This window comes from Arthrobacter sp. BL-252-APC-1A (genome assembly GCF_009696625.1).
Lineage (GTDB): Bacteria > Actinomycetota > Actinomycetes > Actinomycetales > Micrococcaceae > Arthrobacter_B.
In genome coordinates, this window is the sequence record NZ_VULS01000002.1 from 284286 (window position 1) to 339621 (window position 55336).

Sequence of the window (55336 nt, forward strand, 5' to 3'; positions counted from 1 at the left end):
AGATGCGGCTTGGGGTGAGGAAACCGCCCAGGGCTACCGCCAATCCGTCCCCTTCGGCGCCAAGCCGGTTGGCCACAGGAACCGGGGCTTCGGTAAAAGTCAGTGATGCATGGTCGGTGCCGTGCACTCCCATGGTCCGGGACGTATCCTCCACCACCGTGCCCGGCGTGTTCCGGTCCACGAGCAGGGCAACAGTGCCCCCGCGTCCCGTACTTCCCTCCAACCGGGCGAAGAGCAGCCAGTAGTCGCAGCGGACTCCGAATGTGATGAGGTGCTTGCGCCCGGTGAGGTAGTAGGTGTCGCCGTCACGGCGGACCGAAGAGGTAATGTCCACGCCGCTGCCGTTCGCCGGTTCGGTCAGCGTAAACGCCACCACGGATTCCCCGGCCACCGCCGGAATAATGAACTTCTGCCGCTGCGTTTCGTCTGCGAACGGGTTCATGGCGCGCCACGTTCCGTTAAGCACGTGCACGATCATCCGCACCGAGGCATGGGATCTGGAAAAGACTTCCATGAGGCCCATCCACTGCAGGAAACTAAGCCCCGCCCCGCCTAGGCTGCGCGGCGCGGCCAGGGACAGGAAGCCTTCCCTTCGCAGCTCCTTCCACAGGTCATCGGAGACGCTTCCGGTGGACTCGATTTCCTCTGCCCAGGCCTCACCGGGCCCCTGGACCCAGTCCGTCACCCGGGCCAGCAATTCCCGGTACTCGCCCTCCGGGATTGAACTTCCGCGTCCGTCTGCGGTCAAGGTGCTGGCGTTGACGCTGCTGGTCTTCACGACTGGCTCCTGTCTGTTCCGGCAGAGGGATTCCCCGCTGCCTGCCGTGCCCGCTCCCGCAGCAGGAACTTCTGTACCTTTCCCACCGGGTTGCGGGGAATGGCCTCGAGCAGTTCCAGCCGTTCCGGCCAATAGTGCTTGGACACCTGGCAACTGTCCAGATAGTCCGTGAGTTCCGCCAGGGTCGGTGCAGGGGTGCCCGGAGCCGGAACAACAAACGCGCAGGCACGCTCACCGAGCCGGGGGTCGGGCATGGCTGCCAGTGCGACGTCGTCCACGGACGGGTGCCGGTACAGCAGCTGTTCGATTTCGGCCACCGGGATCTTCTCCCCGCCGCGGTTGATCACGTCCAGAACCCGCCCCGTGATGCGCAGGTAGCCGGCGTCGTCGAGCGCGGCCAGGTCTCCCGTCCGGTACCAGCCGTCTTCGGTAAAGGCTTCCTTGGTGAGGTCCGGCCGGTCCAGGTAACCCTCGAACATGGTGGGGCTCAGCAGCTCGAAGTTGCCTTCCGTCCCCGGCGGCAGGAGCTGCCCGTTGTCGCTGACGATCCGGGCCCGCACACCGGGCAGCAGCTGTCCGTCCGTTCCCCAGACCAGGGCCGGGTCGCCCCCGGGGGAGGAGACAGCGCCAAGACAGGTTTCTGTGGTGCCGAACGCTCCGCAGACCCAGGCGCCGAGGACCCGGGTGGCCCGCTCGGCCAGATGGCGCGGGACGGCGGCACCGGTATTGACGAAAATCCGCAGGCTGGCAGGTGCCGGTGCCCCGGCTTCCACGGCCTTCACCAGGTCGCTGAGGAAGGGGGTGGCTGCCTGGACAAAGCTGCCTTTCCAACCCTGCAGCAGGTTCAGTGCCCGGTTCGGATCCCAGACCGGCTGCAGGATCTGGGGAATTCCCAGTACGAAGGAAAGCCACATTCCGTAGAGAAAGCCCGTCTGGTGAGCCAGTGGCGAAGGCACGAACACGGCGTCCTGCGGCTGCAGCCCAAGATGCCGGGCCTGCAGGGCGGCAGCCATGGAGAGGGTGGAATGCCGGTGCAGTACCCCTTTGGGTTCGCCCGTGGTGCCCGAGGTGAACAGCAGCTGGGCCGGGGCATCGGACGCCGGGGCCGCTGCATCGATTCGGGTACGGTCCACGAATGTCTCAGCGAGTGCCTGCTCCCAGGCGTGCCAGGTGACGCCGCCGTCGGCCGGCGGCAGGGCGGGAGCGGCTGCGCCTATGACCACTGCATGGCGTACCGCGAGTTCATAGGCCGGATCCGCGCCGGTCCCGGAGGAAAGGATTCCGCGCAGTTCCTCCGCGTAGCGCCGGCCGCGGAATTCCTCCGGAACCACTACGACGGCGGCACGCGAGCGGTGGAGGGCAAAGGCGACTTCCCGTTCCCTGAAGATTGGCATAACGGGTGCAGCGACCGCTCCAATCCGCAGCACCGCTGCGGAGAGCAGGACGAACTCGGACCAGTTGGGCAACTGGAAAGCCACCCGGTCTCCGGGACGGACCCCCAGGTTCAGCAGAAGGGCCGCGGCCTGGTCGGCACCGGCGTCGAGCTCGGCCCAGGTAAGGTGCCCGTCCTCCCTCCCGTCTGTGACCGCAGTGTGGTCCGGCCGTTCCGCCGCCCAGCGGCGGACCCAGTCCGCGCCGGTAACCGAGGCTGCCTCGTCCGGTGACAGGACCTGTTGCCGGTTCGCCTGGGCGCGGGCCGTGCGGCTGGTTTTCTGCCGCGGTACCGGGCCCTCCTGGACCTTCATGGGGAGCCCGAAGGAGTTCATCGCGTCCAGGAACTCCGGGTAGGAAATCCGGTATGCGTTCGGATAGCTCAAGGTGCTGCGCCCCACTGCTCCGGAGGCAGCCACGGCCAGGGACATCAGGACCCGGTGATCGTTGAAGGAGGACAAATCTGCTGCAGTGAGCTGTTCCGTGCCGCTGACCAGCAGGTCGGTGCCTGAAATCCGGACCCCCGCGCCCATGGAGTTCAGCTGCAGCATGGCCGCTACCCGGTCCGATTCCTTCAGCCTCACGTGGCCCACGTTGCGGAAGATGCTTTCGCCGTCCGCGCAGGCAGCCATCGCGGACAGGACCGGCAGCATGTCAGGGACCGTCCGGCAGTCGATCTCCGCCGGCTGAAGCCTCAGCCCGTTGTGGCGAACGCGCACGCCGTCAGCCCCGGCGTCGTACTCCATGGGAAGCCCCATGGCCCCGGCAATATCCAGGAAGTCCGACTCAGGATGGTCGGTACCTCCTGCAGTGACGGACCGCAGTCCCTTCAACAGCAGGTCGGCGGGATGCAGGGCCGCCGCCGCGAGGCCAAAGGCGGCTGAACCAATGTCTTCCGGCATGCGCATGTCCGTGGGGAGTGCCTCCTGCTGCGGAGGTACTTCAAAGCGGTGCCAGTCATCGCGAACCTCTACCTCCAGGCCGAAGCGCCGCATCATGTTGACGGTCAGCTCCAGATACGTCCTCTCGTTGAGGGTTCCGTCCACCACCACAGAAGTGGGCCGGTCGGCAAACGGGGCGAGCAGGAGCAGACCGGAGATCCACTGGGACAGCGTCCCGGCGATGTGGACCTCTCCACCTGAGGGGCGGCGGGCACGGACCCGAATCGGCGGACAGCCGGTTGGTGAATCGACGTCGAGGCCCATAGCCGTCAGCGCTGCCAGCAGCGGGCCGACTGGGCGCCGCTGGAAGTACTTCTGGCCCGTTACGGTGACGTCGCTGGAGCCAAGGGCAGCCAGTCCCACCATGAAATACAGCGTGGTTCCGGAGCTGCCGGCCGAAACCTCCTTCCGGACGGGACGGTAAGGCCCGCCGTGCACCACATAAGTGCCGCCGTCTATATCGATCCGGGTGCCGAGCAGGCGCAGCATGGCCACGGTGTAGTGGACGTGCCGGGCGTCCGTGAGACCGGTGATGCGGCTGATGCCGGGCGCCAGGGAAGCCAGGATCAGCGCCCGGTGGGCATGGTATTTCGAGTTGGGCACCTGTGCTTCACCAAAGATGCGCTGCTGTGTTCCCAGGACTGAAAGATACATGGCACCGATGCCCTTCGAACGGCTGTCCTTTTCAGGCGGCCACCCCGCTTGCCGACGCTACCAGCTGGGTTCCGGAGCCGGAACAGACCAGCCTCCCGGCACGCTGGGGACCGGCCAATCCGCCCGGCCCTTTTCGGTGCGGGGGAGGACCGGGGAGGGCGGGGGAGAAGAGAGTCCGGGAGTGCGCTGACACACTGCAGCCCGCTCCGTTAGGCTCGGGAGATGGAACTTCTTATCTTCTTGGTCATCGCGGTGGTTGTTATTGGCGGCGTAGCGTGGGGCAGGCGGCACTTCTCCCATGAGATTGACCGGGCCAAGCGGATCCGCCGGGCAAACCGCCGCGACACGTAGGCCATTCCCGGAGAGCCCCCACCGGGCCGCGGAATGTTCAGCATGGCCCGGCGGCTGATTTTAGCCGTGAACAGTGCTGGGCTAGACTGATAGAAAATGACGCGCCATGAATCGGGCAATCCCGGTTCGCGGCAACTCCATATGCTAAAAGCCACAAACAGAAGGTGGACGCTGATTCGCGTTCTGCCGGAAGATCTGGCAGACTAGAGAAGTTGTTCAAGCGCTTTTGTGCCCGCACGCGCTTCAGCAGGCCGCTAACGCGGCACTGTGTGCGTGATGAGATTGCGTCCCGGTCAGGATAATGCCTGGCGCAGGGTCGGATCCTTCAGGGGAAAAGCCCATATATAACCCGCCCCCATTCTTGAACGGGTGTTGCCAGTTTCGAATCTGCGACACGCCCGAGCGCGGGGGTCGGAGCCTCGGCAGGTTGAGGAACCCGGAGCTTCCGGATTCAGCTTGTTGGAGGAGCGCCGGGGCCAACATGGCCGCCAGGGGCAAAAACTGTACAGAGAGCAATACTCGAAGAAAGAGGCACGACGCCATGGCGGGACAAAAAATCCGCATCCGGCTGAAGTCGTATGACCACGAGGTCATCGACGTATCAGCACGGAAGATCGTTGAGACGGTCACGCGTGCAGGCGCAACGGTAGTAGGCCCCGTGCCGCTGCCCACGGAAAAGAACGTGTACTGCGTTATCCGTTCGCCGCACAAGTACAAGGACAGCCGCGAGCACTTTGAAATGCGCACGCACAAGCGTCTGATCGACATCATTGACCCCACGCCTAAGGCCGTTGACTCGCTGATGCGTCTTGACCTGCCTGCAGACGTGAACATCGAAATCAAGCTGTAGGGGGGAGCAGATAATTATGTCTTCTTCACTTACCCGCCAGGTTAAGGGCCTCCTGGGCACCAAGCTGGGCATGACCCAGGTCTGGGACGAGAACAACAAGCTCATCCCCGTCACCGTGGTCCAGGCTGATTCCAACGTCATCACCCAGCTGCGCAATGCGGAGAAGGACGGCTACACCGCCGTTCAGATCGGCTACGGCCAGATCGATCCCCGCAAGGTAACCAAGCCGCTGGCCGGCCACTTCGAGAAGGCCGGCGTTACGCCTCGCCGTCACGTTGTTGAGCTGCGCACCGCTGACGCTGACACCTACGAGCTCGGCCAGGAACTCTCTGTTGAGATGTTCGAAGCCGGCCAGAAGGTCGACGTCGTCGGTACCTCCAAGGGCAAGGGCTTCGCCGGTGTCATGAAGCGTCATGGCTTCCACGGCGTTGGCGCTTCCCACGGTGCCCACAAGAACCACCGCAAGCCCGGCTCCATCGGTGGCGCATCCACCCCCGGCCGCGTCTTCAAGGGTCTCCGGATGGCCGGCCGCATGGGCGCCGTCCGCCACACCACGATGAACCTCACCGTCCACGCTGTGGATACCGAGAAGTCGCTGCTGCTGATCAAGGGTGCCGTTCCCGGCGCCCGCGGCCAGGTCGTCCTCGTACGCACCGCCGTGAAGGGAGCTTAGTCTCATGGCTAACAAAGCAACTGTTGAATTCCCCGCAGCAATCTTCGACGTTCAGACGAACGTTCCGCTGCTGCACCAGGTAGTTGTGGCTCAGCTTGCTGCCGCCCGCCAGGGCACGCACAAGACGAAGACCCGCGCCGAGGTTTCCGGTGCAGGCCGCAAGCCGTTCAAGCAGAAGGGTACCGGCCGCGCCCGTCAGGGTTCCATCCGTGCTCCTCACATGACCGGTGGCGGCGTTGTCCACGGACCGACGCCCCGCGACTACAGCCAGCGCACCCCCAAGAAGATGATTGCCGCCGCACTTCGCGGAGCACTCTCTGACCGGGCACGCAACGGCCGCATCCACGTGCTGGAAACCCTGGTAGCCGGCGAAACGCCGTCCACCAAGGCTGCACGCGAAGCGCTGCGTTCACTTACCGACCGCAAGAACATGCTCGTTGTTATCGAGCGCGCCAACGATGTTGCTGCACTCTCCGTGCGCAACCTCACCGATGTTCACGTGATCTACGTAGATCAGCTGAACACCTACGACGTGCTCGTTGCTGACGACGTGGTCTTCACCCAGGCTGCCTACGACGAGTTCGTCGGCAAGAACACTGTCAAGGAGGACGCCAAGTGAGCGCGACCACCGCAAAGGACCCTCGCGACGTGGTGCTTGCACCCGTCGTCTCGGAAAAGAGCTACGGCCTGATCGACGAAGGTAAGTACACCTTCCTGGTCGACCCCCGCTCGAACAAGACCGAGATCAAGCTGGCCGTGGAGAAGATTTTCTCCGTCAAGGTCGACTCGATCAACACCATCAACCGTGCCGGTAAGCGCAAGCGCACCAAATTCGGATGGGGACAGCGCAAGAGCACCAAGCGTGCGATTGTCACCCTGAAGGAAGGCACAATCGACATCTTCGGCGGTCCGCTCAGCTAGGGCGGAGACCACTTTAACGAGGAATAAATAATGGGAATCCGTAAATACAAGCCGACTACCCCGGGCCGCCGCGGCTCGAGCGTAGCCGACTTCACCGAAATCACGCGGTCGACGCCGGAAAAGTCGCTGGTACGTCCGCTGCCCAAAAAGGGCGGCCGTAACAACACCGGCAAGATCACGACCAGGCACAAGGGTGGCGGACACAAGCGCCAGTACCGCCTGATCGACTTCCGCCGGCACGACAAGGACGGCGTCAACGCTCGCGTTGCCGAGATCGAATACGATCCGAACCGCACCGCCCGCATTGCGCTGCTGCACTACGTTGATGGCACCAAGCGTTACATCATTGCGCCGAACAAGCTCAAGCAGGGCGACTTCGTAGAGGCCGGCGCCGGGGCTGACATCAAGCCCGGCAACAACCTGCCGCTGCGCAACATCCCCGTGGGTACCGTTATCCACGCCGTTGAACTGCGCCCGGGCGGCGGTGCCAAGATGGCCCGCTCCGCCGGTGCATCGGTTCAGCTGGTTGCAAAGGAAGGCCGCTTCGCCCAGCTGCGTCTGCCTTCCGGCGAAATCCGCAACGTCGACGTCCGCTGCCGCGCCACCATTGGCGAGGTCGGCAACGCCGAGCAGTCCAACATCAACTGGGGCAAGGCCGGCCGCATGCGCTGGAAGGGCGTTCGCCCGACCGTCCGCGGCGTCGCCATGAACCCGGTTGACCACCCGCATGGTGGTGGCGAAGGCAAGACCAGTGGTGGACGCCACCCGGTCAACCCGAACGGTAAGCCCGAGGGCCGTACCCGCCGCCCCAACAAAGAGAGCGACAAGCTTATTGTGCGTCGCCGTCGTTCCGGCAAGAACAAGCGATAGGAGCCTGGAAACATGCCACGCAGCCTGAAGAAAGGCCCCTTCGTCGACCAGCACCTCTTCCTTAAGGTGCAGGCCGAAAACGAGAAGGGCACCAAGAACGTCATCAAGACGTGGTCCCGCCGCTCGATGATCATCCCCGACATGCTCGGGCACACGATCGCCGTGCACGACGGACGCAAGCACATTCCGGTGTTTGTCACCGAGTCGATGGTCGGGCACAAGCTCGGCGAATTCGCTCTGACGCGTACATTCCGCGGCCATGTGAAGGACGACCGCAAGGGCAAGCGCCGCTAGGCGCTGCTCTTTCGGCAGAAGACGAGAGAAGGAAAGCAATGGAAGCCAAGGCAATTGCGCGTCATATCCGCGTAACGCCTATGAAGGCCCGGCGCGTCGTCAACCTTGTTCGTGGCAAGCAAGCGAATGAGGCATTGGCAATTCTGAAGTTTGCCCCCCAGGCAGCTTCGGAGCCGGTATTCAAGGTAGTTCAGTCGGCAATGGCCAACGCACGTGTCCTCGCGGACCGTGACGGCGTGGCCTTCGACGAAGGTGACCTCTACATCAGCGAAGCATTCGTTGACGAAGGACCCACCATGAAGCGGTTCCAGCCGCGGGCCCAGGGCCGCGCCTACCGCATCAACAAGCGGACCAGCCACGTCACCGTGGTTGTCGCAACCCCCGAGAACGAGGAGGACCGTTAAGTGGGACAGAAGGTAAACCCGCACGGGTTCCGACTCGGCATCACCACTGATCACGTTTCGCACTGGTTTGCTGACAGCAACAAGCCGGGCCAGCGTTACAAGGACTTCGTCCGCGAGGACATCAAGATCCGTCAGCTGATGTCCACCGGCATGGACCGCGCCGGCATCGCCAAGGTTGAGATCGAGCGCACCCGCGACCGTGTCCGTGTGGATATCCACACTGCACGTCCGGGCATCGTGATCGGCCGCCGCGGCGCCGAAGCAGACCGCATCCGCGGCGAGCTCGAAAAGCTCACCGGCAAGCAGGTCCAGCTGAACATCCTCGAGGTCAAGAACCCCGAGATGGAAGCACAGCTGGTTGCCCAGGGTGTTGCAGAGCAGCTCTCCTCCCGCGTGGCTTTCCGCCGTGCGATGAAGAAGGCAATTCAGTCCGCACAGCGTGCAGGCGCAAAGGGTATCCGTATCCAGTGCTCCGGCCGCCTGGGTGGCGCTGAAATGAGCCGCTCGGAGTTCTACCGCGAAGGCCGTGTGCCCCTGCACACCCTCCGCGCGAACATCGACTACGGCTTCTTCGAAGCCAAGACCACCTTCGGCCGCATTGGCGTGAAGGTCTGGATCTACAAGGGCGACGTCACTTCCAAGGAACTGGCTGCACAGCAGGCTGCTGCACCGTCCCGCGGACGTTCCAACGACCGTCCGGGCCGCGGCCCGGCCGACCGTGGGGACCGTCGTCGTCGTAACGACCGCGGCGACAAGGCCGCCGCGCCTGCTGCAGAGGCTCCGGCCGCTGAGGCAGCTGCCCCCGCAGCAGAAGGAGGACAGGCTTAAATGCTTATCCCACGTCGAGTCAAGTACCGCAAGCAGCACCACCCGGGTCGTTCCGGCGCTGCAACCGGTGGCACCGCTGTCAGCTTCGGTGAATGGGGTATCCAGGCTCTTACGCCTGCATACGTAACCAACCGCCAGATTGAAGCTGCACGTATTGCCATGACGCGCCACATCAAGCGCGGCGGCAAGGTCTGGATCAACATCTACCCGGACCGTCCGCTGACGAAGAAGCCTGCTGAAACCCGTATGGGTTCCGGTAAGGGTTCGCCGGAGTGGTGGGTTGCAAACGTCAAGCCGGGGCGGGTTCTGTTCGAACTCTCCGGTGTTTCCGAAGAGGTAGCTCGCGAGGCACTGCGCCTGGCGATCCATAAGCTGCCGTTGAAGGCACGCATTGTGCGTCGCGAGGGTGGTGAATAGCAATGGCTATCGGTTCAAAGGAACTTGCAACTGATCAGCTGGACGGGTTCGACAACGAGCGTCTCGTTGAAGAACTGCGCAAGGCCAAGGAGGAGCTGTTCAACCTCCGTTTCCAGTCGGCCACCGGCCAGCTGGAAAACAACGGACGGCTCCGTGCCGTAAAGCGCGACATCGCCCGCATCTACACGGTGCTGCGTGAGCGTGAACTGGGAATTCGTCCCGAGGCAGTTGCTCCCGTCGAGGAAGCAGCCCCCGAGAAGAAGAAGTCCAAGAAGAAGGCTGCGGAGTCCGAAGCTGCGGTTGCCGAGGATGATGCCAAATGAGCGAAAACAAGAATGAGGCAGCAGTGACAACTGACGCAAACGGAGCCGATGCCCGCGGGTACCGGAAGACCGCTCGCGGCTACGTGGTCTCCGACAAGATGGACAAGACCATTGTCGTCGAGGTTGAAGACCGCGTGAAGCACGCGCTGTACGGCAAGGTTCTTCGCCGCACCGAGAAGCGCAAGGCACATGACGAGCAGAACGCTGCCGGCATTGGTGACCTCGTGCTGATCGCCGAGACCCGCCCGCTCTCCGCTACCAAGCGGTGGCGCCTGGTCGAGATCATCGAAAAGGCCAAGTAGCCAAACGCCGAAAGGCACAGTAGCTGCAAAGCACATAACAGGCCGGAGCGTGTGCCGGGGGAGAGGCTGAGAAGCAGCTCCTTCGTCACGCAGGCGCCGTCCAAAGCGTCAGGGCCCCGGCGGCGGAATCATTCGATTTCGTTTCCGGGGCCCTTTCGCGGTAAACTTGAAATCTTGTCTGTGTGGTGCGGAAGCATGTCCTCTTTTGGACACCCATCCTCACCGCCGAATAAGACAAAAGCCCGATAATCTTGTTCAGCATGGTGCTGCGGCTTGCGCTGCAGAGCGGCCCGTAGGGGCCGGTGCTGAGTACCAGTATTACGGGGTCCACCCATATCCGTTCCGCAAGGCTCAGGAAACACTGAGAACCGGCGCGACGACAGGAGTAATAAGTGATTCAGCAGGAGTCGCGACTGAAGGTCGCCGACAACACGGGTGCCAAGGAAATCTTGACCATCCGCGTTCTCGGTGGATCCGGCCGTCGCTACGCAGGCATTGGCGACACCATTGTTGCCACCGTCAAGGATGCAATTCCCGGCGGCAACGTCAAGAAGGGCGATGTGGTCAAGGCCGTCATCGTCCGTACCAAGAAGGAACGCCGCCGCCAGGACGGTTCCTACATCAAGTTCGATGAGAACGCTGCAGTGATCTTGAAGAATGACGGCGACCCCCGCGGTACCCGTATCTTCGGCCCGGTCGGCCGCGAACTTCGCGACAAGAAGTTCATGAAGATCATTTCGCTGGCTCCGGAGGTGCTGTAGATCATGGCAAAGATCAAGAAGGGTGACCTGGTTCAGGTCATCACCGGTGCCAAGGCTGAGCGCGGCGGAGACCGCGGCAAGCAGGGCAAGGTACTGAAGGTTTTCCCGGAGACCAACCGCGTGCTCGTAGAGGGCATCAACCGCGTCACCAAGCACACCAAGGTTGGCCAGTCCTCCCGTGGTTCCAAGACCGGCGGCATCGAGGTTGTTGAAGCCCCGATCCACGTTTCCAACGTGGCCGTTGTGGATCCCGAGACGAAGAAGCCCACCCGTGTTGGCTACCGCACCGAAATCGTCGAAAAAGACGGCCGGACCCGCACCGTGCGCATCCGCGTCGCCAAGGGCTCTGGGAAGGACCTCTAATGACTGAGACTGTCACCAAGATCGTTCCCCGTCTGAAGACCCGCTACGCAGCGGAAATCAAGCAGACTCTGCAGGACGAATTCAACTACGCAAACGTCAACCAGGTTCCGCGCCTCGTCAAGGTCGTTGTGAACATGGGTGTTGGAGATGCCGCTAAGGACTCCAAGCTCATTGACGGTGCTGTACGCGACCTGACGGCCATCACCGGCCAGAAGCCGCAGATCACCAAGGCACGCAAGTCGATCGCACAGTTCAAGCTGCGCGAAGGCATGCCGATCGGTGCGCACGCTACGCTGCGCGGCGACCGCATGTGGGAATTCGTGGACCGCCTGGTCACCCTGGCGCTCCCGCGTATCCGCGACTTCCGCGGCCTGAGCGGCAAGCAGTTCGACGGCAACGGCAACTACACGTTCGGTCTGACCGAGCAGTCGATGTTCCACGAAATCGATCAGGACAAGATCGACCGCGTACGCGGCATGGACATCACCGTGGTTACCACCGCCAAGACCGATGACGAGGGACGCGCGCTGCTGAAGGCGCTCGGCTTCCCGTTCAAATCCGAAGATTAATTACTACGTAAAAGGTCTGTTGCTTAACGCAGGGCACGCTTTGCGCCGAGCAGCAGAAACCGTTACGAGGGAGGGCTAGAGCCCACATGACAATGACAGATCCTGTCGCAGACATGCTCACGCGTCTGCGCAATGCAAACTCGGCATACCACGACACCGTGTCCATGCCGTACAGCAAGCTGAAGGCACGCGTTGCCGACATCCTGAAGGCCGAAGGCTACATCGCCGGCTGGAAGGAAGAAGAGGCACAGGTTGGCAAGACGCTGACCCTGGACCTCAAGTTCGGTCCGAACCGCGAGCGTTCGATTGCTGGCGTCCGCCGTATCTCCAAGCCGGGCCTGCGTGTATACGCAAAGTCCACCAACCTGCCGCGCGTTCTGGGCGGGCTGGGTATCGCCATCCTGTCGACGTCGTCAGGTCTGCTGACCGACCGCCAGGCCGCCAAGAAGGGTGTGGGTGGGGAAGTCCTCGCCTACGTCTGGTAGCAGGGAAGGGAAAGAATAATGTCACGTATTGGACGTCTGCCCATCTCTGTCCCCGCCGGTGTCGACGTTGCCATTGATGGCAACACCGTCACGGTCAAGGGTTCCAAGGGCGAGCTGAGCCACGTTGTGCCCAGCCCGATCTCGGTTTCCATGGACGAGAACACCATCACCGTCGCCCGCCCCAATGACGAGCGCGAATCCCGTTCCCTCCACGGCCTGACCCGCACCCTGATCTCCAACATGATCACCGGTGTGACCGAAGGCTACAAGAAGGACCTGGAAATCGTTGGCACCGGTTACCGTGTGCAGGCCAAGGGCTCGGACCTCGAGTTCGCCCTGGGCTACAGCCACCCGGTATCCGTGAAGGCTCCGGAGGGCATCACGCTCACCGTTACGGGCCCGACCAAGCTCACCGTTTCCGGCATTGACAAGCAGCAGGTCGGCGAGGTTTCCGCCAACATCCGCAAGCTGCGCAAGCCTGACCCCTACAAGGGCAAGGGCATTCGTTACGCCGGCGAGATTGTCCGCCGCAAGGTCGGAAAGGCTGGTAAGTAATCATGGCCATCAGCATCAATAAGAAGCGCAATTCCAAGAGCAAGGCCGCTTCCCGGAGCCGCCGTCAGCTGCGGATCCGCAAGCGCATTGCCGGCACCGCGGCCCGTCCGCGCCTGGTCGTCAACCGCTCTTCGCGCCACGTGTTCGTCCAGGTTGTCGATGACAGCCGCGGCGTAACCGTTGCATCCGCGTCCACCATGGAAGCAGATCTGCGTTCCATGGAGGGCGACAAGACTGCCAAGTCGAAGCGCGTCGGCGAGCTCGTTGCCGAACGTGCCAAGGCTGCCGGCGTCGAAGCCGTGGTGTTTGACCGCGGCGGCAACCGCTACCACGGCCGCATCGCGGCTGTTGCAGACGGCGCACGCGAAGGTGGGCTGGCACTGTGACCGAGGCAAACAAGGAAAAGGAAAATCAGGTGACTGAAGCTACATCTGCTGAGGCAACTGAGACCAAGGAAACCGCTGCCGCAGGCACCGACGACCGCCGCGGCGGCCGCCGGGGCGAGCAGCGCTCTGACCGTGGAGGCCGTGACCGCGGCGGACGCGGCGGACGCGACGGCGGACGCAACGATGACAAGGACAAGTTCATTGAACGCGTCGTTACCATCAACCGCGTCGCCAAGGTGGTCAAGGGTGGTCGTCGCTTCAGCTTCACCGCTCTGGTAGTTGTCGGTGACGGCAACGGCATGGTCGGCGTTGGCTACGGCAAGGCAAAGGAAGTTCCTTCGGCTATCGCCAAGGCAGTCGAGGAAGCGAAGAAGTCCTTCTTCCGCGTTCCCCGCATTGCCGGCACCGTCCCGCACCTGGTGCAGGGCGAGGCAGCCGCAGGCGTTGTCCTGCTCCGTCCGGCTTCCCCGGGTACCGGCGTTATCGCCGGTGGTCCGGTCCGAGCCATCCTCGAGTGCGCCGGTATCCACGACGTGCTGTCCAAGTCGCTGGGTTCCTCCAACGCGATCAACATCGTGCACGCCACGGTTGACGCGCTGAAGCGCCTCGAAGAGCCCCAGGCTGTGGCTGCCCGCCGTGGCCTGCCGCTGGACGAAGTTGCTCCCGCAGCGATGATCCGCAACATGCAGAAGGCTGGTGCATGATGACTACTCCGAAGCGCGTTGCCGTCAGCTCGGCACAGCTGGAAATCACCCAGATTAAGTCCACCATCGGTGGTAAGCAGAATCAGCGCGACACGCTGCGTTCACTCGGCCTGAAGCACATCGGCGACTCCGTCGTCCGCAGTGCAGATGCCGTGACCGTTGGCATGATCAACACGGTTCCGCACCTCGTGAAGGTTGAGGAGGCGAAGTAACATGGCCGAAGATAACAAAGCTCTGAAGGTCCACCACCTGCGTCCTGCTCCGGGTGCCAAGACGGCTAAAACCCGTGTTGGCCGCGGTGAAGGTTCCAAGGGTAAGACCGCAGGCCGCGGTACCAAGGGTACGGCTGCCCGCTACCAGGTCAAGGCCGGTTTCGCAGGCGGGCAGCTGCCGCTGCACATGCGCCTGCCGAAGCTGCGCGGCTTCAAGAACCCGTTCAAGGTCGAGTTCCAGGTTGTAAACCTGGACAAGATCTCTGAGCTGTTCCCCGAAGGAGGCGAGGTCACCGTTGAGGCCCTCGTTGCCAAGGGTGCCGTGCGCAAGAACCAGCCCGTCAAGGTGCTGGGCACCGGCGACATCACCGTCAAGGTTGATGTGAAGGCAGATGCATTCTCTGCCAGCGCCGCTGAAAAGATCGCTGCAGCAGGCGGATCGACCACGGCGCTCTAAGCTCCGTGACTTTCCGTGCACTTCTCCGCTGCCGGCCCCGGGTTTTCCCGGGTGCCGGCAGCGGGTTGTGCGCACACCTGCGTGCTACTAAGCTCCCGGAAGGCCTTTAAACGGCCAGCCGGGGGCTTGGTGCCTTTAACGCTCCCGCCGCTGCCATGTTCGATAACGCAACAGCGGCCCTGAGCGGATAGACTCAGGTTTTGTTCAAGTCCCGCCGGGACTCATTTCCACACTTTCTTCAGGAGGACGCTTGCTTAGCGCTATTGGCCGGGCTTTCCGGACGCCAGACCTGCGACGCAAGCTGTTGTTTACGCTGGGAATCATCACTATCTTCCGCATGGGTGCTTTTATCCCGGCCCCGGGTGTTGACTACGGCAATGTGCAGCAGTGCTTGGCTCTTGGTGCCACTTCCGGTGGCCTCTACGAGTTCGTAAACCTCTTCAGCGGCGGCGCCCTGCTGCAGGTCTCAGTCTTCGCCCTCGGCATCATGCCGTACATCACCGCCAGCATCATCGTGCAGCTGCTGCGCGTGGTGATCCCTCACTTCCAGGCACTGTATGAGGAAGGCCAGCAGGGTCAGTCCACGCTCACGCAGTACACCCGCTACCTGACCATCGCACTGGGCCTGCTGAATGCAACCACCGTGGTCTCGCTGGCCCGTTCGGGCGCACTGTTCAACAACATGTGCTCCGTGCCGATCATCCCGGACGACAACATCATCACCATCCTGCTGCTGATCATCACGCTGACGGCCGGCACCGGCCTGATCATGTGGATGGGTGAGCTTGTCACCGAAAAGGGCGTCGGCAACGGCATGTCCCTGCTGATCTTCACCTCGATCGTTGCCAGCTTCCCGAGCGCGCTCGGAGCTATCCTGTCCGCACAGGGCTGGACCATCTTCCTGGGCGTAATCGCGATCGGTATCGTGACGGTTGCGCTGGTGATCTTCGTGGAACAGTCCCAGCGCCGTGTCCCGGTCCAGTACGCCAAGCGTATGGTTGGGCGCCGCACGGTCGGCGGCACGAACACCTACATCCCCATCAAGGTCAACATGGCCGGCGTGATCCCCGTGATCTTTGCATCCTCCATGCTGTACCTGCCCTCCCTGCTGGCTCAGTTCAACACCCCTTCGGACGGCTCTGCTCCGCCGGAATGGGTTGTCTGGATCAACAACTACCTGACCAGCGGAGACCACCCGCTGTACATGGCCGTGTACTTCCTGATGATCGTGTTCTTCACGTACTTCTACGTGTCGATCACCTTCAATCCGGAGGAAGTATCGGAAAACATGAAGAAGTACGGCGGTTTCATTCCCGGCATCCGTGCCGGCCGCCCCACCGCCGAATACCTGCAGTACGTGCTTTCCCGCATTACCCTGCCCGGCGCCATGTATTTGGGCATTGTTGCCCTTATTCCGCTGATTGCCCTGGTGCTGGTCGGGGCAAACCAGAACTTCCCGTTCGGCGGAACCTCGATCCTCATCATGGTTGGTGTGGGACTCGAGACGGTCAAACAAATTGACGCGCAGCTCCAGCAGCGTCACTACGAAGGGTTATTGCGATGACACGTCTGCTCATTATTGGGCCTCCCGGTGCCGGCAAGGGAACACAGGCTTCCCGCATCTCCGAACGCCTTGGTGTCAGCGCGATTTCAACGGGAGACATCTTCCGCTCCAATGTGAAGAACCTGACCCCGCTCGGCATCGAAGCCAAGAAGTACATCGACGCCGGAAACTTCGTGCCGGACGAGGTCACCAACAACATGGTCCGTGCCCGGCTCCTGGAAGAAGACGTTACGGAGGGCTTCCTGCTCGACGGCTACCCGCGCACTGTTGCGCAGGTCGAAGAGCTCGATGACATCCTTGCAGCCGGCGGCGACAGCCTTGACGCCGTGCTGCTGCTGACGGCCGACGACGAGGAACTGGTTTCCCGCCTGCTCCGCCGTGCGGAGATCGAGGGCCGGACCGACGACAACGAAGAAGTCATCCGGCACCGCCTCGAGCTGTACAAGCAGCAGACAGCCGACGTCGTCGACGCCTACGAGAAGCGCGGAATCGTTACCCGCGTTGACGGCCTGGGCGACATCGACGAGGTTACCGAGCGCGTCATGCAGGCACTCAAGCAGACCAGCTAGAACAGACAGAAGGCGAGACGTTGGCCCAGCCACGGATCCAGTACAAAACCAATGCGCAGATGCGCACCATGCGCGAGGCAGGCCTGGTGCTGATCAAGGCACTGGACGCGGCGGTTGCAGCCGCCCGCCCCGGCATCACCACGGCAGAGATCGACCAGGTCTTCGCCGGAGTGCTCGCCGAGGCGGGGGCGACGTCGAACTTCCTCGGGTATTACGATTTCCCGGCCACCATCTGCACCTCGGTGAATGAGGAAGTCGTTCACGGCATCCCCGGGAACCGGGTACTGGCCGACGGCGACATTATCTCCATCGACGGCGGTGCCATCGTGGACGGCTGGCACTCCGACTCGGCACGCACCGTCATTGTCGGTACAGCTGATCCGGAGGACCAGCGGCTCTCCGACGTCACCGAGAACGCCATGTGGCACGGCATCGCGGCTGCAGCCAAGGGCCGGTTTGTCGGGGACATCGGTGCCGCCATCGATGACTACGTCAGTTCTGTTCCGGGGAAACCGCTGGGAATCCTCGAGGACTACGTCGGACACGGCATCGGCTCGGAAATGCATCAGGCTCCGGATGTGCTCAATTACCGCACGAGCCACCGGGGACCGAAGCTGAAGGCCGGGATGTGCCTGGCGATCGAGCCCATGCTCGTTCGCGGCGGCATTGAAACGGCCACGCTGGATGATGACTGGACCGTCGTTACCACCGACGGCGCCCGTTCCTGCCAGTGGGAGCATTCAGTTGCGATCCACGAAAAGGGGATCTGGGTGCTTACGTCGCCCGACGGCGGTGCTTCGCGGCTTGCGCCCCTGGGCATCACCCCCGTGCCGATTCCGTAAGGCAGCTCTGCAAAAGGGCCTGTTCCGCTTTTAGCGGGACAGGCCCTTTTGCGTTGCCTGGTACGGCGGTGCGGCGGCGGCCGCGGAAGCGTCCCTGGGGGCGGACCGCCGGTACCACTGAAGACAGAAGACGACCATCACGGCCAGCTCGACGGCTCCGCCGGCGTAGTACATTGCCATGGCCCCTGTCTCGGCTTCACCCGCAGGAATACCTGCGGGCGGCTGGGCGTACAGCGACTTGGCCAGGATGTTGTGCGCCGCAGCAGTGAACACCAGGACACCGGCCCGCAGCCGCAGGCCTGCCCGGTGGGGATTAGGGTCGCGTCCGATCAGCGCCGCGGTCCACAGGTAGCCCGCCGCCACCAGATGGAACGTGACGATCCAGTGCACCGGTGCGTAAGTGCGCATCGCATCAAAGAGCGGAGTCCGGAACATCAGGTACATGCCGCCGAGGTTCAGCACCGTCGCAGTGAGCGGGTTGGCGAGTAGCCGGGCCGGTGCGCTGCGCAGGAGCCTTACGGTACGGAGTGCCGGCATCCGGTCCATGGACCGCAGAGCGAGGGTCACGGGCCGGGAAAGCACCAGCAGCAGGGGTACAAGCATGCCGGCAATGACGTGGGAAAGAGCCAGCAGAGTGAAGTTGCCGTGGGCCAGGCCGGGCAGCGGACCAAGGACCGTCAGCAGCGCCAGGACCAGGCCCAGAATGAACAGGACAGTACGGTGCAGCGGCCATCCCGCAGCCCTGGCCGAACAAGCGCCCGCCACATAGGCGGCCGCCGCCGCGCAGGCCGGGACCAGGAAGAGAACTTCGACCGGAAAGGCGCCCGAAGGATGCTGCATTAGCGTCCAGGTTCGCCTGCGGCCGCTGCCCGCGTCCGCAGCAGCAGGAATATCCCCGCCGCAATCATGACCACAGCAGCAATATTCCAGGCCAGGTCGTAGGGCAGAAGCTCAACGTCATAGCGGATCTGGTGCAGGGTCAGCAGCTTGTGCTGGATAGTGCCGTCATAAAGCTGGAAGGCACCGGTGCCCAGAAGCACTGCGCCGGCCCAGCGCGCCGGGTTCAGGACGTTGTGGCGTCGAAGGTCAGCGAACAGGAACAGGCCGGCGACTATGGCAAACCAGCCAAACGCGTGGAACAGGCCGTCAGAGAACAGGCCAACGGAAGCGGTGGACTTGTCATAGAAGTGATGCCACTGCAGCAGCTGGTGGAATACCACCTCGTCGACGAACGCTGCGACGCCAATACCCACCAGGACTCCGGAAAGCACGTTCCTGCGGGCCGGCCTGAGTACTTCGGTGCGTGGGGAATTCATGGCCCCGACCCTAGCAAAAGTGTTCCGGCATGGCAGCAGGACGGACGCGCAGGACCCGCCGGCGGGGAACACGGACCAAGACCCGCAGTGGAGACGAGCGGTGGCCGCGTCACTAAATGAACGCCCTGTTAACTCCGGCTGAAAGCACTTCCAACGGACGCTGAAGTCTTCTTCAAATGCCCTGGTTCCGGCCGTTTGCCGCGGGGCTGAAACCTACGCTGAAGGCGTCAATCATCTCCCGACGAAGGTTCGCACCTGTTATGTCATCTTCCACTTTGTCCCCACCCGGCCAGGCCGCCGCCAGCGGTCCGGGAAACGGGTCCGCGCGGGCCGGCATGCCGCCCCGCCGCGCCGAAGCACGGCGGCCGGACGCGCGGCGCCGGAACAAACCCTCAAACTGGCTCCTGTTCGCGCTGCTGGCGGGCCCGAACATCGTGCTCCTGCTGGTTTTCACCTACAAGCCGCTGCTTCAGTCCCTGTATTACTCCACGCTCCAGTGGAACATCGGTTCGGCAATCGCCCGTCCAGTCGGTTTCCGGAACTACACCGACTGGCTGACCGCACCCGGCACCCCGCAGGTCATCACCGTAACCCTCATCTTCACCCTGGCTACCGTGGGCGGAGGGATGGTCATCGGACTTGCCCTTGCCCTGCTCCTGAACAGCAGGCTCAAGCTCAGGGGAGCAGCCCGAACCATCGTCGTCGCGCCGTACGTGCTCTCCGGCGTCGCCGTCGGACTGCTTTGGCTCTTTGTCTTTGACCCGAACTTTGGTGTCACGTCCGCGCTGCTGCAGGCCTTTGGCCTGTCCTCGCCGGACTGGTACAACGATCCCGGCTACGCACTGGCCATGGTCATCATCGTCTACCTCTGGAAAAACGTGGGCTACGTGGCCCTCATTTATCTGGCGGGCCTGCAGGCAATTCCCAGGGACCTGCTGGAAGCCGCGTCCCTGGACGGGGCGGGACGGCTGAGGACGCTGGCGGGAATAACCCTTCCGCTGCTGGGGCCAACCACTTTCTTCCTCTCGGTGACGACCCTGCTCAGCTCACTGCAGTCCTTCGACATCATTCAGGCCATGACCAGGGGCGGACCGCTGGAAGGCACCACCACCATGATGTACCAGATCTACCAGCAGGGCTTCGTAGCCGGGACCGCCGGCTACTCGTCGGCGATCGCGACCATCCTGTTCCTGGTGCTCCTCGCCGTAACCCTCCTGCAGCTGAAGTTCGTTGAACGGAAGGTGCATTACTCGTGAGCAACGCTGTGCGCCCCGCCCTGACCGCCCGGCGGCCCGGTGGTCCCGGAACCCGGAGACGTCCGGCCGGCTACGCTGCCCTGGCGGCCGCCGTCGCCGTCATGATCCTGCCGCTGGTCTGGATGATGCTGGCCAGCTTCAAGGAACCGGATGAGATCCACACAGTGCGAATTCAGTGGCTGCCCGCCGGTTGGGACCTGTCCAACTATGCGGCGGCACTTGAACGCGTCCCGTTCGGAGCCTTCTTTGCCAATTCGCTGCTGGTAACCGTGATCGGTGCCGGGCTCAAGATTCTCCTGGGCCTCACCACTGCCTATGCCCTGGTCTTCCTGGACGTGCCGTTCAGGAAGGTGTTTTTCGCCGTCGTCATCTTCGCCCTGCTCGTTCCGCAGCAGATTGTGATCATCCCGAACTACACGCTGGTGGCGGAACTGGGCTGGCTCAATACCTACCAGGGCATCATCCTTCCGGGGCTGGCCAGTGCCTTCGGAACTTTCCTGTTCCGCCAGCACTTCCTCTCCCTGCCGCAGTCGGTCATGGAAGCCGCGGTGCTTGACGGCGCCGGCCACCTGCGCAGGCTGTTCCAGTTTGTGGTTCCCATGTCAGCGCCCACGATCGCGGCAGTTGCCCTGGTCTCCGTGGTCAACGAATGGAACGAGTACCTCTGGCCGCTGCTGGTAGTGGACCGCGCGGAGATGATGACGCTGCCCGTAGGGCTGACGCTGCTGCAGAACAACGACGGCGTTACCAACTGGGGCGTGCTGATGGCTGGAACTGTGCTCATTACGGTTCCCGTCCTGGCCCTGTTCTTCGTTCTCCAGCGCCGGATCGTTTCCGGCCTGACCGCAGGTGCCGTGACCGGCTGACCCCGTCCGTATACCCGCCCCCGTATCCCACCTGTCCCAATCTCCTTTCTTTCATTGCCCCGCTTTCCGCTACATAACCGAAGGAAACCATGAACAAGCGTCTTGCCCCCGCCGTCGCCGCAGCAGCTCCCGCCGGCGGGCTGACCCGCCGCAGCATGCTGGCCCTTGCCGGGCTCCTGGGCGGGACCGCCGCCCTGGCAGCCTGCGGCGGACCGTCCACTGCCGGCACCGGAGGAGCAGTGGAAACTGCCGGAACCGACTGGGCGTCCATCAACGCCGCCGGCAAAATCACCTGGTGGTCCAACCACCCCGGTGCCTCGAAGCCGATCGAGGAGGAACTCATCCGCCGGTTCACAGCCAAGACCGGCATTGAGGTGGAGCTGGTGACCGCCGGCGCCGATTACGACGAAGTTGCCCAGCGCTTCCAGGCATCGGCCGGCACAAACAACGTTCCGGACCTCGTAGGCGCCAGCGATGTCTGGTGGTTCCGCTACATGATCAACGGGCAGATCCTGCCCGTCGACGACGTAGCCGCACACCTGGGGATCGAAACGGCCGACTACAACACCGGCCTGTACAACGACTACGAGTTCAACGGGAACCACTGGGCCTTCCCATACGCCCGGTCCACCCCGCTGTTCTATTACAACCGCGACCTGTTTGCGGCGGCGGGACTGCCCGACCGTGCGCCGAAAACCTGGGAAGAGTACAACTCCTGGGCGCCGGCCCTGGCAGAGGCCAACGGCGGTGCCGTCCCCATGGCCCTCGGATCGGACACCTCCTGGTCTGCCTGGTGGTTCTGCAACATCATGTGGGGCATGGGCGGGCAGTACTCCAAGGACTGGACCCTCACCCTGGACGATCCCAGGACACTCGAAGCAGGAGAGTTCCTGCGTGGGATGATCCACGAGCGCAGGAGCGTGGCGGTTTCGGCCGCTGACTACGTAGCGGACTTCACCGCCGGAGTGAGCGCCTGCACCATCGCTTCCACCGGATCGCTGAGCGGGATTATGGAAGCGGCGAAGTTCGACGTCGGTACGGGCTTCCTTCCCGAAGGTCCGGCGGGGCCCGCGTGTCCTACGGGTGGAACAGGCATTGCCATCGCCGCGGAGAAGTCTCCCGAGCAGCAGCTGGCAGCGGCCATGTTCCTGCAGTTCATCGGCGAGCCGAAGCAGACCGCCTACTTCTCCGCGAACACCGGGTACATGCCGGTGCGGACCTCTGCCGCGGACGGCGCCGAGATGCAGGCGGTCTATGCCAAGGCACCGCAGTTCCGTACCGCCGTCGACCAGCTGGCCACAACCCGGGTACAGGACTGGGCACGCTCCTTCGTGCCATCCGGCGACCAGCACTTGACCACCGCCCTGGAGAAGATCATGCTTCAGGACACTCCGGCGGCCGAAGCCTTCGCGGCGGCATCGGATGCCATTGCCAAGTCCTTCGAGCAGAACGTTGAGCCGTACCTGTGAACCTGCTGAACATTGCCCATCGCGGCAACTCTGCACAGGCACCGGAAAACACCCTGGCTGCCTTCGCCTCGGCTGCGGCTGCAGGGGCGGGGATGATCGAGACCGATCTGCAGCTCAGCGCGGACGGAGCCGTCGTGCTGATCCACGACCAGACCCTTGACCGCACGGGTGGCCGGGCCGGCCGGGTTGACGAGCTGACTGCCCCGGAACTGGGCCAGGCAGACGCGGGAAGCTGGTTCTCGCCGATCTTCGCCGGGGAACCCATTCCCAGGCTCGAAGACCTGGTGGACTTTGCCACCCGGAACACCGGGCTGCGCTGGCTGCTCGAGTTCAAGGGCGATTGGACACCGGACCAGGCCGCACCCGCGGCCGGCATGCTGCGGGATGCAGGTCTCGGCGGACGCTGCGTGCTGCAGGGTTTTTCTCCGCGCACTCTCCGCAGCCTTCAGGCGGCGGCACCGGACATTGACCGCGGGCTGCTCATCACCCTGCCCCCCGCTCCGGGGGAGGAGCAGCACCTCCTTGGCTTCCTGGCAGAAACCGGTGCCGGCTACTGCAACCCCCACGGGGGTGTCCTGGAAGCATCGCCGCAGCTGGTTTCAGCCCTCCAGGCTGCGGGCGTGAAAGTCTGCACCTGGACACTGAACCTGCCGGAGCAGTGGGCGGCAGCAGCAGCCGCGGGAGCCGACGGGATCATTACTGACCGGCCCGCCGAGCTTGCCGCCTGGATCGCGGGCATCCCGGATACCCCTTGACGGACGCGGCAGCGGCGGCAGGATTTAACTTATCCGGCCCTGTGCCGTAGAGTTATCTGTTGGTTGTCTCTACATTCGTGCCCTTTTCCAACCGGTTTCGACCGGCTGGATGGGCTTGGGGAGAGACCATCTAACACCAAAAACCGCTGCCCCTGCAATTAAGGGCGGCACAGACGTTAGCGGAGGATATGGCCAAGAAAGACGGCGTCATAGAGATTGAGGGCTCGGTCAACGAAGCCCTGCCCAATGCGATGTTCCGCGTTGAGCTGGCCAACGGCCACATTGTGCTCGCACACATCTCGGGAAAGATGCGTCAACACTACATTCGCATCCTCCCCGGAGACCGCGTTGTGGTGGAACTTAGCCCGTACGACCTCACCCGGGGCCGTATCGTCTACCGCTACAAGTAACAACCAAGGCTCCGGCTTCCTCCCAGGAGGGGACCGGAGTTCAACCCTGCAACCACGCAAAGGAAAACCATGAAGGTCCAGCCGAGCGTCAAGCAGATCTGCGATAAGTGCAAGGTGATTCGCCGTAACGGCCGAGTCATGGTGATCTGCGAGAACCCGCGCCACAAGCAGCGCCAGGGCTAACAAGCGCTCTTTGTTCCGGCCCCAGGCCGCGGACGCGCCCAAGCCCACGCGTAGTAGTAATTGAATATGGCAGTACAGCGTCTGATACGCGTGACGCACACCCCCGGTACGGAGGCCGGGGACCTGGAAACAGGGACGTACTGCTTCAGACCTCCGGTAACACCAAAGGAGAACCGCCAATATGGCACGTCTCGCCGGCGTAGACATTCCCCGCGAAAAGCGGGTTGTCATTGCGCTTACCTACATCTACGGCGTGGGCAAGACCCGTGCAGAGCAGACCCTTGCCGAGACCGGCATTAGCCCGGATACTCGCGTCAAGGACCTCACCGATGCTGAACTCGTTCAGCTGCGTGACTACATCGAGGGCAACTTCAAGGTTGAGGGTGACCTCCGCCGCGAGGTAGCAGCCGACATCCGCCGCAAGGTTGAGATCGGCAGCTACCAGGGCATTCGCCACCGCCGCGGTATGCCTGTCCATGGCCAGCGCACCAAGACCAACGCTCGTACCCGCAAGGGCCCGAAGCGCACCGTTGCCGGTAAGAAGAAGGCCGGCCGCTAAATCTAGCGGTCTCCAGGCCAACGGCCTGCACAGCAGGTCACCTATTCCAAACTCTTTGTAGGAGAAGTAATGCCCCCCAAGACTCGTGGAGCGGTACGCAAGCCGCGTCGCAAGGATAAGAAGAATATCGCGCTGGGCCAGGCGCATATCAAGAGCACTTTTAACAACACCATCGTCTCCATCACGGACCCGACCGGTGCTGTTATCTCATGGGCTTCCGCCGGTGAGGTTGGCTTCAAGGGCTCCCGTAAGTCCACTCCCTTCGCTGCACAGATGGCTGCCGAAGCTGCTGCCAAGCGTGCACAGGAGCACGGCGTCCGCAAGGTCGACGTCTTCGTGAAGGGTCCGGGATCCGGCCGCGAAACCGCGATCCGTTCGCTGCAGGCCACCGGCCTGGAAGTTGGCACCATTCAGGATGTCACCCCGAGCGCACACAACGGCTGCCGTCCCCCGAAGCGCCGCCGCGTATAAGCAGCACTGCGGTTCCGGTTTCCTTCCGGCGGGCATTTCGCTTTTCGAAGCGGGTGTCCGCCGGAGGAGCCGGTCCAGGGCTGGCTGTTAGACGTCCAAGACGCCCGCGGAAGACCCGTCGTCGTCGTTTCCACCATTTGTGTTGCGTCATATAGCGGACGCTCGCTGAAAGGAAATGCAAGTGCTCATTGCACAGCGCCCCACCCTCACTGAAGAAGTAGTAGCCGACAACCGGTCACGGTTCATCATCGAACCGCTGGAACCCGGCTTCGGTTACACGCTTGGCAACTCGCTTCGCCGTACGCTCCTTTCCTCCATCCCCGGTGCAGCTGTAACCAGCATCCGGATCGACGGAGTTCTGCATGAGTTCACCACCGTTCCGGGTGTTAAGGAGGATGTCACTGAGATCATCCTTAACGTCAAGAACCTCTCGGTGTCCTCCGAGCACGACGAGCCCGTCGTGGCCTACCTGCGCAAGCAGGGCCCCGGCGTCGTCACCGCCGCGGACATTGCTCCGCCGGCCGGTGTGGAGTTCCACAACCCGGATCTGCACATTGCCACCCTGAACTCGAAGGGCAAGTTCGAGCTCGAACTGACCATCGAGCGTGGACGTGGCTACGTTTCCGCTAGCCAGAACAAGTCCGGCGACCAGGAGATCGGCCGTATTCCGGTTGACTCCATCTACTCGCCGGTCCTGAAGGTGACCTTCCGCGTGGAAGCCACCCGTGTCGAGCAGCGCACCGACTTCGACCGCCTGATCGTCGACGTCGAAACCAAGGACGCCATTGCACCGCGCGACGCTGTCGCCTCTGCAGGCACCACCCTGGTTGAGCTTTTCGGCCTGGCACGTGAACTGAACACCGCAGCTGAAGGCATCGAAATTGGCCCGAGCCCGACGGATGCCGCACTGGCAGCCGACATGGCCCTGCCGATCGAGGACCTTGAGCTGACCGTGCGCTCCTACAACTGCCTCAAGCGCGAAGGCATCCACACCGTGGGTGAACTCGTTGCCCGCTCCGAGGCTGACCTGATGGACATTCGTAACTTCGGTGCGAAGTCCATCGACGAGGTGAAGGCAAAGCTGGTCGAACTGGGTCTGTCCCTGAAGGATTCCCCTCCCGGGTTTGATCTGGCCGCCCGCGCCGCAGCCATCGAAGAGGACGAGTCCGAGTTCTCGGACGACGAGCTCTAAACACGCAAAATCTTGCCGTAAGTGCCATGAGGTACTTCAGCGGCACCGTTTGAGGAGAAAAAGTAATGCCTACACCCACCAAGGGTAAGCGCCTCGGAGGCAGCCCGGCTCACCAGCGCCTGATGCTGGCGAACCTGGCAGCCCAGCTGTTCGAGCACAAGCAGATCACCACCACGGTGACCAAGGCCAAGCGCCTGCGCCCGTACGCCGAGCGCCTGATCACCTTCGCAAAGCGTGGAGACCTGTCTTCCCGCCGCCGCGTCCTGGCCCTGATCTCTGACAAGGGACTCGTTCACGAGCTCTTCACCGAGATCGCACCGGCTGTCGCCCAGCGCGACGGCGGTTACACCCGCATCACCAAGATCGGCAACCGCAAGGGCGACAACGCTCCCATGGCTGTCATCGAACTGGTGCTGGAACCGCTTTCCGCCAAGCAGTCTGTCGTAGCAGAAGCATCCACCGCTGCTGCTGCCGCAGCTCCGGCTCCGGTTGCCGAGTCCGCTGATTCTGCCGAGTCCGCTGACTCCGCAGAGTCTGCCGAGTCTGCTGACTCCGCCGATTCGGCCGAGTCCGCTGAGTCTGCTGACGAAGCTGCTGAGGAAACCGAAGAGAAGAAGTAATTCTCTGATTAGCCCGCTGTGCCCTTAATATTGGGGTATGACGATCGAGAGGCCCGCTGTCCCTAACCCGGACGGCGGGCCTCTTCGTATTCGCCTGGACCTTTCCTACGACGGCGGGCCGTTTGCAGGGTGGGCAACCCAGCCCGGGCTGCTGACTGTCCAGGGAACGCTGGAGACCGCCCTTGCCGTCTTGTTCCGGCGTCCGGTCCGTGTCACTGTGGCCGGCCGAACCGATGCGGGCGTCCACGCCCGTGGACAGGTGGTCCACTTCGATACCCCGGAAGACCAGTGGATAGCGCAGGCCCGCAGTACCGACCTCGAACCCGCCGAAGCCTTCCGGCGCAGGCTCCGGGGAGTCCTGAACCGCGAGCTGACGGTTCCGCTGAAGGAAGCCGGTCTCTCCAAGCGCACGGTTGAGGCCATGGCAGGGGCGATCGAGGTGCATCAGGCGTCCATAGCGCCCCGCGGTTTCGATGCCCGCTTCTCCGCCTTGTGGCGCCGCTACAGCTACCGCATTGCGGACCGGCAGCAGACCTGGGACCCGCTTCAGCGCAACGTCACCCTGTGGCACAAAACGACGCTGGATGAGGATGCGATGAATGAGGCAGCGCAGAGCATGCTGGGCGTCCAGGATTTCCTGTCCTTCTGCAAACCCCGCGTGGGTGCCACCACTATCCGGGAATTGCAGGAGTTCAACTTCTCCCGGCGCCCGGACGGGATCCTGGAAGCGCACCTGAAGGCGGATGCCTTTTGCCACAACATGGTCCGGTCCCTGATTGGAGGCGCCCTCCTGGTTGGAACGGGGGAGCGGAAGCCGGCCTGGCTGGCCGAGCGGATGTTTGCCCGGATTCGGGATTCAAACTCCAAGCTGGCCCCGCCGCATCCGCTGGTACTTGAAGAGGTGAAGTATCCCAGCGGTGCTGAGCTGGCCGCCCGAGCGGAAACGACACGGGCACTCAGAGGGTAGAATGGACTCCAGCAGCAGCGTGCCTGCCGGGACTTTTGACCTGACCCGGCAAGCAGGCTATTGTTTATAGTCGTTGTGCGTGTCCTACCTCGATAGGCCTATGCCCACGGGAGCGGCTCAGTTGCAGAGCCACCTGGCCCCGGGGAAATAGCCGAGATCTCAGGACCACTGGTTAATTCAGTCCTCACCTGACCATCCGGTAACGCATAGAGAAGCTGCACTGCGTATGGCATCCATGCGCGGCGCGCCACCTAAGAAGAAGAAACGAAGGCAAAAACCGTGCGTACGTACACCCCGAAGCCCGGCGACATCAACCGCCAGTGGCACGTCATTGACGCCACCGACGTTGTCCTAGGCCGTCTTGCCAGCCAGACCGCAACACTGCTGCGCGGAAAGCACAAGCCGACCTTTGCTCCCCACATGGACATGGGCGATTTCGTCATCATCATCAACGCTGAGAAGGTTGCCCTGACCGGCGCTAAGCTCGAACAGAAGCGTGCCTACCGCCACTCCGGTTTCCCGGGCGGCCTGTCCTCCGTCAACTATGCCGAACTGCTGGAAAAGAACCCGGTGCGTGCAGTTGAGAAGGCCATCCGCGGCATGCTGCCCAAGAACTCCCTCGCTGCACAGCAGATGGGCAAGCTGAAGGTATACAAGGGTGCCGAGCACCCGCATGCAGCCCAGCAGCCCAAGACCTTCGAAATCACCCAGGTCGCCCAGTAGTTCTGGCCCGCCAACTAAGAAATTAATTCAAGGAGAATCGTGGCTCAGAACACTGAAGAGCTCAATGAAAACACCGAGGAGCTCACCAGCTACACCTCGGAAACCCCTGACGCTGCCGAATCGGCAGTCAAGGAGCGCCCGGCACTGACCGTCGCAGGTTCGGCTGTTGGCCGCCGAAAGGAAGCAATCGCCCGCGTGCGTGTTGTCCCCGGCACCGGCAAGTGGATCGTCAACGGCCGCGAGCTGTCTGACTACTTCCCGAACAAGCTGCACCAGCAGGAAGTCAACGAGCCGTTCAAGCTCCTCGACCTGGACGGCGCATACGACGTCATCGCCCGTATCCACGGCGGCGGCGCTTCCGGCCAGGCCGGCGCACTGCGTCTCGGCGTTGCCCGCTCGCTGAACGAGATCGACCGCGAGAACAACCGCCCGGCCCTGAAGAAGGCCGGCTTCCTGACTCGTGACGCCCGCGTCATCGAGCGCAAGAAGGCAGGTCTCAAGAAGGCCCGCAAGGCACCTCAGTACTCCAAGCGCTAAAAAGCGCCTTCCCTTTGTGCTGCCGCTGGCGCGTCAGCACAAAGGGGCCCGCGGCGCTTTTCAGTGCTTGGCTCCACAAGCGCTGATCCAGCGTGGCTCGCAAACCCCCGGTCCTGCCGGGGGTTTTTGCGTATGGGTTGGCTCCACAAGCGCTAATCCAGGCACGGACGCTCAAAGCCCCCGGTTCTTACCGGGGGCTTTGAGCTTGGCTCCACAAGCGCTGATCCAGCGTGGCTCGCAAACCCCCGGTTCTTACCGGGGCTTTTGCGTGCGCCAATTACCAGCAGACCCAAGCGTGAAGGCACTGGCACCGCGTGGGGCGTAGGGGTGACGAAGCGCATGAAGTGATGCGTCAAAGAGGACAGCGGCATCGGGTGCGCTGTGATCTGCAGGCGGCAGCGGAGAGACCGCGGACTGGGGTCTATGCCCTAGCCAGCACCGGGTTCAGCGAATACGCCGGTCACAGGATGCTGGCACCGGGCTGCGTTCTGCCGCACCACGTTTCGCCGCAGGCGATACTGAGGTGGCAGAATAGGCCCGGGGGATGCGCCTGTGCACCCTGAACCGGGCTACTCATTCCCCGGCGACCACATGCTGTAAGGATTTTTTCTATGACACGACTGTTTGGTACCGACGGGGTTCGGGGCCTGGCCAACGGACTGATCACGGCTGAGGTTGCCCTGGGACTGGCGCAGGCCGCAGCAGTGGTTCTGGGACATCGGCAGGTGCCCGCCGGAAAGCGTCCGGTCGCAGTCGTGGCAAGGGATCCACGCATCAGCGGTGATTTCATTTCCGCGGCCATAGAAGCTGGACTCGCCAGCTCCGGCGTCGATGTTTATGACGCCGGGATCCTCCCGACACCAGCCGCCGCATACCTGGTCGCTGACCTTGAAGCAGACTTCGGCGTCATGATCTCTGCCTCCCACAACGCGGCGCCGGATAACGGGATCAAGTTCCTTGCCCGCGGCGGCCAGAAGCTCGACGACGCGCTTGAAGACGCCATTGAGGCTGAAATGGATGCCCCGAGCCTGCGCCCGACCGGTGCCGGAGTCGGCCGGATCAAACGCTTCGCCGATGCTGAAGACCGCTACGTTGTGCACCTTCTGCAGACACTGCCCAACCGGCTTGACGGCCTCAAAGTGGTGCTGGACTGCGCACACGGAGCAGCCAGCGGCTGCTCGCCGCAGGTATTCGCTGACGCCGGTGCGGAGGTCGTTGTCATTGGCGCCGAACCGGACGGAATCAACATCAATGACGGGTACGGCTCCACGCATCTGGCGCCGCTGCAGGCCGCAGTCCTGGAGCACGGCGCGAACCTCGGTATAGCGCACGACGGCGATGCTGACCGCTGCCTCGCTGTGGACGCCGAAGGCGGCATCGTGGACGGTGACCAGATCATGGCCATCATGGCCGTAGCCATGAAAGCGTCCGGAGAACTCAAGGACGACGCTCTCGTAGCCACTGTCATGAGCAACCTCGGTCTCAAGCTGGCGCTCCGGGAAGCCGGCATCAGCATCCGCGAAACCGGTGTGGGTGACCGTTACGTGCTGGAAGCCATGCGCGAGGGAGGCTACAGCCTCGGCGGGGAGCAGTCCGGCCACGTGATTTTCTCCCAGTACGCCACTACCGGCGACGGCGTCCTGACCGGACTCCAGCTCGCCGCCCAGGTGGCACGTACCGGCCGCAGCCTCAAACAGCTGGCCAGCATCATGGAGAAGCTGCCCCAGGTCCTTATCAACGTCAAGAACGTAGACAAGAACGCGGCAGCCAGCAACGAAGCCGTCCGCCAGGCAGTCATCGATGCCCAGGAGAAGCTTGGTGAAACCGGCCGGGTCCTGCTGCGTCCCTCGGGGACCGAACCCCTGGTGCGCGTGATGGTTGAAGCCGCAGACATGGACACCGCACAGAGTGTTGCAGCCAAGCTCGCGGCCGTGGTCGAAGCGAACCTCTCGCTGAAAGCCTCCGAAGGCGCAGGAGTCTAACGCCGCCGGGCCCCGGGCGGAGCTAGTGTTTGGGTCCGCCCGGGGCCTGCGCTGCTCCGTTCGGGGGCTGTGCAGTGAGCGCGTCCCGGATCTCAGTCAGCAGCATGACCTGGGGATCCGCGCTCTGTTCCGGGGTGATCCCCAGCCGGCGGTTCCGGCGTTCAATCATCTTGTTCATCGGCAGCACGATCGCGAAGTACACGGCCGCTGCCACGAGCAGGAAATTGACGACGGCGGTCAGCAGCACGCCGAACTGAATCTGGTTCCCGTTGAAGGTAACCACCGCAAAACTGTCGAAATTCGGCGAACCGACGAGTCCGGAGATGAACGGCATAAGCACTGAGTTGACCAGGGCGTTCACAACAGTCGTAAACGCAGCGCCGATGATTACGGCGACCGCCAGGTCCAGGACGTTGCCCTTCATGATGAAGTCTTTGAATCCCTTTAGCATCTCGCCAGAGTAACCGCCCAGGGGTCCGCGGCGCCTCTCTCACCGAAGACTTCAGGTCTTGCGCAGCAACATGCGACGAACCGAGTGGTCCGCGTCCTTGGTGAGCACCAGCTGGGCACGGCCACGGGTGGGCAGGACGTTGGTAACGAGGTTCGGTTCGTTGATCCGCTTCCAGATGTCCAGGGCTGTCTGGCGTGCCTCGTGGTCCGTCAGCCCCGCGTAGCGGTGGAAGTAGGACGCAGGGTTGGCGAATGCGCCGCTGCGAAGCGACTGGAAACGCTGGACGTACCACTCCTCTATGTAGGAGGTCCGTGCGTCCACGTAAATCGAGAAGTCGAAGAAATCACTCAGTGCCAGGCCTGAGCGGCCGTCAGGGCGCGTCCGTGCCGGTGCGAGCACATTCAGGCCTTCCACAATCAGGACGTCGGGGCGGCGGACGACGATTTCCGAATCCGGAACAATGTCGTAAGTCAGGTGGGAGTAACGCGGCGCCCGGACTTCCTCGGCTCCGCTTTTCACCGCGCTGACGAAACGCAGCAGCCGGCGGCGGTCGTAGCTTTCCGGGAAACCCTTGCGTTCCATCAGTCCGCGGCGCTTCAGCTCGGCGTTCGGGTAGAGGAACCCGTCCGTTGTGATCAGCTCTACGTTGGGCGTGTCCGGCCAGCGGCGAAGCATTTCCCGCAGCACGCGCGCTGTGGTCGATTTCCCCACGGCGACCGATCCGGCGACGCCGATCACGAAGGGCGTGCGGGTGGTCTGTTCCCCGAGGAAGGTTGTGGTGGCACTGTGCAGCTTGCCCGCCGCTGCGACGTAAAGGTTCAGCAGCCGGGAGAGAGGCAGATAGACCTCACGCACCTCATCGAGGTTCAGCTGGTCGCCGAGACCGCGAAGCCGGGTGATGTCCTCCTGGTTGAGCGGGGACTCAATCTCATGGGACAGACGTGACCAGGTTTGCCGGTCCAGCTCAACGAAGGGAGTGAAGTTGGTCTCTTGGCCGTTGCCGGAAGATAGCTTCGGAGTTGGTTCGGTCACTCTAGGAATTGTGCACTGCCCGGGCAGGCAATCCAAACGCAGAAGAAGTTTGGACGGGAGGAGCGGTGGATGGCGTTTAGACCGGCAGCGACTGCTGCCGGTACGCTTAGGACCATGTGTGGAATCGTAGGTTATACCGGCCGCCCGGGCGCAGCCGCAGCAGTAGGCCACAGTGCCCTGGACGTTGTCATGGAAGGCCTCAAGCGGCTTGAATACCGCGGCTATGATTCAGCCGGCGTCGCCGTGCTTACTTCAGGACGCGTCGAGTCCCGCAAGAAGTCGGGCAAGCTGGCCAACCTCGTGGCTGTGCTGGAGGAAACGCCCCTGCCTGTGGCGACTACCGGCATCGGGCACACTCGCTGGGCGACCCATGGTGGACCGACCGACGGCAACGCACACCCGCACCTCGCAGATGGGGACAGGCTCGCTCTGATCCACAACGGGATCATCGAGAACTTCGCCGAGCTCAAGGAAGAGCTCCTGGCAGACGGAACAGTGTTCCGTTCAGAAACGGATACTGAAGTTGCTGCAGCGCTTCTGGGCCGTATCTACGCCGGCGACGGCGGCCAGGACCTGGCCCGCAGCATGCAGCTTGCCTGCCAGCGGCTCGAAGGTGCTTTCACCCTGCTGGCAGTCCATGCAGACTCTCCGGACACCGTTGTGGCCGCGCGCCGGAACTCCCCGCTCGTCGTCGGCCTTGGTGACGGGGAAAACTTCCTGGGCTCCGACGTGTCCGGGTTCATCGATTTCACCCGCCGCGCGGTGGAGCTCGGCCAGGACCAGATCGTCACCATCACCCCCGACACCGTCCAGATCACGGACTTCCAGGGCAACCCCGCCGAGGGTACCGAGTTTGAGGTGGACTGGGACGCCGCCGCTGCTGAAAAGGGCGGCTACGACTCCTTTATGGAAAAGGAGATCAACGACCAGCCCCAGGCCGTCGCCGATACCCTGCTGGGACGGTCGGACGCCGATGGACGGCTGACGCTGGATGAACTGCGCGTCAGCCCGGAAGAGCTGAAGTCCATCAACAAGATCATGGTGCTGGCCTGCGGAACCTCCGCCTACGCCGGCCAGGTGGCCAAGTACGCAATCGAACACTGGTGCCGGATCCCGGTTGAGGTGGAACTCAGTCACGAGTTCCGGTACCGCGATCCCATCGTTGATGCCAACACGCTGATCGTGGCAATCTCCCAGTCCGGTGAGACCATGGACACGCTGATGGCTGTCCGGTACGCCAAGGAACAGGGCGCCAAGGTCATGGCGATCTGCAACACCAACGGATCCACGATCCCCCGCGAAGCCGACGCAGTCCTGTACACGCACGCCGGCCCCGAAATCGCTGTTGCGTCCACCAAGGCATTCCTGGCCCAGATCACTGCCACGTACCTGCTTGGCCTCTACCTGGCGCAGATCCGCGGCAACAAGTTCCAGGGCGAGATCAAGGACATCCTGGCGGACCTGGCCAAGGTTCCGGCCAAGATCCAGCAGGTCCTGGACAGCTCCGGGTCCATCAAGGAACTCGGCAACCTCATGGCAGGGACGTCCTCGGTTCTCTTCCTGGGCCGCCACGTGGGCTTCCCCGTTGCCATGGAGGGTGCGCTGAAGCTCAAGGAACTGGCTTACATCCACGCTGAAGGCTTCGCTGCCGGCGAGCTGAAGCACGGACCGATCGCCCTGATCGAAGAGGGCCAGCCCGTCTTCGTGGTGGTTCCTTCTCCCCGCGGCCGCGATTCACTGCACGCGAAGGTTGTTTCCAACATCCAGGAGATCCGCGCCCGCGGTGCCAAGACAATCGTCATCGCCGAAGAAGGCGACGACGCCGTCAAGGCCTACGCTGAGCACGTCTTCTATGTCCCGGAGTCGCCCACGCTGCTGGCTCCGCTGCTGACCACGGTTCCCCTGCAGATCTTCGCGTGCGCACTGGCTACGGCCAAGGGCTACGACGTCGATCAGCCGCGTAACCTGGCAAAGTCCGTAACCGTCGAATAAGCAGCAGCCAGAGACCTGGGGGAACACCGTGATTGTTGGTATTGGCGTGGACGTGGTGGACGTTCCGAGGTTTGGACGCCAGCTTGAACGCACCCCGGGCCTGCGGTCACGGCTGTTCGTCCCGGCCGAGCGCGAACTGAACCTGCGGTCGCTGGCCGCCCGGTTCGCTGCAAAGGAAGCTGTGGCCAAGGCACTCGGTGCTCCCGCCGGCATGAACTGGCAGCACTGCCAGATTGAACTCGACTCCGCCGGAGCGCCGCGGATTCGGGTAGAGGGCACAGTCGCGGCTGCCGCGGAAGCCCGCGGTGTCCGTACCTGGCACCTGTCCCTGAGCCATGACGGGGACCTGGCCACTGCCATGGTGGTCGCAGAGGGCTAGTCTGGTACGCATGATCAGTGCGTACTCCGGGACCACGGTCCGGGCTGCCGAGCGTCCGCTGCTGGATGCAGGGGCCGGCAGCGAACTCATGCAGCTGGCTGCCCACGGGCTCTACGCCGCCGCTGCACGGCTTCTGAAGGAACGCCGCGGACGGATTTACGGAGCCTCCACGGTGGTCCTGGCCGGTGCCGGCAACAATGGCGGCGATGCGCTGTATGCAGCGGCCCGCCTGCTTCGGCGGGGATCGTCGGCAACTGCAGTCCTCACGGCTTCTTCGGCCCATGAACAGGGACTTGAGGCCTTCAGGCGCCTGGGCGGTAGGGTCTTGGAGCTCAGTGCGGAGAACGCGTCTGAAACGGTGCGGCTGTGCCGCAGCGCGGACCTGGTACTCGACGGAATCCTGGGCACCGGAGGCAGGGGCGGCCTGCGGGGACCCGCCGCGGAATTGGCGGCGCTCCTTCCCGCACGCCTTCGGCGCGGGCAGTCTCCCGCCGTCGTCGCCTGCGACCTGCCCAGCGGTATTGATGCCGACACCGGCCAGACACCGGGGAAGCACTTACGGGCGGATGTGACCGTGACGTTCGGGGCGCTGAAAACCGGTCTGGCCGCTGGTCCCGGAGCAGAGGCAGCCGGGCGGATCGAACTCATAGACATTGGTATCGCTGAGTATCTTGGCGCGCCCGAGGTGCAGCGCCTTGAGCTGCAGGACATAGCCGCACTGCTGGCCGAGCCGGTCCCCGGCGACCAGAAATACAGCAGGGGAGTGCTGGGCATCGCTGCGGGCTCAGAGACCTACCCGGGAGCAGCCGTGCTGGCTACCGGAGCTGCGCTGGCCACGGGCACCGGCATGGTGCGGTACCTCGGGGCCGAACCCGTTCGACGTTTGATCAACCAGGCACACCCTGAAGCCGTATGCGCGGACAGCACCGTCTCCCTGACGCACGTGCAGGCCTGGGTTGCCGGCCCCGGTGCGGGAACAGATGAGACCCAGCGGCGCCGGGCCGTGGACGCGATGGCTTCCGGACTCCCCTGCGTGATCGACGCCGATGCTCTCTCTGCTGTCGAACCCGGCCTTGGGCCACAGGTCATCCTGACCCCGCATGCCGGGGAAATGACCGCACTCCTGAACAGGCTGGGAGAAAGCGCGGACCGTGCGGGAATCGAGGCAGATCCCCTGAACTGGGTGCGCAGGACCGCCGCGCTTACCGGGGCCACGGTGTTGTTGAAAGGCTGGGCGACCCTGGTCGCGGCCCCCGGCGGCCCGGTCTACAGCCAGGCCGAAGCAACCCCCTGGCTGGCTACGGCCGGCAGCGGAGATACCCTTTCCGGCATCCTGGGGGCGCTCCTTTCCACGGCCCGAACGCAGTCTCCGGAGCCTGGGTACTACGCCCGGCTGGCCGCTGCGGCAGCCAGCATCCACGGGAGGGCCGGAGCCCTGGCTGCCAGCGACGGACCGGTGCAGCCCTCCCAGCTGCCGGCTGCGGTCCGGACAGTGGTGGCAGGCCTCGAAAGGTGGCGTCCCGGTTCCGTTGAAGCTGACATACTGTAGAAAAGTAAGCAGGCATAGTATTTTGCCTGCCACCCACAGCAGTCAGGAGCTTTTGAATGGAAGTCTGGCCCGGAGATGCCTACCCGCTGGGAGCCACCTATGACGGAAACGGCACCAACTTTGCTCTCTACAGTGAAGTCGCAGATTCGGTAAAGCTCTGCCTGTTCGACGACGACGGTACTGAGACCTGCATACCGCTTACCGAAGTCGACGGGTACGTCTGGCACTGCTATTTGCCGCATGTTGTTCCCGGCCAGAAGTACGGATACCGCGTTGACGGACCCTACGACCCGGCAAACGGCAACCGCTGCAATCCCAATAAGCTTCTGCTGGATCCGTATGCCAAGGCGGTGTCCGGCCAGGTCAACTGGGACCAGTCACTGTTCGGATACAACTTCGGCGACGAGGATTCCCGCAACGACGACGACTCCGCCGCCAACATGATGAAGGCAGTCGTGATCAACCCGTTCTTCGACTGGGACGGGGACCGCAGGCCGCGTGCCGAGTACCACCAGTCGGTGATCTACGAAGCACACGTCAAGGGCCTGACCCAGCAGCACCCTGAGGTCCCGGAGGAGCAGCGGGGAACCTACGCAGGCATTGCCCATCCGGCGGTGATCGCGCACCTCCAGAAACTCGGCATCACCACGCTTGAACTGATGCCCGTGCACCAGTTCGTCAATGACTCCACGCTGCAGGACCAGGGGCTGTCCAACTACTGGGGCTACAACACCATCGGGTTCTTTGCGCCGCAGAACACCTACAGCTCCACGGGGGACGACGGCCAGCAGGTCCAGGAGTTCAAAGCGATGGTGAAGGCCCTGCACCTGGCCGGCATCGAGGTCATCCTGGACGTCGTCTACAACCACACGGCGGAGGGCAACCAGCTGGGCCCCACACTGTCCTTCCGCGGAATCGACAACGCGGCGTACTACCGGTTGATGGAGGATGACCAGCGCTATTACATGGACTACACCGGTACCGGCAATTCGCTGAACGTCCGCAACCCGCACTCGCTGCAGCTGATCATGGATTCGCTGCGCTACTGGGTGACCGAAATGCATGTAGACGGCTTCCGCTTTGACCTCGCCTCTGCGCTGGCACGGGAGTTCTACGACGTCGACCGGCTCTCCAGCTTCTTTGAAATGGTGCAGCAGGACCCTGTGGTGTCTCAGGTGAAACTGATCGCCGAGCCGTGGGATATCGGTCCCGGCGGCTACCAGGTGGGGAACTTCCCGCCCCAGTGGACTGAATGGAACGGCAAGTACCGTGACACAGTGCGGGACTTTTGGCGGGGGGAACCATCCACCCTGGGCGAGTTTGCCTCCCGCATCACCGGCTCGGCGGACCTCTATGAATCCTCCGGGCGGCGCCCGGTGGCTTCCATCAATTTTGTCACCGCCCACGACGGATTCACTCTTCGCGACCTTGTCTCCTACAACGAGAAACACAACGAGGCCAACGGGGAAGACAACAACGACGGTGAATCCCACAACCGGTCCTGGAACTGCGGAGTCGAGGGGCCCACGGATGACCCTGAGGTCCTCTCCCTTCGGGCACGCCAGCAGCGCAACTTCCTGGCCACACTGCTCCTTTCCCAGGGTGTGCCGATGATCTCCCACGGAGACGAGCTCGGCCGAACGCAGCAGGGCAACAACAACGGCTACGCCCAGGACTCCGAGCTGACCTGGATTGACTGGGAACAGATGGACACACCCCTCATGGAGTTCACCGCCGCCGTCAACAAGCTGCGCGCGGAGCATCCCACGTTCCGCCGTCGCCGGTTCTTCGACGGCCGCCCCGCGGAGCGCGGGGAAGGGGACGTCCTGCCGGATATTGTCTGGCTGAACGAAGACGGAACGCCCATGCGGCCCGAGGACTGGGACAGCCAGCTGGGCCGCTCCCTCGGCGTTTTCCTGAACGGGGAAGGAATCCGCGGCAATGACCGCCGCGGGCAGCGCATCACCGACGCCGGCTTCCTGCTGTACTTCAACGCCGACGACGAGCCTGTGACAGTAACCCTGCCTCCGAAGGAGTACGGCACGCTGTGGGACAACGTCATCGACACCGCCGGTGCCGGGGCCGACGGTGAACCGGTTGGCGCTGACGGAAAGCTCCAGGTCGAGGCGAAGTCCCTCGTTGTGCTCCGCGAGCACCAGCAGGAGGAAGAAGACCACGACCACTCCGTGGCAGCTTCGCTGGCCGCCCTGGCGGGTGCGAAAACCCGGGAGGGCACCGTATGAGGACACCGCGCTCGACTTACAGGCTGCAGATCCATTCCGGCTTCACCCTGTATGACGCGGCAGCGCTGGTGCCGTACCTGCAGGACCTCGGAGTGGACTGGATCTACCTCTCCCCGCTGCTCACGGCGGAAGAAGGATCAACCCACGGCTACGACGTGACGGATCCCTCCTCCATTGATCCTGCACGCGGCGGCCCGGACGGTTTCCGTGCCCTGGCGGACGCTGCACATGCAGCGGGGATGGGCGTCCTCGTAGACATTGTTCCCAACCACATGGGCGTCGCCACGCCGCGCGCCAACCGCTGGTGGTGGTCCGTGCTGAAGGAGGGCCGCGGCTCACGTTACGCGGAGGCCTTCGATATTGACTGGGCCGCGGGCGGCGGCAGGCTTCGGCTGCCCGTGCTGGGGGACAACGCGGATGCCCTGGACGAGCTGCGCATCGAGGACGGTGAGCTTCGGTACTACGAGCAGGCGTTCCCCATCGCTGAAGGAACCGCCGGCCCCGGTGATACGGCCCGGGATGTACACGCCCGCCAGCACTACGAGCTGGTGAATTGGCGGCGCGCGGACAGCGAACTCAACTACCGCCGTTTCTTCGGGGTGAATACCCTGGCAGGAATCCGGGTGGAGGTGCCATGGGTGTTCGAGGAATCCCACGCCGAGATCCGCCGCTGGTTCGGCGAAGGCCTGGCCGACGGACTGAGGATTGACCATCCCGACGGGCTGGCAGACCCCGAAGGTTACCTGGAACAGCTCAGTGAGCTGACCGGCGGGGCCTACGTCCTTGTGGAGAAAATCCTGGAACCGGGAGAAAAGCTGCCCGGCAGCTGGCCAGTAGCCGGGACCACCGGGTATGACGCGCTCGCCGAGGTTGACCGGTTGTTCGTGGATCAGGCCGCGGCCGGGCTGCTCACCGAAGCTTCCGATGCAGAGCCCTACCGGCACATGATCCATGACACCAAGCGCGCGGTCGCCGACGGGCTGCTGCATTCGGAAGTCCAGCGCCTGGTGCGGCTGCTGCCCGCCGGGTCCGGTCTGGATACCGGCACAGCTGCAGACGCCCTCGCGGAGCTGCTGGCCTGTTTCCCGGTGTACCGCAGCTATCTTCCCGAAGGCGCCGGCTACCTTGAGGAAGCAGCCCTGAACGCCCGCGTTCGTCGTCCTGACCTGGACTCTGCCTTCGACGTGCTGGTGCCCCTGCTGCGTGGAAACACGCCGGACAGCCGGGACGGGCTCGGTGAACTTGCCGTGCGGTTCCAGCAGACCTCCGGGATGGTTATGGCCAAGGGCGTCGAGGACACCGCCTTCTACCGCTACACCAGGCTGACATCCCTGAACGAGGTTGGCGCGGACCCTTCCCTGTTTGCCCTGGAACCGCACGACCTGCACCTGGGGATGCTGGTCCGCCAGCAGGAAGCCCCGGATGCCATGACCACGCTCAGCACCCATGACACCAAGCGGAGTGAAGACACCCGGGCACGAATAAGTGTCCTGTCCGAGATGCCGCAGGAATGGACCGAGGCTGTTCTCCGGCTTGAGGAACTGCTGCCGCTGGGAGACCGCCCACTGGCCGACCTGATGTGGCAGGCGCTTTCCGGGACGTGGCCGCTGGACCGGGAAAGAGCCCATGCCTACGCCGAGAAAGCGGCGCGGGAAGCCGGGCAGAGCACCACATGGACAGCGCCGGACGAGGCTTTCGAGAAGCAGCTTCACTCTCTGGTGGACGGTGCCTTCGACCACCCGGAGGCAAACGCGATCCTGGAAACAATCGCAGAACGTATCAGCAGCGCCGGATTCTCCAACTCCCTTGGCGCCAAACTGGTTCAGCTGACCATGCCGGGTGTCCCGGACGTATACCAGGGGACCGAACTCTGGGACTATTCCCTTGTGGACCCGGATAACCGACGGCCGGTGGACTTTCAAACCCGTACGGCCCTTTCTGCCGCCTCGCCCGACTGGGCGGGGACCGGCAAGCTGCCCGGGATTGACCGGGCAGGTGAGGCAAAGTTCCTGGTGACCAGGGAAGCGCTGCGGCTGCGCCGGGACAGACCGGATCTCTTTTCCGGCTACTCGGCGCTGATAGCCAGCGGCCCGGCGGCTGGTCACTTCTTTGGCTTTGACCGAGGGGGCGCGATGACGCTGGTGACCCGGCTTCCGCTGGGGCTCGCCCGCGACGGCGGATGGCGGGGAACAACTGTGGCGCTGCCGCCCGGTTCCTACCGGGACAGGCTGACCGGCCGCACTTTCAGCGGCGGCGCTGCCCACGCTGATGAGCTTTTCGCTGTGTATCCCGTTGCCCTGCTGTCCCTCGAGGAGGAACGATGAGCACCAACTTTGATGTGTGGGCTCCGAACGCCGGCAACGTGCGGCTTGTTGCCAACGGGCAGCAGCAGCAGATGACGCAGGGGACCGGCGGGTGGTGGCATGCGTCGGAGGCGGTGCCGGGTGACGTTGACTACGGCTACCTCCTCGACGACGCGACTGATCCAGTTCCCGACCCGCGCTCGAGGCGCCAGCCCGGAGGCGTGCACGGGCTGTCCCGGACTTTTGACGCCGCGGCCTTCCCCTGGACGGATTCGGCCTGGATCTCACCCGGGCTGACCGGAGGCGCGATCTACGAACTGCACATTGGCACCTTCACGCCCGAAGGAACGCTGGACTCCGCGGCGCAGAAACTGACGTACCTGGCGGACCTCGGTATCCAGTACATCGAGCTGATGCCGGTCAACGCCTTCAACGGCACCCATAACTGGGGCTACGACGGCGTGCTTTGGTACGCCGTGCAGGAATCCTACGGGGGACCGGCCGCCTATCAGCGGTTCGTTGACGCAGCGCATTCGCACGGAATCGGAGTCATCCAGGACGTCGTCTACAACCACCTGGGTCCCAGCGGCAATTACCTGAACCTTTTTGGTCCCTACCTTCATTCGGGGCGCGGCACCGGCTGGGGCGATGCGGTGAACCTGGATGGTCCGGACTCGGACGAGGTCCGCGCATATATCCTGGGCAACCTTGAAATGTGGTTCCGCGACTACCACGTGGACGGACTGAGGCTGGATGCGGTGCACGCACTGCAGGATGAGCGGGCCCTCCACATCCTCGAAGAAATGGCTGCGCTCACGGACGACCTCTCCGCAGACCTCGGCGGTGCACTGTTCCTGATAGCTGAATCCGACCTGAACAATCCGTGGCTGATAACTCCCCGAGACCTCAACGGCTACGGCCTTGCAGCGCAGTGGTCTGACGACTTCCACCACGCGGCCCACAGTAACCTGACCGGCGAAACTGACGGGTACTACGCGGACTTCGACTCCCTCGCTGCCGTGGCCAAGGTGCTGCAGGGCGGGTATTTCCACGACGGCGGGTTCTCGTCTTTCCGGGGCCGCAGCCACGGCCGGCCGCTGGACACAGCACTGCACTCGGCGCGACAGCTGGTGGTAGCCACACAAAACCACGACCAAGTGGGCAACCGTGCTGCCGGGGACAGGAATACTGCCACCCTGGGGAACCAGCAGCTGGCGCTCGCCGCGGTCCTGAACCTCGCGTCGTCCTGCACTCCCATGATCTTTATGGGCGAGGAATTCGGGGCGTCTACACCCTGGCAGTTCTTCACCTCCCATCCCGAGGAAGACCTGGGCAGGGCCACCGCTGAGGGCAGGCTTCAGGAGTTCGCGCGGATGGGATGGGACCCTGCAGCTGTCCCGGATCCCCAGGACACGGCCACCTTCCAGAATTCGAAACTCGACTGGTCAGAACTCACTGATGACCATCACGGAGAGCTGCTGCGGCTTTACCGCGATCTGCTGGCCCTGCGGAAATCCATGCCGGAGCTCACCGAGCCCGATTTCCGGAAGATCGACGTTGAATTTGACGAAGTCTCCCGCTGGCTCAGCATCCAGCGAGGGAAGGTGGTCGTGGCCCTGAACTTTGCCGACTCGCCGAGGGAACTGCCGCTTCCACTGCAGGGACCGGTCAAGGTCGCCCTCGAGACGGCGCCCTCGGTAATGTACGACGGCGCGATCCAGCTCCCCGGGTTTGGTGCGGCGATTGTCTCCGGTTCCTGAGCGCGCGGACACCCCGCCCGCATCCTCGATTCACCGCAGTACCGATGGCAGGATGGTGTCATGACTTACACCCCTGCTCCGGACCGCTATGACTCCATGCCCTACCGCCGCGTTGGACGCAGCGGACTGCAGCTGCCGGCTGTGTCGCTGGGCCTGTGGCACAACTTCGGTGATGACGTGCCGTTCGACAGGCAGCGCGCCATCCTGCGCCGGGCCTTCGACCTGGGGGTGACCCACTTTGACCTGGCCAACAACTATGGTCCGCCGTTCGGAAGCGCTGAAACCAACTTCGGCCGGCACCTGAAGGACGACTTCCGGCCGTTCCGGGATGAACTGATTATCTCGAGCAAGGCCGGCTATGACATGTGGCCCGGTCCTTACGGCAACTGGGGTTCGCGGAAGTACCTGCTGGCCAGCCTGGACCAGTCGCTGGAGCGGATGGGCCTGGACTACGTGGACATCTTCTACAGCCACCGGCCGGACCCCGAGACGCCGCTGGAAGAGACCATGGGAGCCCTGGATACGGCGGTCCGTTCCGGCAAAGCCCTTTACGCAGGCATTTCCTCCTACTCGGCCGAAAAGACGCTGGAGGCGGCGCGGATCCTGGGAGAGATGGGAACACCACTGCTGATCCACCAGCCGTCCTACTCCATGCTGAACCGGTGGGTGGAGCAGGGCGAACCGAACCTCCTCCAGGCGCTGGCCGAGACCGGCACCGGTTCAATCGCGTTCTCGCCGCTGGCCCAGGGCCTGCTCACGAACAAGTACCTGGGCGGGGTCCCGGAGAATTCACGTGCGGCTGCGGGCAAGTCGCTTGACCCCGCGCAGCTCTCGGAGGAGAACCTGGAACGCGTACGTGGACTCAACCGCATAGCGGAGGCCCGGAACCAGACCCTGGCCCAGATGGCCATCGCGTGGGTGCTGCGCCCGCAGCGGAACGGCAGCTCGGTGTCCTCGGCGCTGGTTGGCGCTTCCAGCGTCCGCCAGCTTGAAGACAGCGTCGGCGCGGTACAGAACCTTTCCTTCACGGACCAGGAACTTACGGACATCGACACGTTCGCCCAGGACTCGGACATCAATCTCTGGGCTGCTGCCCTGAAGGCCTGAGGAAATCCTTGGGGCTGAACATCCGCGAAGCGGAGCCCGGGGACTGGCCCGGGCTCTGGGAACTGATGGAACCAATTGTCCGCGCGGGCGAGACCTACTGCTGGGACCGGGACATGGAACAGGACGGGGCTCGGGAAACCTGGCTTGAGCCCCGTCCCGCCTATGTCTACGTCGCGGAGGAAGCCGGCAGGATCTTCGGCACCGCCCAGCTTCATCCAAACCGGGGCGGAGGCGGCAGCCATGTGGCGAACGCGTCCTTCATGACCGCTGCGGCTGCCACCGGACGCGGCGTTGCCCGGGCCCTGGCAGCTCATGTCCTGGAACAGGCTGCTGCCCAGGGCTACCTCGCCATGCAGTTCAACGCGGTGGTGGAGACCAATACCCGGGCGGTCGCCCTCTGGCAGTCACTGGGCTTCCAGATCCTGGCGACCGTTCCGCGTTCCTTTCGGCATCCTGTGCACGGCCTTACCGGCCTGCACATCATGCACAAGGACCTGGTCGACGGCGGCCGGTGATTCGTTGCCGGGCCGTCAGTGAAAGAATGGACCCGTGAATTACCTCGAAACTGTCCCTGCGGCGGAACGCAGCGCCGTCGTTGATCTTGCTGCTATCCGCCACAACGTCCGCCACCTCGCAGAAATCGCTAAGCCGGCCCGGCTCATGGCCGTCGTGAAAGCCGATGCCTACGGGCACGGTGCACTGGAGGTGGCCCGAGCAGCGCTCGACGCCGGTGCGGCATGGCTGGGAACTGCCCATATTTCCGAGGCACTGGCGCTGCGGACAGCAGGAATCACTGCTCCTATCGTGGCCTGGCTCCACACCGCGGACAGCGACTTCTCCGCCGCGGTAGCCGCGAACATAGACATTGGGGTGTCCGGTTGGGAACTTGACGCTGTAGTTGCCGCTGCCCGGGAACTCGAAGTCCCGGCCCGGGTCCATTTGAAGATTGATACCGGGCTCGGGCGCAACGGCTGCCCCGAAGAACTGTGGGAGTCCTTTGTGGGAGAGGCGCTGGCCTGGCAGGAAGAGGGACTGCTGCGCGTCGTCGGAATCTTCTCCCACCTGGCCGTGGCAGATGAGCCGCGCCGGACGGAAACCGACCAGCAGCTGCGGAAGTTCCGTGATGCCGTGGCCGTGGCGGAGGACGCCGGAGTCGACCACGAGGTCCGGCACATCGCCAACACCCCTGCCGTACTCTCACGGCCGGATTCGCACTTTGACCTGGTGCGGGTGGGGCTGGGCATGTACGGACTCTCCCCGTTCCCAGGACAGAGCGCGGCAGAGCTGGGGCTGATCCCGGCCATGACACTGAAGACAAGAATCGCCAACTGCAAGGAAGTACCAGCCGGACAGGGCGTGTCCTACGGGCTGCACTACCGGACAGCGGCACCAACGACCCTGGCACTGGTGCCTGTCGGCTATGCCGACGGCATCCCGCGGGTTGCCACCGGAGGCCCCGTGATGGTGAACGGGGAAGTGTTCCCGGTAGTCGGGCGCATTGCCATGGACCAGATGGTCATTGATCTGGGCCGCACCGGGATTGCAGGAACGGCTGAGTCTTTCCTGGGGAAGGAAGCGGTGCTTTTCGGAGCTGCCGGCGCACCCAGCGTGGACGAATGGGCGCAGGCCGCGGGTTCCATCAACTACGAGATCATTACCAGGATCAGCGGCCGGGTGACCCGCAGCTATGTGGACTCGGAGGCCGGCAGTGCTGACGTTTCCCTCGACGCGGACTCCGAGGCAGTACTGCCGTGAGTGCTGACGCCGCAGCTCCGGCCTGGGAGCACGAATACCGTACCTCCAGCGCTGCGCAGACCCGGGAACTGGCCCGCACACTCGGCGGTGCGCTGCGGGGAGGAGACCTGCTGCTCCTGACGGGAGAGCTGGGTGCTGGGAAGACCACTTTCACCCAGGGTCTGGGCGAAGGCCTGGGTGTACGGGCAGGGATCATTTCCCCCACATTTGTCCTGGTGCGCATTCATCCAGCGCTGGGCACCGGACCGGATCTGGTACACGTAGACGCCTATCGGCTGGGTTCACCGGCGGAAATCGACGACATCGATCTGGAGAACACCATGGACACAGCCGTAACGGTGGTGGAGTGGGGACACGGACTCGTTGAGCATCTCTCTGAGAGCCGGCTTGAAATCACCCTGCTGCGTGCCACCGGGGGAGCATCGGGTGCAACCGGTGAACTGGTCACGGACTTCTCAGCGGAGGACGACGACGAGGAGCGGACCATCCGGATCGCCGGGTATGGTCCGCGCTGGGCTGAGGCGCCCGTGCCGGCTCCCTAACCGGACCTCCGGGATTACGGCATGGGATTCTTTGCGGGATTGATCCTCAGCCTGGTTTGACTGCCGCGCTTTATGCTTCCCCGCTGGGTCAAAATGGCTGAATGCCTCAGGGCGCACCGGGAATGATGAAACGTTTCCAGGCGTTTGGATGCCTGCCCTGACGCCCGTCTTGGGGCCAGACGGGGCGGGCACAAAGTCCGGCATCGGCGGGGGACAGGTTGCAGGTCTGCCGGTGGTGCCCTGACCAGCTCAGGCTCCTTGAGCCGAGCGCGTAAACTGGACACCGTGCTTATCCTCGCCATTGATACATCCGCCATTGCCAGTGCGGCGCTCCTAACCGGTGAGGGAGAGACGCTTGCGGCCTTCGCCACCGAAGACACAAGATCCCACGCAGAGGTCCTGGCACCCGGTATCCAGAAACTGCTGGCTGATGCCGGTGTTTCCGGGGGACAGATCGATGCGATAGTCGCCGGTGTAGGGCCTGGGCCGTTCACAGGGCTGCGGTCAGGTATTGCCACCGCACGCACGCTCGCGTTCGCATGGAACAAACCGCTGCACGGCCTCATGAGCCTGGATGCCATCGCCGTGGACGCGGCCCTGGATGCCTGGCGGGCCGGGGTGGATGAGTTCATTGTGGCCACGGACGCCCGGCGCAAAGAGGTCTACTGGGCCCGTTACCGCAGTACCGGCGGCACTGCGGAACTCCTCGATGGCCCTCATGTCAGCTCTCCGGCTGAGGTTCCGGGTCTCCCTGCCTACGGTGCAGGTGCAGGCCTCTACCCGGACGTGCTGCGCACGGTGCAGGACTTTGCCGGCGCCCAGCCGACGGCTGAAGCGCTGGGCCGCACCGCCGTCGTACGCCTGGTCCGTGGTTTGGAGCTGCTTCCGGACCTGCCGCTCTACCTCCGCGAATCCGATGCGAAGGTGCCTGGTCCGCGGAAGCGCGCACTGTGAGCGGGCAGCCCGCCGTGATCCGGGCGATGACCGAGGACGATATTCCGGCTGTGGACGCGCTGGAGAAGGCGATGTTCCCCGTCGATGCCTGGCCAACCGAAATGTTCTACGACGAACTGCGCCAGCGGGATACCCGTTCCTACTATGTGGCTGAGGGGTCCGACGGCACAGTCATCGGATATGCCGGGCTGATGTGTGTGCTGCCCATCGCTGATGTGCAGACCATTGCTGTGGACAGCGCCCATGAAGGTGCCGGCACAGGCTCCAGGCTTCTGGCTACCCTCCTGGATGAGGCCAAGCACCGGGGAGCAGATGATGTGCTGCTCGAAGTGCGTGCCGACAATCCCCGGGCACAGCGGCTTTACCGCTGGTTCGGCTTTGACCAGATCCATGTCCGTCCGCGCTATTACCGAGATGGAGCGGATGCTCTCATTATGCGTCTGGAGCTTTCCTCCTGGCACGGTGCTCCGGTGCGCGAATCCAACCCTGTGAAGGACGTCCAATGAACCGCACCGCTCCCTTGGTGCTTGGCATCGAATCCTCCTGTGACGAGACCGGTGTGGGTATTGTCCGCGGCGATACCCTGCTGACCAATGCCGTGTCATCTTCCATGGAGGAGCATGTCCGCTTTGGCGGTGTCATTCCGGAGATCGCCTCGCGCGCGCATCTGGATGCCTTTGTTCCCACGCTGCGTCAGGCCCTGGACGAGGCCGGCGTGACGCTGGACGAGGTCGATGCGATTGCCGTGACTTCCGGTCCGGGTCTTGCGGGTGCGCTGATGGTTGGTGTTTGTGCTGCGAAGGCCCTGGCTGTGGCTACGGGCAAACCGCTGTATGCCATTAACCATCTGGTGGCCCATGTGGGTGTTGGCGTTCTTGAAGGCGGCGAACTTCCGGAGAACCTTGGTGCGCTGCTGGTTTCCGGCGGGCATACCGAGATCCTTCGGGTTGGGTCTTTGACCTCGGACGTTCAGCTGCTTGGTTCCACCATTGATGATGCTGCCGGTGAGGCCTATGACAAGGTTGCCCGGATCTTGGGTCTGGGGTATCCCGGTGGACCGGCAGTCGACAAGCTTGCCCGGCAGGGGAATCCGAAGGCTATCCGTTTCCCCCGCGGACTGACACAGCCGAAGTACATGGGCACCCCCGGGGCCCCGGGTCCGCACCGGTATGACTGGTCCTTCTCCGGATTGAAGACTGCTGTTGCCCGTTGTGTGGAGCAGTATGAGGCTGCCGGCCAGGAGCTTCCGGTTGCGGATATCGCTGCCTCGTTCCAGGAAGCCGTGGTGGACGTGATTACGTCCAAGGCTGTTCTTGCGTGTACTGAGCAGGGGATTACGAATCTTTTGCTTGGTGGTGGTGTTGCCGCCAATTCCCGGCTTCGCGAGCTAACTGCGGAGCGCTGTGCTGCTGCCGGGATTTCGCTTCGCGTTCCTCCTATTCGTTTGTGTACTGACAACGGTGCGATGGTTGCTGCCTTGGGTGCACAGATTGTCATGGCTGGCGGGGAGCCTTCCGGCGTGGACTTCACTCCGGATCCTTCGCAGCCTGTGACCAGCATTCACCTTCCTGCTGCCTAGCTGGAGGCCGGCGCTCAAGGTGCGGCGTCCTTCGGGCTGAGGGGTTTGCCTGGCTAGCCGAACCCCGGCAGGCCTGCTGTGTTGTAGTCCGGTCTCGGCGCCGGTGCGTTTGTCGCCTTGCTGGTGCGGCCCACGCTCTTTGCCGGTGACGGGCCTAGAAGGGCGGAGGGTCGTCCCCTGGACCTTTTGCAACCGGACTCCGCGGCGCCGGGAACCGGTTGCTGCCGGTGTTCCCGTCCAGCAGGGAGTCCAGTGCGGGGTCTGTAGTGTAGGTGCGGCCGGTCGGTGAGTTCCATTCGATGGTTCCGGCCCTAGGCTGGCGTGCTTTCCAGTGCCCGAGGGTTTTGAAGCGGTGGTGCTTGGGGCAGAGGTGTTCCAAGTTCGAGTGATCGGTTGGCCCGCCGTGCGAGTAGGGCGTGGTGTGGTCGATATCTGCGTGTGTGACTGCAACTGAGCACCCGGGAAAGCGGCAGGTGCCGTCCCTCGCCCGAAGCCAGCGTTTGAGCCCGGCAGGGATCCGCCGTGTCCGTCCCACGTTGAGAATTTCGCCGTTAGTGGGGTCTTGGAGCAGGGGCGTCCAATGCAGGGCGTCAAGGATCATTGAGCGTGCGGTCTCGGGGCTGATGGGTCCGTAGCCGCTGAGCTCTGCGGGGTCCTCATCTAGCCCGGCGAGAGTGTCTGCGTTGATCAGGACCATGACTTCGGTGCGGACTTTGGCGCGGTCCTGGTCCCGGTGCCTTTCGGCCCGTCGTGGACGCTTCGGCATCCCGCTGGCAAAGAGCTGGGGGCCATCGGGTCGGCGGGAACGGAAGCAGCCTTGGCCCCGGGGACGGAATCGGGGTCTGGGGTCTGCGGATCGCTGCGGAGGGAAGTGGTTTCCAGCCCGGTGGGGAGGTCGGGACGGATGCCGGATGCCTCAGGAGCTCCGGCTGGGGTGGCAGACGGTTCGCCTTCTAGGAGCAGTTCGGTGAGGGTGTCTGCGCGGAGCTGGTCCATGGTGCGGGGGTCTCCGGCCCGTTTGCCGGCTTTCGCTGCACCGGTGAGCGCAGCGAACATGGCCTGGCCTTTCTCTGCGGCGATGATCGCACTGAGGCAGGACATGCCGTCAGGCAGGGGCTGGAACGTCACCCGGCGCTTGTCCCTGGCTTGACGATGCCGGACGGGAACCAGGTCCGGAAACCGGGATTCGCGGAGTCTGCGGGCACGTCGCCCGAACCCGGCAGCAGTCCTGCCCTCAGCTGCGATGAGCAGATCCCGTTCAAACGCACCGCGCACACTCAGGACCGCGCCGGCCTGAACATTGCCTGCTGTGGCTGCTTCGCCGGGCCCGTCCGATCCAGCTGCCGGGCCTACCGGCGCTCCCTCTGCCCCAGCCGGTCCGCCGGTGCGTCTGCTCCGCCCGGCCCGGACTGCCCGGACCGCCCGAACTGCCCGGACCGCCCGAACTGTCCGGACCGTGCACCCGGGTCCTCGAGGCCAAGGTCCAACTGGCCGGACTCCCCGTCAGGCGGTGTACCGGCGCCAGTTGGTGCGGCTGCGGGTTCGGCACCCGTTTCGACCTCCGGAACCGCGGGGACGTCGGTGGGCAGGTTCTGGGTTTCCTCCAGAATGATCCGGGCGTGCTGGAGCGCTATCCGTCCTTCGGCCAGCTGAGCCAGAGTCTGCGGCGCATCGGAGCAGGCGCGTGGATTCGCTGATGAGCTGCATCGCGGTCATGTGCGGGATGTTCAGAACTGTGGATGCCTCGGCCGCGGCAAGGCTCATGGCCAGGGCCGGTTCTTCGCGTCCGGAGGCGCCGGCGATGTCGCGAGCGAAAAGCACTTCCAGCCGGGCAGCAACCGGGCCTGCTGCGCCTGCGCCCAGGACATCAGCATGCCCAGACGCTGCAATGCGGACACGGTCTCCTCGTAGCCCAGCCACTCCGCGCCGTAGAGCGACAACCGGCCGTTGAGACCCTCCGGAAGAGTTTTAGCGATACTGTCCGGGACTCGTACGTGGTCAGCGCAGAACACGGCCCCGGAAGCGGACGCCACCCTCTCTCACCCGCTTTTCGCGGCCGGTATTCAGACGAATACGGGCAGACAGCCGCTACGTGCTGAGGAAGCGGAACGGCGGTACCACCCGTAATCGAGGACTCCGAAAAGGGCCATTTAGGGCCCTGAAATGTCAGTGGCAGCTGAGAGTGTTGGGGTATGAACCGCTCCTCGGACACCACTGATTTCCGGTCTATTGGCCGGGAATATGGCGGTGCCGGGCCTCGGGTTCCCAGGCCAGATTCCCGGCTTTCCCCGCCGCAACAGAACGCCGCCGCTGGCGGTGTGCCCGGTTCGGATTCCGAGTCGTCCAACCCAGCAGGCTCCGGCCGGTCTTCTTCTCCCTCTGCCCCTGACAGCCCCAGCAGCTGGGCTGTTTTGCTGGCACCGAACCCCTAAGCTCACAGCCAGGAAACGCGGAAAAGCGGGGAAAGGAACTGCCCCGGCCCCGGAGTTGAGCCGCGCCACCGACGCGGCCAAAACGGAAGGCTAGCCCTCGCCGCGCAACTGGGCGACGCCGTCGTGCACCACTGCACGCAGATCGCCGCCGTTAGCCTCGGCCACACGGCGCTGGCGCTGGTAACCCGCACCGCGTTCGATAATGCCCGCAACATCAGCGAGCTCGGCACTGCAGCCAAGCTTCTCGGCGACCGGAGCCAGACGCGGAAGCACGTCCTCCAGGAGGTGCTCGGTGACCAGCTTCTCGTTGCCGGCAGCATCGAGAATGATGATGGCATCGAGACCGTAGCGGGCAGCACGCCACTTGTTCTCCTGCACATGCCACGGGGGCATGGTCGGAATCGTTCCGCCATTGTCCAGAATGGTGGAGAACTCGTCGACCAGGCACTGGGTCAGCGCAGCGATGGCTCCGATATCGGTAGCGGTAGAGAGTCCGTCGCAGACGCGAAGCTCAATGGTTCCAAGCGCAGGAACCGGACGGATGTCCCACCGGATCTCACTGATCGAATCAATCACACCGGTGGTGAACATGTCCTGAACATACGACTCGTACTCCGCCCAGGAACGGAACTGGAACGGCAGCCCCGCAGTGGGAAGCTGCTGGAACATCAGCGCACGCTGGGATGCATAACCGGTATCGTCACCGGACCAGAACGGAGAAGACGCAGACAAGGCCTGGAAATGCGGGAAGTAGTTCACCAGACCATCCAGTACCGGCAGGACCTTGTCCCTGGAATCCAGACCGACATGAACGTGAACACCGTAAATCAGCATCTGCTGGCCCCACCACTGGGTGCGGTCAATGAGCTTGGCGTAACGCTCCTTGTCCGTCACCGGCTGGGAACGCGGCACGGCAAAGGGATGGGTGCCGGCGCAGAACAGCTCCACACCCATCTCATCTGTGACCGCCCGGACGGCAGCCATGGAACGGGCAAGATCAGCCTTGGCCTCGGCCACGGTAGAACAGATTCCGGTCACCAGTTCAACGGTGTTTTCAAGCAGTTCCTGCTTAATGTGCGGGTGCTCGTCGTCCGGGCTGAGATTCGGATCATTGGCGTTCACTGCCCGCAGGACTTCGTCGGCTACCGAGAGCAGTTCACCGGACTCCCGGTCTACCAGGGCCAGTTCCCACTCGACCCCCAGGGTCGACTGCGGTGAAGCTGCGAACTCAATATCCAATACGTCTCCTGCTGTGCGCTTCGAAAGGTGTCTCCGGTTCCGCACCATTGCGTTCTTAGAGCTGACTTCAATCGTAGCCCGGCTGCCAGCCTGCTCAGTCCCGCTGCGAAAGCTCCGTCGGAGGGTGCCGCACGCCATAATGGAGCAATGCCGATCCTGAACAAAGACATGACCCTGTGCATCTCCCTGGCAGCCCGCCCGAGCAACATCGGCACGCGGTTCCACAACTACCTGTACGAACAGCTGGGATTGAACTTTATCTACAAGGCCTTCGCACCCGCAGATCTGGCCCAGGCCGTGGCAGGCATCCGCGGCCTGCCTATCCGCGGAGCCGCCGTCTCGATGCCGTACAAGGAAGACGTCATTGCCCTCGTGGACCGCATGGATCCCTCCGCCGCGGCGATCGATTCAGTGAACACAATCGTCAATGACGACGGCGTCCTCACTGCCTACAACACCGACTACCTCGCGATCGCACGGCTGCTCGCGGACCACGAGGTCTCCCCGGCCGGCTCGGTGCTGCTGCGCGGTTCCGGCGGCATGGCCAAGGCCGTGGCCGCGGCACTGCGCGACGCCGGTTTTGGCGGTGTCACGATCGTGGCGCGCAATGAAGGCACGGGCAGGGCATTGGCGGACCTGTACGGGTTCAACTGGATCCCGGAACCCGGCGATGCAACCGCGGACCTGCTCATCAACGTCACACCGCTGGGCATGGCAGGAGCCGACGAGGACATTCAGTCCTACGAAAACGAAACCATTGCCGCCGCGCAGACGGTGTTCGACGTCGTCGCCCTTCCCTCGGAGACGCCGCTGATCCGTGCCGCCCGTGCTGCCGGGAAGAAAGTCATTACCGGTGCTGAGGTCATCGCGATCCAGGCCGAGGAACAGTTTGTGCTTTACACCGGAGTCCGCCCAACGCCCGAGCAGGTGCGAGAAGCCAGCGAGTTTTCGCGCAGCTAGCTTTCCACGGGGAAGGAAACGGGTTCGACGACGATCGCCACGCGGTCCTCACCAATCCGGGTGAGGACCAGAGTGGCTTTGTTCGGGCCCTTGCCTGAGCCGGTGAGCAGCTGCTTGCGCAGTTCTTCGGGAGTGACGGCCATACCGCGCTTCTTGATATCCAGGACCCCGATGTCATTCGCCCGGACCCAGGCCTTCAGCGCCTTGACGTTGTAGGGCCGGACTTCGAGGATCCGGTAGGCGCGGGCGAACGGGGTCTCCATCAGTTCCGGTGCGGCAATGTAGGCGATGTGCGGATCCAGCAGGTGCCCGCCCAGGGAACGCGCGACGTCGGCCACCAGACCCGCGCGGATCACCGCGCCGTCGGGCTCATAAAGATAACCTTCAGCCGGGCCGGTCCGTACGTCCTGTGCGCCTGGAACGTAGTCTTCGTGCGAGGTCAGCTCCGCGGCACCATTGGGGCCGATGACCAATGCCGCGCGGCGGATGCCAGGACGGCGGAGTTCGTTGAACCACAGGGTGGCTTCGATGACGTCGCCGCCCACGGATACCCACTGGACTTCGCAGTTCGCCGGGACCGATTCATGCGGAATTCCCGGGCCAAGCTTCACTCCAACGGGCATCCCGCGATCGGCGAGGGACTCCACAAAGGACAGGGGAGGGGAGAAGGCCTCCGGGTCAAAGATGCGGGAAGTGCCCGACGTCGACGTGGTACGCCGTGCGGGATCCAGCCACACGCCGTCGAATCCCGTCAGGTCGAAGGACTCCGCGTCCCCCTGGACCACCGTGGCTTCCGGCCAGGGCATGAGGTTGATGGTGGCCACGGCGGCAGTGATTTCATCAAGCTCGACGGCGGTGACCTGGCGGTCCAGCGTGGCCAGGGCCAGCGAGTCGGCGCCGATGCCGCAACCCAGGTCGGCCACCCTTTCCAGGCCCGCTTCCTGGTAGCGCTGGGCATGCAGGGCAGCGACGTTGAGGCGGGTGGCCTGTTCGAGGCCGGCAGGAGTGAACAGCATGTGCTCGGCGAAGGGCCCGAACTTGGCGCGGGCCTTCATCCGCAGCTTGGCCTGGGTGAGGACGGCGGCAACGAGCTCGGGTGAGTGCCCGGCCTTGCGCAGGTCGGTGTTCAGCTTCAGGGACTCGGACTCCAGATACGGGCCGAGCGAGTTGAGCAGGGCCCAGCCTTCGGGGGTCAGGACGTGGGCAAGGGAAGTGTCGGGCATGGATACAAGCCTAGTTCGTTTGGCAGACCGCCCATGAGGGTGCCATGAGGCGTTGATGGGGAGTTCTCCCCATCGCAGTGTTCCTTTCGTTCCTTTAGAGTCTTAGGGTCCGCGTCTCATCCAGGGGGAAAATTGGCTGTTCCAGGCTATGACATATCCGTAGAAGCGTGCCGGGGGATCCTGAATACGGTTGGCACTGATCCCGGACCGGAGGCCGCGCACAGGGAACTGAGCGCTGCGGTCGATCAGGCCTTGGCAGCCATGCCCAGCCCGTCCATCGCCTCTGCACTGATGGAACTCTGGAACAGCACCCTCCACGTCCAGTGCGAAGCGGCCCAGGCGCGGGTACACAATGCGGTCACCGGTGTCGGGTCAGCCGTGGACGCCTACATCGCCGGCGATCTGGAGATGGCCGAGGAAGCCCGCAGGGCAGCGACGCAGGCACCGGACCTCGAACTCGACGATGTGAAGAGCATCTGATGCTGGACACCACAGGCCTGCAGGGCTGGGCGGAGCCGGAAACCACGCAGGCCGGTGCCGACGCAGTGAAATCTGCGGGGGCAGCCTTCCGGTCCGCGGTCGCCGACCAGGCAGCAGCATGGTCCGCGTTGTCCGGCTGCTACAGCGCGCCCGAGCGGGAAGATGTCCTGGCTGTTTTCACAAACATCACGCCGCACGCGGAACTGGTGGGTTCTGCGAGTGAGGAAGCGGCAGCAGCCCTGGGCAACTTCGCTGAACACGTCGCTGCACTCAAACCGCTGCGGCAGCAGCTCCTGGAACGCGCAGGCTCGTTCGGTCCGGCGGCCTGCACACCGGAGGACCCGGACGGCAGCATGCAGGAACTGTCCCGGTTAGTGCTGCAAAGCGAAATCGATGGTCTTGCGCGGCGGTACCAGGAAGCGGAAGAAACGTGTGCGGCCGCCCTGAACAGCGTCACCGGACACGATCCAGGCTGGCTGGGGGCTGTCGCCGGCCCGAATATTGGTCTTGTGGCAGCAGCAGCGGACAACGTCATGGGGGTCCATA

The 55336-nt window shown here is 63.7% G+C and carries 64 protein-coding genes and 1 pseudogene (2 of these 65 only partly in view); 54 read left to right on the forward strand and 11 right to left on the reverse strand.

All coding sequences use genetic code 11. The features are described from left to right. On the reverse strand, positions 1–778 hold the 5' portion of the coding sequence (locus FYJ28_RS04070; protein WP_326831501.1) for an acyl-CoA dehydrogenase family protein. 422 nt of this gene lie to the left of the window's left edge; only the first 778 of its 1200 coding nucleotides appear in the window; its start codon is at positions 776–778; its stop codon lies off the left edge, out of view. Then, positions 775–3804 (reverse strand): 3-phosphoshikimate 1-carboxyvinyltransferase, encoded by a 3030-nt coding sequence (aroA, locus tag FYJ28_RS04075; RefSeq protein WP_154578377.1) that lies wholly within the window; start codon positions 3802–3804, stop codon positions 775–777. Before aroA ends, FYJ28_RS04070 begins: the two co-directional genes overlap by 4 nt. Positions 3805–4026: 222 nt before the next feature. Between aroA and FYJ28_RS17505 the strand changes: the two genes are divergently transcribed. The 24 genes from FYJ28_RS17505 to map all read left to right on the forward strand — a co-directional run bounded on the left by FYJ28_RS17505 (position 4027) and on the right by map (position 17504). Beyond that, positions 4027–4155, forward strand: coding sequence for a hypothetical protein (locus FYJ28_RS17505; protein WP_268234976.1), 129 nt, complete (start codon positions 4027–4029; stop codon positions 4153–4155). Between the two features lie 541 nt (positions 4156–4696). Beyond that, positions 4697–5005: a 30S ribosomal protein S10 gene (gene rpsJ, locus FYJ28_RS04080; protein WP_003803825.1), complete on the forward strand. Its 309-nt coding sequence runs from the start codon at positions 4697–4699 to the stop codon at positions 5003–5005. A 16-nt stretch (positions 5006–5021) separates the two neighbouring features. Continuing rightward, the gene (gene rplC, locus FYJ28_RS04085) at positions 5022–5678 is read left to right on the forward strand and encodes a 50S ribosomal protein L3 (protein WP_055239346.1); all 657 of its coding nucleotides are present in this window, start codon (positions 5022–5024) and stop codon (positions 5676–5678) included. 4 nt (positions 5679–5682) lie between these two features. Then, positions 5683–6297, forward strand: a complete 615-nt coding sequence (gene rplD, locus FYJ28_RS04090; protein WP_152226477.1) for a 50S ribosomal protein L4 — start codon at positions 5683–5685, stop codon at positions 6295–6297. Next, the gene (gene rplW / locus FYJ28_RS04095; RefSeq protein ID WP_055239348.1) at positions 6294–6599 is read left to right on the forward strand and encodes a 50S ribosomal protein L23; all 306 of its coding nucleotides are present in this window, start codon (positions 6294–6296) and stop codon (positions 6597–6599) included. Before rplD ends, rplW begins: the two co-directional genes overlap by 4 nt. 30 nt (positions 6600–6629) lie before the next feature. Next, positions 6630–7469, forward strand: coding sequence for a 50S ribosomal protein L2 (gene rplB / locus FYJ28_RS04100; protein ID WP_055239349.1), 840 nt, complete (start codon positions 6630–6632; stop codon positions 7467–7469). Positions 7470–7481: 12 nt separating this feature from the next. Beyond that, positions 7482–7763 (forward strand): 30S ribosomal protein S19, encoded by a 282-nt coding sequence (gene rpsS, locus FYJ28_RS04105; RefSeq protein WP_055239350.1) that lies wholly within the window; start codon positions 7482–7484, stop codon positions 7761–7763. Between the two features lie 38 nt (positions 7764–7801). Next, positions 7802–8167 carry a 50S ribosomal protein L22 gene (gene rplV, locus FYJ28_RS04110; protein ID WP_055239351.1) on the forward strand — a complete coding sequence of 122 codons (366 nt, stop codon included), beginning with the start codon at positions 7802–7804 and terminating at the stop codon, positions 8165–8167. After that, complete coding sequence (rpsC, locus tag FYJ28_RS04115; RefSeq protein WP_055239352.1) at positions 8168–8995, forward strand: 30S ribosomal protein S3; 828 nt, start codon at positions 8168–8170, stop codon at positions 8993–8995. Continuing rightward, complete coding sequence (gene rplP, locus FYJ28_RS04120; protein WP_055239353.1) at positions 8996–9412, forward strand: 50S ribosomal protein L16; 417 nt, start codon at positions 8996–8998, stop codon at positions 9410–9412. 2 nt (positions 9413–9414) lie between these two features. After that, positions 9415–9735: a 50S ribosomal protein L29 gene (rpmC, locus tag FYJ28_RS17235; RefSeq protein WP_055239354.1), complete on the forward strand. Its 321-nt coding sequence runs from the start codon at positions 9415–9417 to the stop codon at positions 9733–9735. After that, positions 9732–10037 carry a 30S ribosomal protein S17 gene (gene rpsQ, locus FYJ28_RS04130; protein WP_055239355.1) on the forward strand — a complete coding sequence of 102 codons (306 nt, stop codon included), beginning with the start codon at positions 9732–9734 and terminating at the stop codon, positions 10035–10037. Before rpmC ends, rpsQ begins: the two co-directional genes overlap by 4 nt. 392 nt (positions 10038–10429) lie before the next feature. Beyond that, positions 10430–10798, forward strand: a complete 369-nt coding sequence (rplN, locus tag FYJ28_RS04135) for a 50S ribosomal protein L14 (RefSeq protein ID WP_055239356.1) — start codon at positions 10430–10432, stop codon at positions 10796–10798. 3 nt (positions 10799–10801) lie between these two features. Then, entirely contained in the window at positions 10802–11161 is a 360-nt protein-coding gene (gene rplX / locus FYJ28_RS04140; protein WP_055239357.1) for a 50S ribosomal protein L24, read from the forward strand. Next, a complete protein-coding gene (gene rplE / locus FYJ28_RS04145; protein ID WP_055239358.1) occupies positions 11161–11730 on the forward strand; it encodes a 50S ribosomal protein L5 in 570 nt (189 codons plus the stop codon). The genes rplX and rplE overlap by 1 nt, the downstream gene beginning before the upstream one ends. 86 nt (positions 11731–11816) lie before the next feature. Further along, on the forward strand, positions 11817–12215 hold the full coding sequence (gene rpsH / locus FYJ28_RS04150) for a 30S ribosomal protein S8 (protein ID WP_055239359.1): 399 nt from the start codon (positions 11817–11819) through the stop codon (positions 12213–12215). Between the two features lie 18 nt (positions 12216–12233). Continuing rightward, on the forward strand, positions 12234–12770 hold the full coding sequence (gene rplF / locus FYJ28_RS04155; protein WP_055239360.1) for a 50S ribosomal protein L6: 537 nt from the start codon (positions 12234–12236) through the stop codon (positions 12768–12770). Between the two features lie 2 nt (positions 12771–12772). After that, positions 12773–13156: a 50S ribosomal protein L18 gene (gene rplR, locus FYJ28_RS04160; protein ID WP_055239361.1), complete on the forward strand. Its 384-nt coding sequence runs from the start codon at positions 12773–12775 to the stop codon at positions 13154–13156. 29 nt (positions 13157–13185) lie between these two features. Then, positions 13186–13860 (forward strand): 30S ribosomal protein S5, encoded by a 675-nt coding sequence (gene rpsE, locus FYJ28_RS04165; protein ID WP_191746925.1) that lies wholly within the window; start codon positions 13186–13188, stop codon positions 13858–13860. Continuing rightward, positions 13860–14072: a 50S ribosomal protein L30 gene (rpmD, locus tag FYJ28_RS04170; RefSeq protein ID WP_055239737.1), complete on the forward strand. Its 213-nt coding sequence runs from the start codon at positions 13860–13862 to the stop codon at positions 14070–14072. Before rpsE ends, rpmD begins: the two co-directional genes overlap by 1 nt. Position 14073: 1 nt before the next feature. After that, on the forward strand, positions 14074–14529 hold the full coding sequence (rplO, locus tag FYJ28_RS04175) for a 50S ribosomal protein L15 (protein ID WP_055239363.1): 456 nt from the start codon (positions 14074–14076) through the stop codon (positions 14527–14529). 250 nt (positions 14530–14779) lie between these two features. Beyond that, a complete protein-coding gene (secY, locus tag FYJ28_RS04180; RefSeq protein WP_055239364.1) occupies positions 14780–16093 on the forward strand; it encodes a preprotein translocase subunit SecY in 1314 nt (437 codons plus the stop codon). Continuing rightward, the gene (locus tag FYJ28_RS04185; protein WP_055239365.1) at positions 16090–16662 is read left to right on the forward strand and encodes an adenylate kinase; all 573 of its coding nucleotides are present in this window, start codon (positions 16090–16092) and stop codon (positions 16660–16662) included. The genes secY and FYJ28_RS04185 overlap by 4 nt, the downstream gene beginning before the upstream one ends. A gap of 20 nt (positions 16663–16682) precedes the next feature. Beyond that, positions 16683–17504: a type I methionyl aminopeptidase gene (gene map / locus FYJ28_RS04190; RefSeq protein WP_154578378.1), complete on the forward strand. Its 822-nt coding sequence runs from the start codon at positions 16683–16685 to the stop codon at positions 17502–17504. A 30-nt stretch (positions 17505–17534) separates the two neighbouring features. Here the strand turns inward: map and FYJ28_RS04195 are convergent, their stop codons facing one another. Together FYJ28_RS04195 and FYJ28_RS04200 are read right to left on the reverse strand one after the other, a co-directional pair. After that, complete coding sequence (locus FYJ28_RS04195; RefSeq protein WP_154578379.1) at positions 17535–18344, reverse strand: cytochrome c oxidase assembly protein; 810 nt, start codon at positions 18342–18344, stop codon at positions 17535–17537. After that, positions 18344–18820 (reverse strand): DUF2243 domain-containing protein, encoded by a 477-nt coding sequence (locus tag FYJ28_RS04200; protein WP_154578380.1) that lies wholly within the window; start codon positions 18818–18820, stop codon positions 18344–18346. The genes FYJ28_RS04195 and FYJ28_RS04200 overlap by 1 nt, the downstream gene beginning before the upstream one ends. A gap of 260 nt (positions 18821–19080) precedes the next feature. On the opposite strand from FYJ28_RS04200, the gene FYJ28_RS04205 reads away from it, so the two are divergent. The 14 genes from FYJ28_RS04205 to glmM all read left to right on the forward strand — a co-directional run bounded on the left by FYJ28_RS04205 (position 19081) and on the right by glmM (position 30810). Further along, on the forward strand, positions 19081–20076 hold the full coding sequence (locus FYJ28_RS04205; RefSeq protein ID WP_154578381.1) for a carbohydrate ABC transporter permease: 996 nt from the start codon (positions 19081–19083) through the stop codon (positions 20074–20076). Further along, entirely contained in the window at positions 20073–20942 is an 870-nt protein-coding gene (locus FYJ28_RS04210) for a carbohydrate ABC transporter permease (RefSeq protein ID WP_442778568.1), read from the forward strand. The genes FYJ28_RS04205 and FYJ28_RS04210 overlap by 4 nt, the downstream gene beginning before the upstream one ends. 89 nt (positions 20943–21031) lie before the next feature. After that, positions 21032–22411: an ABC transporter substrate-binding protein gene (locus FYJ28_RS04215; RefSeq protein WP_154578382.1), complete on the forward strand. Its 1380-nt coding sequence runs from the start codon at positions 21032–21034 to the stop codon at positions 22409–22411. Then, positions 22408–23166: a glycerophosphodiester phosphodiesterase gene (locus FYJ28_RS04220; protein ID WP_154578383.1), complete on the forward strand. Its 759-nt coding sequence runs from the start codon at positions 22408–22410 to the stop codon at positions 23164–23166. The genes FYJ28_RS04215 and FYJ28_RS04220 overlap by 4 nt, the downstream gene beginning before the upstream one ends. A gap of 188 nt (positions 23167–23354) precedes the next feature. Beyond that, on the forward strand, positions 23355–23576 hold the full coding sequence (infA, locus tag FYJ28_RS04225) for a translation initiation factor IF-1 (protein WP_055239372.1): 222 nt from the start codon (positions 23355–23357) through the stop codon (positions 23574–23576). 69 nt (positions 23577–23645) lie between these two features. Continuing rightward, positions 23646–23759 carry a 50S ribosomal protein L36 gene (gene rpmJ, locus FYJ28_RS04230; protein WP_012397712.1) on the forward strand — a complete coding sequence of 38 codons (114 nt, stop codon included), beginning with the start codon at positions 23646–23648 and terminating at the stop codon, positions 23757–23759. A gap of 181 nt (positions 23760–23940) precedes the next feature. Beyond that, complete coding sequence (gene rpsM / locus FYJ28_RS04235; protein ID WP_055239373.1) at positions 23941–24318, forward strand: 30S ribosomal protein S13; 378 nt, start codon at positions 23941–23943, stop codon at positions 24316–24318. Between the two features lie 69 nt (positions 24319–24387). Continuing rightward, positions 24388–24789: a 30S ribosomal protein S11 gene (gene rpsK, locus FYJ28_RS04240; protein ID WP_055239374.1), complete on the forward strand. Its 402-nt coding sequence runs from the start codon at positions 24388–24390 to the stop codon at positions 24787–24789. Positions 24790–24970: 181 nt separating this feature from the next. Next, entirely contained in the window at positions 24971–25981 is a 1011-nt protein-coding gene (locus tag FYJ28_RS04245; protein WP_055239375.1) for a DNA-directed RNA polymerase subunit alpha, read from the forward strand. 65 nt (positions 25982–26046) lie between these two features. Beyond that, the gene (gene rplQ, locus FYJ28_RS04250) at positions 26047–26601 is read left to right on the forward strand and encodes a 50S ribosomal protein L17 (RefSeq protein ID WP_055239376.1); all 555 of its coding nucleotides are present in this window, start codon (positions 26047–26049) and stop codon (positions 26599–26601) included. A gap of 37 nt (positions 26602–26638) precedes the next feature. Next, on the forward strand, positions 26639–27568 hold the full coding sequence (locus FYJ28_RS04255) for a tRNA pseudouridine synthase A (protein WP_154578385.1): 930 nt from the start codon (positions 26639–26641) through the stop codon (positions 27566–27568). Between the two features lie 279 nt (positions 27569–27847). Next, entirely contained in the window at positions 27848–28291 is a 444-nt protein-coding gene (gene rplM / locus FYJ28_RS04260; protein ID WP_055239378.1) for a 50S ribosomal protein L13, read from the forward strand. Between the two features lie 39 nt (positions 28292–28330). Continuing rightward, positions 28331–28828, forward strand: coding sequence for a 30S ribosomal protein S9 (gene rpsI / locus FYJ28_RS04265; RefSeq protein ID WP_055239379.1), 498 nt, complete (start codon positions 28331–28333; stop codon positions 28826–28828). 611 nt (positions 28829–29439) lie between these two features. Beyond that, positions 29440–30810: a phosphoglucosamine mutase gene (glmM, locus tag FYJ28_RS04270; RefSeq protein ID WP_154578386.1), complete on the forward strand. Its 1371-nt coding sequence runs from the start codon at positions 29440–29442 to the stop codon at positions 30808–30810. Between the two features lie 22 nt (positions 30811–30832). Here glmM and mscL read toward each other — a convergent pair whose 3' ends face one another. Together mscL and coaA are read right to left on the reverse strand one after the other, a co-directional pair. Further along, positions 30833–31261: a large conductance mechanosensitive channel protein MscL gene (gene mscL, locus FYJ28_RS04275; protein ID WP_055239381.1), complete on the reverse strand. Its 429-nt coding sequence runs from the start codon at positions 31259–31261 to the stop codon at positions 30833–30835. Positions 31262–31312: 51 nt separating this feature from the next. Further along, positions 31313–32293 (reverse strand): type I pantothenate kinase, encoded by a 981-nt coding sequence (gene coaA / locus FYJ28_RS04280; protein ID WP_082413256.1) that lies wholly within the window; start codon positions 32291–32293, stop codon positions 31313–31315. A 114-nt stretch (positions 32294–32407) separates the two neighbouring features. Between coaA and glmS the strand changes: the two genes are divergently transcribed. From glmS to tsaD, 13 genes are all read left to right on the forward strand, one after another. Continuing rightward, on the forward strand, positions 32408–34285 hold the full coding sequence (glmS, locus tag FYJ28_RS04285; RefSeq protein WP_055239382.1) for a glutamine--fructose-6-phosphate transaminase (isomerizing): 1878 nt from the start codon (positions 32408–32410) through the stop codon (positions 34283–34285). A gap of 28 nt (positions 34286–34313) precedes the next feature. Continuing rightward, positions 34314–34664 (forward strand): holo-ACP synthase, encoded by a 351-nt coding sequence (locus FYJ28_RS04290; protein ID WP_055239383.1) that lies wholly within the window; start codon positions 34314–34316, stop codon positions 34662–34664. Positions 34665–34674: 10 nt separating this feature from the next. After that, entirely contained in the window at positions 34675–36213 is a 1539-nt protein-coding gene (locus FYJ28_RS04295; RefSeq protein ID WP_195840591.1) for an NAD(P)H-hydrate epimerase, read from the forward strand. A gap of 56 nt (positions 36214–36269) precedes the next feature. Continuing rightward, positions 36270–38456 carry a glycogen debranching protein GlgX gene (gene glgX, locus FYJ28_RS04300; RefSeq protein WP_055239385.1) on the forward strand — a complete coding sequence of 729 codons (2187 nt, stop codon included), beginning with the start codon at positions 36270–36272 and terminating at the stop codon, positions 38454–38456. Beyond that, complete coding sequence (treY, locus tag FYJ28_RS04305; protein ID WP_154578387.1) at positions 38453–40780, forward strand: malto-oligosyltrehalose synthase; 2328 nt, start codon at positions 38453–38455, stop codon at positions 40778–40780. The genes glgX and treY overlap by 4 nt, the downstream gene beginning before the upstream one ends. Next, the gene (gene treZ / locus FYJ28_RS04310) at positions 40777–42519 is read left to right on the forward strand and encodes a malto-oligosyltrehalose trehalohydrolase (protein WP_154578388.1); all 1743 of its coding nucleotides are present in this window, start codon (positions 40777–40779) and stop codon (positions 42517–42519) included. The genes treY and treZ overlap by 4 nt, the downstream gene beginning before the upstream one ends. A gap of 60 nt (positions 42520–42579) precedes the next feature. Continuing rightward, positions 42580–43626, forward strand: coding sequence for an L-glyceraldehyde 3-phosphate reductase (gene mgrA, locus FYJ28_RS04315; protein ID WP_154578389.1), 1047 nt, complete (start codon positions 42580–42582; stop codon positions 43624–43626). 8 nt (positions 43627–43634) lie between these two features. Continuing rightward, positions 43635–44141 (forward strand): GNAT family N-acetyltransferase, encoded by a 507-nt coding sequence (locus FYJ28_RS04320; protein ID WP_268234977.1) that lies wholly within the window; start codon positions 43635–43637, stop codon positions 44139–44141. Between the two features lie 34 nt (positions 44142–44175). Beyond that, positions 44176–45381 carry an alanine racemase gene (gene alr / locus FYJ28_RS04325; protein WP_055239390.1) on the forward strand — a complete coding sequence of 402 codons (1206 nt, stop codon included), beginning with the start codon at positions 44176–44178 and terminating at the stop codon, positions 45379–45381. Continuing rightward, complete coding sequence (tsaE, locus tag FYJ28_RS04330; protein ID WP_326831503.1) at positions 45378–45923, forward strand: tRNA (adenosine(37)-N6)-threonylcarbamoyltransferase complex ATPase subunit type 1 TsaE; 546 nt, start codon at positions 45378–45380, stop codon at positions 45921–45923. Before alr ends, tsaE begins: the two co-directional genes overlap by 4 nt. A gap of 285 nt (positions 45924–46208) precedes the next feature. After that, entirely contained in the window at positions 46209–46877 is a 669-nt protein-coding gene (gene tsaB / locus FYJ28_RS04335) for a tRNA (adenosine(37)-N6)-threonylcarbamoyltransferase complex dimerization subunit type 1 TsaB (protein WP_326831504.1), read from the forward strand. 26 nt (positions 46878–46903) lie between these two features. Next, entirely contained in the window at positions 46904–47383 is a 480-nt protein-coding gene (rimI, locus tag FYJ28_RS04340; RefSeq protein ID WP_154578517.1) for a ribosomal protein S18-alanine N-acetyltransferase, read from the forward strand. After that, positions 47380–48456, forward strand: coding sequence for a tRNA (adenosine(37)-N6)-threonylcarbamoyltransferase complex transferase subunit TsaD (tsaD, locus tag FYJ28_RS04345; RefSeq protein ID WP_154578391.1), 1077 nt, complete (start codon positions 47380–47382; stop codon positions 48454–48456). The genes rimI and tsaD overlap by 4 nt, the downstream gene beginning before the upstream one ends. Positions 48457–48610: 154 nt before the next feature. Here tsaD and FYJ28_RS04350 read toward each other — a convergent pair whose 3' ends face one another. From FYJ28_RS04350 to FYJ28_RS04365, 4 genes and pseudogenes are all read right to left on the reverse strand, one after another. Further along, positions 48611–49153: an HNH endonuclease gene (locus FYJ28_RS04350; RefSeq protein WP_195840592.1), complete on the reverse strand. Its 543-nt coding sequence runs from the start codon at positions 49151–49153 to the stop codon at positions 48611–48613. Then, positions 49144–49746: pseudogene (locus FYJ28_RS04355) on the reverse strand (DUF222 domain-containing protein); the annotation flags it as partial. The gene FYJ28_RS04350 and the pseudogene FYJ28_RS04355, both read right to left, overlap by 10 nt. A 470-nt stretch (positions 49747–50216) precedes the next feature. Further along, positions 50217–50396: a hypothetical protein gene (locus FYJ28_RS04360; RefSeq protein ID WP_154578394.1), complete on the reverse strand. Its 180-nt coding sequence runs from the start codon at positions 50394–50396 to the stop codon at positions 50217–50219. 582 nt (positions 50397–50978) lie between these two features. After that, a complete protein-coding gene (locus tag FYJ28_RS04365) occupies positions 50979–52127 on the reverse strand; it encodes a glutamate--cysteine ligase (RefSeq protein WP_055239400.1) in 1149 nt (382 codons plus the stop codon). 147 nt (positions 52128–52274) lie between these two features. On the opposite strand from FYJ28_RS04365, the gene FYJ28_RS04370 reads away from it, so the two are divergent. Next, entirely contained in the window at positions 52275–53087 is an 813-nt protein-coding gene (locus tag FYJ28_RS04370; RefSeq protein WP_154578395.1) for a shikimate 5-dehydrogenase, read from the forward strand. Here FYJ28_RS04370 and FYJ28_RS04375 read toward each other — a convergent pair. Beyond that, positions 53084–54310 carry a class I SAM-dependent methyltransferase gene (locus FYJ28_RS04375; RefSeq protein WP_154578396.1) on the reverse strand — a complete coding sequence of 409 codons (1227 nt, stop codon included), beginning with the start codon at positions 54308–54310 and terminating at the stop codon, positions 53084–53086. The two genes, FYJ28_RS04370 and FYJ28_RS04375, sit on opposite strands and share 4 nt — an antisense overlap. Before the next feature lie 132 nt (positions 54311–54442). Between FYJ28_RS04375 and FYJ28_RS04380 the strand changes: the two genes are divergently transcribed. After that, entirely contained in the window at positions 54443–54790 is a 348-nt protein-coding gene (locus tag FYJ28_RS04380) for a DUF6507 family protein (RefSeq protein ID WP_055239402.1), read from the forward strand. Then, positions 54790–55336: the beginning of a hypothetical protein gene (locus FYJ28_RS04385; protein WP_154578397.1), read on the forward strand. 788 nt of this gene lie beyond the right edge of the window; 547 of the gene's 1335 nt are visible here — the first part of the coding sequence; its start codon is at positions 54790–54792; its stop codon lies beyond the right edge, outside the window. Before FYJ28_RS04380 ends, FYJ28_RS04385 begins: the two co-directional genes overlap by 1 nt.

Excerpts from the sequence above, each read along its gene's own strand:
- rplR (WP_055239361.1), top strand. The coding sequence starts at position 12,773 with ATGGCCATCAGCATCAATAAGAAGCGCAATTCCAAGAGCAAGGCCGCT.
- FYJ28_RS04370 (WP_154578395.1), top strand. The coding sequence starts at position 52,275 with ATGCCGATCCTGAACAAAGACATGACCCTGTGCATCTCCCTGGCAGCC.
- mgrA (WP_154578389.1), top strand. The coding sequence starts at position 42,580 with ATGACTTACACCCCTGCTCCGGACCGCTATGACTCCATGCCCTACCGC.
- FYJ28_RS04255 (WP_154578385.1), top strand. The coding sequence starts at position 26,639 with ATGACGATCGAGAGGCCCGCTGTCCCTAACCCGGACGGCGGGCCTCTT.
- rplE (WP_055239358.1), top strand. The coding sequence starts at position 11,161 with ATGACTGAGACTGTCACCAAGATCGTTCCCCGTCTGAAGACCCGCTAC.
- rplQ (WP_055239376.1), top strand. The coding sequence starts at position 26,047 with ATGCCTACACCCACCAAGGGTAAGCGCCTCGGAGGCAGCCCGGCTCAC.
- rplF (WP_055239360.1), top strand. The coding sequence starts at position 12,234 with ATGTCACGTATTGGACGTCTGCCCATCTCTGTCCCCGCCGGTGTCGAC.
- rimI (WP_154578517.1), top strand. The coding sequence starts at position 46,904 with ATGACCGAGGACGATATTCCGGCTGTGGACGCGCTGGAGAAGGCGATG.
- treZ (WP_154578388.1), top strand. The coding sequence starts at position 40,777 with ATGAGCACCAACTTTGATGTGTGGGCTCCGAACGCCGGCAACGTGCGG.
- FYJ28_RS04375 (WP_154578396.1), bottom strand. The coding sequence starts at position 54,310 with ATGCCCGACACTTCCCTTGCCCACGTCCTGACCCCCGAAGGCTGGGCC.
- rplB (WP_055239349.1), top strand. The coding sequence starts at position 6,630 with ATGGGAATCCGTAAATACAAGCCGACTACCCCGGGCCGCCGCGGCTCG.
- rpsQ (WP_055239355.1), top strand. The coding sequence starts at position 9,732 with ATGAGCGAAAACAAGAATGAGGCAGCAGTGACAACTGACGCAAACGGA.
- mscL (WP_055239381.1), bottom strand. The coding sequence starts at position 31,261 with ATGCTAAAGGGATTCAAAGACTTCATCATGAAGGGCAACGTCCTGGAC.
- rplV (WP_055239351.1), top strand. The coding sequence starts at position 7,802 with ATGGAAGCCAAGGCAATTGCGCGTCATATCCGCGTAACGCCTATGAAG.
- tsaD (WP_154578391.1), top strand. The coding sequence starts at position 47,380 with ATGAACCGCACCGCTCCCTTGGTGCTTGGCATCGAATCCTCCTGTGAC.
- rpsS (WP_055239350.1), top strand. The coding sequence starts at position 7,482 with ATGCCACGCAGCCTGAAGAAAGGCCCCTTCGTCGACCAGCACCTCTTC.
- rpsH (WP_055239359.1), top strand. The coding sequence starts at position 11,817 with ATGACAATGACAGATCCTGTCGCAGACATGCTCACGCGTCTGCGCAAT.
- rpsJ (WP_003803825.1), top strand. The coding sequence starts at position 4,697 with ATGGCGGGACAAAAAATCCGCATCCGGCTGAAGTCGTATGACCACGAG.
- FYJ28_RS04295 (WP_195840591.1), top strand. The coding sequence starts at position 34,675 with ATGATCAGTGCGTACTCCGGGACCACGGTCCGGGCTGCCGAGCGTCCG.
- FYJ28_RS04205 (WP_154578381.1), top strand. The coding sequence starts at position 19,081 with ATGTCATCTTCCACTTTGTCCCCACCCGGCCAGGCCGCCGCCAGCGGT.
- rplC (WP_055239346.1), top strand. The coding sequence starts at position 5,022 with ATGTCTTCTTCACTTACCCGCCAGGTTAAGGGCCTCCTGGGCACCAAG.
- glmS (WP_055239382.1), top strand. The coding sequence starts at position 32,408 with ATGTGTGGAATCGTAGGTTATACCGGCCGCCCGGGCGCAGCCGCAGCA.
- rpsK (WP_055239374.1), top strand. The coding sequence starts at position 24,388 with ATGCCCCCCAAGACTCGTGGAGCGGTACGCAAGCCGCGTCGCAAGGAT.
- rplO (WP_055239363.1), top strand. The coding sequence starts at position 14,074 with ATGGCCGAAGATAACAAAGCTCTGAAGGTCCACCACCTGCGTCCTGCT.
- infA (WP_055239372.1), top strand. The coding sequence starts at position 23,355 with ATGGCCAAGAAAGACGGCGTCATAGAGATTGAGGGCTCGGTCAACGAA.
- FYJ28_RS04200 (WP_154578380.1), bottom strand. The coding sequence starts at position 18,820 with ATGAATTCCCCACGCACCGAAGTACTCAGGCCGGCCCGCAGGAACGTG.
- rplX (WP_055239357.1), top strand. The coding sequence starts at position 10,802 with ATGGCAAAGATCAAGAAGGGTGACCTGGTTCAGGTCATCACCGGTGCC.
- FYJ28_RS04185 (WP_055239365.1), top strand. The coding sequence starts at position 16,090 with ATGACACGTCTGCTCATTATTGGGCCTCCCGGTGCCGGCAAGGGAACA.
- glmM (WP_154578386.1), top strand. The coding sequence starts at position 29,440 with ATGACACGACTGTTTGGTACCGACGGGGTTCGGGGCCTGGCCAACGGA.
- rpmJ (WP_012397712.1), top strand. The coding sequence starts at position 23,646 with ATGAAGGTCCAGCCGAGCGTCAAGCAGATCTGCGATAAGTGCAAGGTG.
- aroA (WP_154578377.1), bottom strand. The coding sequence starts at position 3,804 with ATGTATCTTTCAGTCCTGGGAACACAGCAGCGCATCTTTGGTGAAGCA.
- FYJ28_RS04215 (WP_154578382.1), top strand. The coding sequence starts at position 21,032 with ATGAACAAGCGTCTTGCCCCCGCCGTCGCCGCAGCAGCTCCCGCCGGC.
- FYJ28_RS04195 (WP_154578379.1), bottom strand. The coding sequence starts at position 18,344 with ATGCAGCATCCTTCGGGCGCCTTTCCGGTCGAAGTTCTCTTCCTGGTC.
- FYJ28_RS04350 (WP_195840592.1), bottom strand. The coding sequence starts at position 49,153 with ATGGTCCTGATCAACGCAGACACTCTCGCCGGGCTAGATGAGGACCCC.
- rpmC (WP_055239354.1), top strand. The coding sequence starts at position 9,415 with ATGGCTATCGGTTCAAAGGAACTTGCAACTGATCAGCTGGACGGGTTC.
- FYJ28_RS17505 (WP_268234976.1), top strand. The coding sequence starts at position 4,027 with ATGGAACTTCTTATCTTCTTGGTCATCGCGGTGGTTGTTATTGGCGGC.
- rplD (WP_152226477.1), top strand. The coding sequence starts at position 5,683 with ATGGCTAACAAAGCAACTGTTGAATTCCCCGCAGCAATCTTCGACGTT.
- rpsM (WP_055239373.1), top strand. The coding sequence starts at position 23,941 with ATGGCACGTCTCGCCGGCGTAGACATTCCCCGCGAAAAGCGGGTTGTC.
- glgX (WP_055239385.1), top strand. The coding sequence starts at position 36,270 with ATGGAAGTCTGGCCCGGAGATGCCTACCCGCTGGGAGCCACCTATGAC.
- rplP (WP_055239353.1), top strand. The coding sequence starts at position 8,996 with ATGCTTATCCCACGTCGAGTCAAGTACCGCAAGCAGCACCACCCGGGT.
- rpmD (WP_055239737.1), top strand. The coding sequence starts at position 13,860 with ATGACTACTCCGAAGCGCGTTGCCGTCAGCTCGGCACAGCTGGAAATC.
- treY (WP_154578387.1), top strand. The coding sequence starts at position 38,453 with ATGAGGACACCGCGCTCGACTTACAGGCTGCAGATCCATTCCGGCTTC.